Below are 57,671 nucleotides of genomic sequence, written 5' to 3' on the forward strand. Positions count from 1 at the left end.
TGCGGATGTCGAGGACGCGATGGGCGACTGGCGGCATAATGCCGAACTGGTCGAGCAGCTGAACCAGGCCTCCGTCGATGCCGGCCTCGCCCGCGACCGCGCCCAGAAGCTGTTCGGAGCCGGTCTGACCGGCTATCTGAACGTGCTGACGACCGAACAGACCGCCCTGTCCGCCGAAGATCAGGCCGTCGTCGGACGCCTCGCCCGCGTCCGAAACGCCGTCGCCCTCTACATCGCCCTCGGCGCCGGGTGGCAGGGAAAAGCCCTCACCGACACAAGGCTCCCCGTCGAAGTCAAACAACAAAACGCCTTCGTCAGAGCTTTTACAAGGTAATCCTGAGCGGAGTGATCGCATAAAACCATTTGGGTTTTATGACGAAACACGACAATATCCGTTCAGGACTCCCTGACCACTCAGCAAGGATCAGTGATGGGCAGACTGACCTTGTGGCGCACTCTTCCCGCATTCGTGGCAGCTACTTGCGTGCTTTGTTCTCCCGTACACGCACGAAACATCCATGACTGCGTCACCATGAGCGAAGTCCTCCCCTTCCTTAACCCGGCTGGCGCTCCCGTTATTCATGTCCAAATCAATGATCATGATGTCGGCTCTTTTTTCTCAACATTCACAACACGGACCAGCGTATGGGATGCGAAAGGGTTTGATTTTTACCGTCTTGACCCTGTCAGAACCATGTCGGTCACAGGAACGGGCGGAAACTATTCCACTACAATTAAAAGCCTCCAGATCGGTCAATCCGTGCTCAAAGACATGACAGCATTACTGGTCAATGAGCGCCCTCCAAAAACGCCGGATGGCCTGCTTCTGATGATGGATCTCGGATGGGATATTCTGGGACAATACCATCTGCTCATCGACAGGTATTCGCAGAAAATCGGCATTTTCACTTACGATACTGCTGCGGATTGCCCGGATATCGGAACACTTCTGAAAAACCCGGGGCCAGCCATTCCCCTGACATCCATTGATGATGAGTCTCCGCAACTCAATCAGATGACGGCCCTTCTGGATGGCCACAAGGTGGACATGCAGATCAATACGAGCGCCAACCGCTCCATTATTCAGCAATGGGTAGCGCGGAAAATGGGGATTTCACGCCACACACTCAAACAGGACGACGAAATCCGTGTCGGCGCAGGGGAAGTGCTTCTGGGGCACCGACATCACTTCGACACGCTACAACTTGGTTCACACACCCTGCATGACATCACGCTGGATGTCGTCCCGGATGCGGAGTTCAATATTCTTGGGATGGACGTGCTCAAGCACTTCAACGTCCTGATCAATCCCATGGCCGGTAAACTCTGGCTGGAGGACTACGTTCCGCCGCCCGGCCACGTGGAGGAAAAGGCCCTCCCCTGGTCCCCGACCCATGACCGGCTCAGCATCACTCATACCAGCGAGGAAAAGCAGGCCCCACCTCTCCCCGCCGGAAAGCCTTGAGGGTCAGGCTTCTGACGAACCACCGTCCACGTCAAATGTCACACCCTGTGCCAGCGGCAGAGTGCGTCCATAATTGATGGCGTTGGTCTGACGACGCATATAGGCCTTCCATGAATCCGAACCGGACTCACGACCGCCGCCTGTTTCTTTTTCACCGCCAAATGCTCCACCGATTTCCGCACCGGACGGCCCCATATTCACGTTCGCAATGCCACAATCCGATCCCCGCGCAGACAGGAACTGCTCCACTTCCCGGATATCGGTCGCAAAGATCGAAGACGACAGCCCCTGCACCACGTCGTTCTGAAGCGCAATCGCCTCATCCAGCGTGTCGTATTTCATCACATACAGGATCGGTGCGAATGTCTCTTCCAGCACCGGCCCCACCTGAGACGGCATTTCGACCAGTGCCGGGCGCGCATAAAATGATGCCTCCCCGTTCACATCGACGCGGGTTCCACCGTGAACCGTACCGCCCGCATCCGCCGCAGCCTTGAGACTGTCCTGCATCATTGTGAAGGACGCCGCGTCAATCAGGGGCCCGACAAGCGCCGTTCCTTCGATCGGATTACCAACCGAAATGCTCCTGTAGATATTCACCAGCTTGGGCACGAGCGTGTCGTAGACGCTGGAATGGACGAACAGACGCCGTAATGTCGTGCAACGCTGACCCGCTGTTCCCATCGCGCCGAACGCAACGGCCCGCAGCGTCAGATCCAGATCGGCCGATGGCGTGACGATGGACGCATTGTTGCCGCCGAGTTCCAGAATGGAGCGCCCGAAACGACGTGCCACGCGCTCGCCCACGTCGCGACCCATTCGGGTCGAACCGGTTGCGGAAATGACCGGCACGCGGTGGTCTTCCACCATCAGTTCGCCAATATCGCGTCCACCAACCAGCAATGTGCTGAGTGCGACTGGCGCATCGTTTCCAAAGCGTGCTGCCGCCTTCAGGAACAAAGCCTGCGTGGCAAGTGCGGTCAGCGGGGTCTTTTCCGAGGGCTTCCAGATCACACTGTCTCCGCAGACCAGCGCCAGAGCGGCATTCCACGACCAGACCGCTACCGGGAAATTGAACGCGGAGATGATGCCAACCGGCCCCACGGGATGCCACTGTTCCGTCAGGCGATGGTCCGGTCGTTCGGAAGGGATCGTCAGACCGTAAAGCTGGCGGGACAGACCAACTGCGAAATCGCAGATATCGATCATTTCCTGTACCTCGCCCAGACCTTCGGACGGAACCTTGCCCACTTCCAGCGTCACGAGCCGGCCAAGCGCGTCCTTGTTCGCCCGCAATTCCTCACCCAGCAGACGAACCAGTTCACCACGACGCGGTGCCGGAACCCTGCGCCAGACCTTGAACGCCTCTGCCGCACGGCCGATCGTCGCTTGCGCCTCGTCCGCGCTGATTTCCGCAACTTCAGCAATCCGCTCGCCCGTTAGCGGCGATGTGACGGCCAGAGTGCCACCCGAGTAGAGATCAGCCGACACGCCAAGGCTGTCGAGAAGCGTTGTGACTTCGGAGCGGAGAGAGGCAGTCATTGTTCTTCCTGTCTGGATTGCATAGCAGTTATCCCATTCACAAACCGTTACGACCCCGACGTCAAGATGATCCCGAAGACAGCCACTCCAGACAGCGGGATATTTTCCAGTCTGGGTGAAAGGGGGAAAAAGCGTTAGGATCATCTCAGGCACAGCCTTGCCGTCACTCTTTTCAGGCCGTAACGGCGGCAGTGATGACGGCGCAATCAGAAACCCCCACTCTGAAGGCAGAACCCATGCAGAATTTTGAATTCTACAATCCCACACGCATCATTTTCGGCGAGAATACGATCCCGAAACTGGCAGACCAGATCCCGGCCGAGGCCCGCGTCCTGATCCTTTTTGGCGGTGCAAGTGCAGAGCGCAACGGCACACTTCCGGCTGTACGCGAGGCGCTGGATGGCCGCTTCACCCGGGAATTCGGTGGCATCGAGGCCAATCCGACCTTCGAGACTCTGATGAAAGCGGTCGAACTGATCCGGAACGAGAAACTGGATTTCCTGCTGGCCGTAGGCGGCGGCTCCGTCATTGACGGCACCAAGTTCGTGGCCGCAGCCGTGGATTTCGAAGGCGATCCGTGGAGCATCCTGACGACGCATGGCGCGAACGTCAAAGCTGCGATGCCGCTGGGAACGGTTCTGACGCTGCCTGCGACGGGTTCGGAAATGAACAGCTTCAGTGTCATCACCCGGCATGCCACGCGCGAGAAGCTGGCTTTCGGCAGCCCGCATGTCTTCCCGCGCTTTTCGGTTCTGGACCCGACCCGCACTTATTCCCTGCCCGTCCGGCAGATTGCGAATGGCGTCGTGGATTCCTTCGTCCACATCATGGAACAGTACCTGACTTACCCGGCAGATGGGCTGGCTCAGGATCGCTTTGCCGAGGGGCTGCTGCTCAGCCTGATCGAAATCGGGCCGAAAGTCGTTGCAGAACCCGAAAACTACACGCTCCGCGCCAATTTCATGTGGATCGCAACGCTAGCGCTCAATGGCATCATCGGGGTTGGTATGCCGCAGGACTGGTCCACGCACAGCATCGGCCATGAACTGACGGCGCGTTACGATATCGACCACGCCCGGACGTTGGCCATCGTTCTGCCGTCCATGCTGCGTGTCCGCAAAGACGCCAAGCGCGGCAAGCTCCTGCAATATGCAGCCCGTGTCTGGAACCTGCATGAGGGCACGGAAGACGAGCGGATCGAAGCCGCCATCGTACGGACGGAGAAATTCTTCGAAAGTCTCGACATTCCGACCCGCCTCTCCGCTTACGAGATCGGCGAAGAGGGCATTGATCCACTGGTCGCGCAGCTCGATACCCACGGCATGACCGCACTGGGCGAACAGGCTGAAATCACTCTGGATGTCAGCCGACGGGTGCTTGAGCTGAGCCTGTAAGGCAGGGGGCGGCTCAGGCCGCCCCTCCTCTCAAAACGCCGTCCCGATCACGTCTTTCAGATGCTGGTGATAGGCCGCGAGTGTCGCATCTACATTTGGTGCCTTCATCACGTCTGTCGCCAGAAACGTCGGAAGCGCGGACATTCCCAGAAATTCGTGAGCCTTGTGAAACGGGAAATAAACCCCATCCACGCCACGCCCCTCGAAGAACTGATCCGGGTCCGTAAACGCGTCTTCCGGCGCGTTCCATGTGGCTGAGAGCATGTAATGCTTGCCCTGTACCAGGCCGCCTGAGCCATATTTACGCTCCGGATGTGCGCGGCTGCGACCATCATTGGCATACAGCTTCCCATGACCAGCCGTCATGATTTCGTCCATGTATTTCTTGACGATCCAGGGCACGCCCATCCACCAGCCGGGGCATTGGTAGATAATCAGATCAGCCCACAGGAAGTTCCCGACTTCCTGCTCGACATCGTATCCGTCATCGATTTTTGTCTGGCGAATGTCGTGCCCACTTTTGGACAGGAAGTCGGCTGCAAAGGCCTGAAGTGTATCGTTCAGACGACCGTGAGAATGAGCGAAGACCTTGCTGCCATTCAGAAGAAGAATTTTTGTCATGATTGCATATCCATTATTGCCCCAGATCGGAGCTATTGGGCCATCATGAACTCCTGATACCCACTTGATAAGCGCCAAGATCTCCACAAAATCTGTGAAGCAGTTTCACAAATGAGGTAGAAAATGGACAACCGTTTCGGCGAGATGAAAATCTTTCTCCGCGTCGTGGAGAGCGGCAGTTTTTCCGAAGCGGCGCGCCTCTCCCTGATGACACCCTCTACAGTCAGCAAACTGATCGGGCGCATTGAAAGTCGTCTTGGCGTTCAGCTTGTGGAACGCTCGACCCGAAAACTGTCCATCACGCCTGAAGGACTGGCTTATTACGAACGGGTGCAGGCCTTGATTGCGGAACTGGACGATCTGGAGGGCTTCCTGTCCAGAAAAACCGTCCAGTTGACGGGGACCATCCGAATCAATGCTTCTGTAGCGTTCGGAGCGCTGATGCTGGAGCCGCTGCTGCCGGAGTTCTGGGCGGCATATCCGGATATCGTGGTGGATCTATCCCTGTCCGACGAAATGGCGGATCTATATCTGGACCGGACGGATATCGCGTTCCGGGTCGGAAAACTTCAGGATTCCAGCCTGATGGCCAGACATCTGGGGACCGTACCGCGGCTGATCGTCGGGGCACCGGATTATCTGGAGCGGTTCGGGTGGCCCCAGAGCGCGGACGATCTGGAGCATCACCGGTGTCTGGGTTTTAATTTCCAGCGCGCGGCTCCGGTCTGGCCGTTGCAGGAACGCGGGCGGATCGTAGATCGGATCGTCCGGGGACCGCTACTCGCCAATAATGGTGAGACCGTTCGACGCGCAGCAGTCCGTGGCGCCGGGCTGGCCCGGCTGGCCGAATATCATGTGCGCGACGATCTGGCGGCAGGACGTCTGGTAGAAGTGCTGGCAGACAATGCTACGCGGGATGAGGAGGCCATCCACGCGCTTTATCAGGGCGGAAAACGGGTACCGCAACGTATCCGCGCGTTCCTGGACTTCGTTGTTCCGCGCCTTCAGGCCAGTCTCAGCCCGATTTTTATCCGTTGCTCAGAGCAGAGTTGAGGACGGCTGCCAGACGCACACCTGCCTGTTCGAGACGCAGTTGCATGATCGGCCAAGTGAGTTCGGTGTAAGCCTTGCCGACATCGGCGCCCTTGTTCGCCGGAAGCGCACCGTAAGCCACACTGCGGGCCAGAGAATGGCTTTCATCGGCCCAGTTGACGGTGGCGTCATGCACGTCACCAGCCACCAGATCCTGCACCCAGTATTGGGCTTCATCAGGCGTAATCAGAGCGCCGAGACGATCGGCTTCCTGCTTCGCGCGGGCGGGATCGATACTGTAGAACGGGCCGACATGCAGGTCCGCTTCATGGTCGATCACCCCTTCATCCCACAGAGAATGCAGATTCATGTGACCATTGGCGTTATTGCCGAAATAGGTCAGGTGAATTGCATTCCCGCCCATATCCTTGTTGCGCTCGGCAGCGTGCAGGGGTTGGTGGATATCGCCCATCAAATGAACGACCCATTTCAGCGCGACCAGGCGGTCCTGAGGCGAGGCATGCGTATCAGCAAGAATCCTGATTTCCTCGGGAAGTTTTTCCACAACACAGGCATGATCCGGGCAGTCGCGAGCCTGATCATAGGCCGGATGAGACACATCGATATCGACATAATGCCATTTCAGCGTCTCGGGCGCGCCCCCCTTCTTCTTGGGAACATGGCCGATCGTGTCAGGCCAGGAAGCGACCTGATCAAGGGTCTGGTGGTTTTCAAGCTCCAGGAGGGCCGCTGCCGCTTTGCTGGCCTGAGGTGTCAGGCGCTCCTGAGCGATATCCGCCACGATGGCGTGACCATAAGGCCCCCAAGCGAATGCGCTGGAAGAAAAAGCAAGCATACCCGCGCCGATCAGGGACGCACAGAGAACACGAAACTGCATGGAAAACCTGACTGCCCATCTCTGGAAATGACGTTATCCCTGTTTCTCACCCTTTCGGGACCATCACAAGACATTCCAGCGCGCTGTCATAACCTTGTCTCGAACCTGCGCACCCACATGGGAAATCCGCAATAAAAAATCTTAAAATCTCCCGATATCAGTAAAATTTCTCAGTTTGGAAAATTATTTTTTCTTTCATGCAAAATTGTTCTGATCAATATTTTATATCTATTTCAGATCATTCCGATTTATTTCAGCTTCCCTGTTGATTGAGAGAAAATTTTTCATAAACCCATCAATCTTTAACCATGATCTTTATCGATAAACATCCTGATTCGTTCAAAATCATCAAGAGGCTTATTCTTCCCAATCCAACTATTAAAAAAAGTATGTCATAAAATTTATCGCATTCTTCAAAATGGCATTATTGCCATTATTGTTATCAAAAAATAACATCCTCTTTAACGACAAGAAAAAGATATATTTTTCTAAATGTCACTTGGTTTTTATTTTGGAGGCTCCAGCATGTCATCCTGGGCACAGGTTTACGATCCAATAGGGAACATCTGGATTTCTGGAGCAATCGCTCTTATTCCAATCCTGTTTTTCTTCTTCGCCCTTCTTTATCTGCATATGAAGGGTCATATTGCCTGCACCATTACTGTGGGGATTACTTTCGCACTGGCCGTCCTGTTTTATGGAATGCCCGTTTCCACGGCTGTAGCCGCCGGTCTGTATGGCTTCGCTTATGGATTATGGCCGATTTCCTGGATCATCATCGGGGCGGTCTTCCTGTACAAGATTTCCGTCCGGACGGGTCAGTTCGACATTATCCGTCATTCCATTTCCACAGTCTCGAAAGATCAGCGCATCCAGCTTCTTCTGGTCGCCTTTGCTTTTGGGGCCTTTCTGGAAGGAGCGGCCGGTTTTGGGGCGCCTGTAGCCATTACGACCGCCCTGCTCGTCGGGCTTGGATTTCCGCCGATCTATGCCGCAGGATTGTGCCTGATCGCCAATGCGGCCCCCGGCGCATTCGGAGCCATGGGGATTCCCGTGATCGTCGGCGCACAGGTGATCGGGGCCGAGCCTTATGCCGTGGGACGGCTTGTCGTCATGCAGTTGATCCTGATCGGCATCATCATTCCATTCTGGCTGGTCGCCGTTGTGGACGGCATGCGCGGCATTCGTGAGACATGGCCTGTCATTCTCTTTACCGGCGTTGTTTTTGCCCTCACACAGTCTCTAACAGCCCTGCTGATCGGGCCGGAACTTCCTGATATCATTGCACCGCTGGTGACGATGGTTGCCATCCCGGTCTTTCTGCGGTTCTGGAAGCCGAGCCGGGTTTTCCGTTTCGACACCGGCGATACACCCGCAGATGCTGTGATTGACAACGCGACCTACACGTCATCGCAGATCATGCGGGCCTGGTCTCCGTTCATCATTCTCACAGCCTTCGTCGCCATTTGGAGCATCAAGCCCTTCAAGGCGCTGTTTGCCGCTGGTGGACCATTGAACTGGACGGTTCTCGTCATCCAGTTTCCGGGATTGCATAACCTTGTCCTGAAAACGGCTCCGATCGTCCCCAACCCGACCCCTTACGCCGCAATCTTCAAGCTGGATTTCATTTCCTCTGTTGGAACAGCCATTCTGCTGGCCGGTGTGATGACTGTTCTGTTCCTGAAGATGCGCCCCACAGATGCCCTCGCAACATTCCGCGACACTTTGCGCGAACTGCGTATTCCCATTTACGCCATCGGCATGGTGCTGGCTTTTGCGTTTCTTGCAAACTACTCCGGCCTTTCCACCACGCTGGCTCTGGTCCTCGCCATGAGCAAGGGCGCTTTCACGTTCTTCGCACCGCTTCTGGGCTGGCTCGGGGTGTTCCTCACAGGCTCCGATACGTCTTCCAACGCGCTGTTCGGTGGACTTCAGGCGGCAACCGGACGGCAGATCGGAGTGAGCGGGGAGCTTCTGGTGGCAGCGAATACTGTCGGCGGCGCAGTTGGAAAGATGATTTCTCCGCAATCCATCGCTGTGGCGTCGGCGGCCGTCGGGCTGGTCGGGCGCGAGGGCGAACTGCTGCATTTCACGCTGAAATGCAGCATCATTCTAGCCGTTCTGGTTGGGCTCATCACGACAGCGCTGGTTTTCATGGGGGTAGGCGCCTGATCCTGCGCTGATCTGAGAGCGGTGATGACCGGGCGCAGGAACATTTCTGCGCCCGTTTTCTTTTCAGGGTCTGAACAGAATTGCCGTATAAGGCTTCCCAAAACGTATTGAGAAGCATTCTTAATAATAACAAACCTCATTGCACGAACATCCCGACGACTACTCGCGTTCCCTCAAAGATTCCCGACAATAGAGCATCGTCGAACTCTTCACGATTTTTCGGGAACCATAATAAGATAACAAGCGTTTTCGCTTTCTATCCTTTCGCGATATCGTCCGAAAACTTTACTTTTCATGGGATTATTTACCGATAATCAGCTCTTCACGGTTGCATGATCACGCGACGTCTGTAGGTTGCAGACCTCTGTAAGGTGACACTGATCACGGTCATGTCATCCGTCTCGAGTGTATGCGAAGAGTGATCCTACATGACGAAAGATCGTCACTGCCCTCTTGTTGACCTCCATACGTCCTCCCCCAATGCCATGCGCCTGAACCGGCTGACGCGGATGTCGCGTCGCGATACGCTGATGACAGGCATGGCGGGTGTGGGCGTTCTGGCGGTTGGAAATGTCGTGGCCGCAGAGCCTGCGACTGGCGCCGAGCCTGAACTTGAGCGCTTCATGAAGGTGTCAACGCGCCTGACCGATCGCGCCTGTCTTGATCCCCGGATCGGAAAGGCACTGTACGAGCGCATTCTCCAGTCCGGCCCGGAGCTTAAAGCCCAGCTTTCGAAGCTCGCGACGCTTCTTGAGAGCGGGAATTATGAAAATGCCTCCGCCTTCGCCAAGGCCGCCGAACAGGCCGACCCGGCGTTCAAGGACGTCATTCATGACATCATGACCGGCTGGTATCGCGGGGTCGCGGACGGCAAGGTCGTGGTCTATCGCTCCGCCCTGATGTTCGACGTCACCAAGGACGCGATCTATCCCAAGACCTATGCCGCGGGCGGCCCGTTCTACTGGACGACCCAGCCCCCTGAAGTCGACAAGCCGACAGGCGCGCCTGCGCTGTCGCCGTCCAAGTTCGACGTGGAACCTACCTGAGAGCGGGAACAGCATCTCTTATGTCTTCTGATCAGAATCTCTCCGCCGATGTCGTGATCGTCGGATCCGGCGTGGCTGGCAGTTCCATTGCGAACGAACTGGCGCGTGCGGGCATTTCCGTCATCGTGCTGGAAGCCGGGCCTCGTGTGGACCGGCAGCATTTCGTGGATAATTTCCGCAATCTGGAAAACAAGCCGTCCTACCAAGGCCCCTTCCCGTCCACGCCTTGGGCCGTACATCCGCCCAACCAGATGACGCCGAACCAGTATCTGCATACAAGCGGCCCGAACGCGGAGGCCTATCAGCAGGTCTATCTGCGGATGATGGGTGGCACGACCTGGCACTGGGCCGGTTGTGCATGGCGTTATCTGCCATCGGATTTCGAGCTTAAGACCCGCTATGGGCAGGGCCGTGACTGGGCCCTGAAATACGACGATCTCGAGCCGTTTTATTATCAGGCCGAAGTCATGATGGGCGTGTGCGGCCCTGATCCGAAGGTCGAGGATCTGGGCTCCCCCCGCCAGCAGCCCTATCCGATGGAAGCACTGCCGATTTCCTATGCGGCCCAGCAGTTCCGCAAGCTTATCACGGAAAAGACACCGTATCGCGTCGTGCATGAGCCACAGGCTCGCAACACGCGACCCTATGACGGCCGTCCGACCTGCGAGGGACACAACAATTGCATGCCGATCTGCCCGATCGGGGCGATGTATAACGGCGGCTATTCCGTCTATCACGCCGAGGCTGCCGGGGCGAAGTTCGTACCCAATGCTGTGGTTTATAAAATTGAGCGTGACAGCGCGAACAAGAAGGTAACGGCCGTTCACTATTACGATCCGGACAAAGGATCGCACCGCGTGACGGGCAAGTATTTCGTGATCGCAGCGCACTGCATCGAGACAGCCAAGCTGCTGCTGGTTTCGGCCGATGAGCAGAGCCCAGATGGTATCGCCAACAGTTCGGGCCATGTTGGCCGGAACATGATGGATCATACCGGCGTTCAGGTGACGTTCATCAGCGGCGACAAGGCCCTTTGGCCGGGACGTGGCCCGCTTGAGACCAACGTGATCGACAATTTCCGCGATGGCGACTGGCGTGGCGATCGGGGTGCATATCTTGTGCATATGGTTGACGACAATCAGGTCGATTTCGCAACGCAGCTTGCGATTTCAAAGGGGTATGTCGGCAAGGATCTGGAAGATCAGATCCGCTATCTGGCTTCCCACACCGTCCGTCTGTTCAGCCACAACGAGGCCCTGCCCGATCCGGACAACCGTCTGACGCTCAGCAAGACGCATAAGGACGCGCTCGGCATTCCGCACCCGGATGTCTATTACAAGCTGCCGGAGTACACGGTCCGCAGTTGCGAGCATACGCGCGGACTGTTCAAGGACCTCATCGGCCTGATGCATGGCACAGATGAGCAGTGGACGCCGGGCTATTTCCCGCAGGATCATCCCTCGGGTAGCACCATCATGGGCGTAGATCCCAAGGACTCCGTGGTGGACGGCCATTGCCGGACGCATGACCACGAGAACCTGTTCATCGCAAGTTCGTCCGTGTTCTCCACGGTCGGAACCGGAAACATCACCCTCACCGTCGCAGCCCTTGCGCTTCGTGTTGCCGATACGCTGAAAAAAGAACTGCTCCATGCCTGATTTCAAAACCGTTTTCTGGTCTTTTCTTGTTGGTGGAACGGTTCTGGGCGGACTGTCTTCTTTCGCTGCGCGGGCGGCGGATGTGGATCAGGATGTCATGAACCGTGGCGCCTATCTCGCCACGGCTGCGGACTGCATCGCCTGCCACACCAAGCCGGGCGGTACACCGTTCGCCGGTGGGCTGAAGATCGCAACGCCCATGGGCGACATCATTTCCACGAACATCACGCCCGATGCCGATCATGGGATCGGCCAATACTCGGAACATGATTTCGAGCAGGCACTCCGCAAGGGCAAGCGGCGCGATGGCGCAAACCTCTACCCGGTCATGCCGTATGTTTCCTATGCGGCCCTGACGGATCAGGACGTTCACGCGCTTTATGTGTGGTTCATGAGCGGCGTCAAACCTGTCGCGCAGACACCGCCCGCCACGCAACTCAGCTTTCCGAGCAATATCCGCCTGACGCTGTCAGGCTGGAACATGCTGGCAGGAACCGAGACGCAGGAAACGGGTGATTCGGCGAATTATGACAAGATGCGGCGTGGCCGGTATCTGGCCATTGCGCTCGAACATTGCGGAACCTGCCACACACCGCGCAACGTCATGCTGATGGAGAAGTCAGACCAGTATCTGGCGGGCAGCCCGCTGTCCGGCTGGTACGCTCCGAACATCACCCCCAGCAAAACAGGCGGGATCGGAGACTGGAGCGAGGACGATCTTGTCCAGTATCTGCACACTGGTCGGGTCAAGGGCAGAAGTCAGGCAGCCGGACCGATGGGGGAAGCTGTCGAACACAGCACGAGCCATCTGACGGATGCGGATCTGCATGCGCTGGCGGCATTTGTTCTTCAGGTGAAAGCGATCGACGATTCTTCCGAACACCAACCGCGCGACGGTTTTGGCAAGGCGAACGACATTCCCGACCTGCGTTCGGGCAACCTGACGCGGATCGACAACCTGTCGCAGAAAGCCCCGGAAAACCTGTTCGATGCCAACTGTGCCGCCTGTCACGGGCAGAACGGCGCGGGCACCGTCGATCAGTATGCGCCGTCGCTTTACAAAAACTCCGTGGTTGGTGCGGGCCGTCCGGACAATCTGATCATGACAATCCTGACGGGTGTGAACCGCAAGACGGCGGATGGTCATGCCAGCATGCCGGCGTTCGGCAGCACTTCAGATGTGCAGCGTCTGGATGATACGGAAGTCGCGAGTCTTGTGAACTATGTCAATAAGACCTTCGGTAGCGGCACCTATACCGTGACCGCGGATCAGGTCGCAAAGGTTCGCAAGGACCACACTCCGCACTGAGCGCCACCAGTCACGGGCAACGATAAAAAAAGGGGAGATGGACCAGATCCACCTCCCCTTTTTTTATCGAGAAAACTGCGGGTCAGCCTTCGCTGGAAGGGCGCTTTGTCAGCCGCAGCAGGAAATACGGCACGAAGAAATAGAGCGCGATCACGACCATGAGCGGTTTGAGAAGCCAGTTCATGTTCTGGTGCAGCAGCGACTGGCTGAGAAGATTGCTCAGACCCATCATGCAGATCACCGAGAAAAGGCAGGCCAGATTGGCAAAAAATCCACGATCGCCGTTGATCTCGCGCAGTTGCTGAAAAAACGACCTGGACTGCGGCGCAACGCTCATGAGGGCATACTTCCTGTTCGTCGGCAGAGCATAGGAAAAGCACGCCACTCGTGGTTTTCATGCTGCCGGGCGGTGGGGAAGGATACTGCCAAGTTCGGCAGGATCAAAGCCTCAACTCGATGAAGCAGAGCTATTGAAAAAAACCGGCGCCTTTATGGGGCACCGGTTTTCAGAAGTTATTGACCGCTCAAGCAGCCTGACTGGAGACCGCAGCAACTGTCGCGGGCGCGGCCGCAGCAGGAGGCGTCAGCGTGCGACGGACGGCATCATGCCAGCCATCGATCATGATGCGACGCTGTGCCGGGTCCATCTTCGGTGCGAAAACGCGCTCCTGTTTCCAGGTCGCCGCAACTTCGTCCAGACTCTTCCACAGCCCGACCTGCAATCCGGCAAGGAAGGCTGCCCCAAGAGCCGTGGTCTCGATATTGACCGGACGCTCAACCTCGGCCTTGAGCATGGAGGACAAGAACTGGGCAAACCAGTCGTTGACTGCCATGCCACCATCAATCCGCAGGATGCTCGTGCGCATGGCACCGTCCTCGCGCATGGCGCGGATCAGATCATAGGTCTGATAGGCCACGGATTCCAGCATGGCACGGGCGATATGCGCCTGCGTGGAGCCGAGCGTCAGGCCACAGATCAGGCCGCGCGCATCAGGGTCCCAGTGCGGAGCGCCAAGGCCCACGAAGGCCGGGACCATATACACGCCGTGGCTGTCCGGGATGCGGGTTGCCATGTCGTCTGTCTGGGAGGCATGCGTGATCAGTTGCAGGCCATCACGCAGCCACTTGATGCCTGCGCCCGCCACGAAAATGGAGCCTTCCAGCGCGTAGAAGGTCTTGCCGCCGATGCGATAGGCGATTGTGGTCAGCAGGCGATTGTTGGACATGATGGGCTTTTCGCCGGTGTTGAGCAGCATGAAGCAGCCCGTACCGTAAGTCGCCTTGGCCATGCCTTCATGGAAGCATGCCTGTCCGATGACAGCGGCATGCTGGTCGCCTGCCATGCCGCCAATCGCGATTTTTTCCCCGAACAGCTTGGCTTCCGTCTCACCAAAATCGCTGCTGTTGTCACAGACTTCCGGCAGAAGGGCGCGCGGGACGTTGAAAAGCTCCAGAAGTTCATCATCCCACTGCTGGGTATGGATGTTGAACAGAGACGTGCGGCAGGCATTGGTAATGTCGGTCGCGTGCTTGCGTCCGCCCGTCAGGCGCCACAGCAGGAAACAGTCGATCGTGCCTGCTGCGAGTTCTCCGGCTTCCGCACGGCGGCGCGCATCGGGGACGTGATCGAGAAGCCAGGCAATCTTGCTGGCCGAGAAATACGGATCCAGCAGCAGTCCGGTTTTGTCCCGAACAACGGCTTCCTTGCCCTGCTGACGCAGGAGGCTGCACTCATGGGCCGTCCGGCGATCCTGCCAGACGAGCGCGCGGTGGATGGGACGGCCCGTCTCACGATCCCAGATCACGATAGTTTCGCGCTGGTTGGTAATGCCCAAAGCCGCAATCCGCTCTGGCCCGCCCACTTCATCGATGGTCTCCCGCGCCGTGGCCAATACATCGCGCCAGATGTCTTCGACGTCATGCTCCACCCAGCCGGGTTCGGGATAATGCTGCGGAAACTCACGGCGGGAGATGGCCAGCGCCTGCGCATCCTTTCCGAAAACGATGCTGCGGGTCGAAGTCGTGCCCTGATCGATGGCGAGGATGCAGTCTTTCTTGTTCATGATGGACACTCCACTAAAGGTTCAAAAAATTTCAGACTGATTTTCAGGACACTCTGTTGACGACCGGGAAAGCAGGATCGCCAGGATTGGACACGACCAGAACCGGCTCGGCGGGATTGATCCCCTCGGGCGCCACGATGACCGCCTGTTCCAGATAGCGCGGCATGAACGGGCGCAGGCCGAACTGATAGAGTGCAGCACCGATCGGTCCACCGATCAGAGGAGCAACGATGGGCACCCAGAAGTAGTTGCCCGGTGCCGGCAGTGCGCTCTGTCCCCAACCCGCAAAAAAGCAGAACAGACGCGGGCCAAAGTCACGGGCCGGATTGATCGCCCAGGCGTCCAGATAGCCACAGGACGCGCCGATGATTGCCACCAGCAGACCGATGATCAACGCGCTCGAATTGGCCTGCGGAGCCTGCGTGTTGTACTGGCAGGTGATCGCGAAAATCCCGAAAACCAGAACAGCCGTCAGAACCAGCTCGTCCCAGAACGCATGCGACACCGTGACGAAATCACCGGGATGGGTGAAGAATACACCCGAAGCACCACCGTCGACGGCGCGCGTCAGGTTATGCGCCAGATTGAAATGGTCGATAACCGGGACATAAAGCGAGTAAACTACCGCTGCACCGGCACAACCACCCAGAACTTGAGCGCTAATGTACGGAAGCACTTTTTTCCACGAGAAGCCGCGGAACATGGCCAGAGACAGCGTGACAGCCGGGTTCGCATGCGTTCCGCTGATCGCGCCGGTGGCATAAATCGCCACCGTCACACCCAGACCCCAGACGATACACACGCCCCAATAGGCCGTTTTGTACGGACTGGGATCGTAGAGCGAGTACATGGCCGCAACGCCGTCTCCGAAGAGAATGATGATTGCGACTGCGAAGAACTCCGCGAGGAGCTCACCGAGATAACGTCTGTTTTCTGACATGACTGATATCCGCCATGAAAAATGAAGTAAAAATGGTCAGGCGACGTTCTGCCGCACGACCTGATCGGGATTGGCAACGGAGGCGACGACCGCTGGCAGACGTCCCTCGACATAGGTCTGAAGGGCCGCGCGACCAGCATCATTAACGAACAAACCAAGCCGTGAGCGACGCCACAGGATGTCCTCGGCGGTGCGGGCCCATTCGTTGTCGATCAGGTAATCCACTTCCCGCGCGCTGAGCGTGTCGCCGAACATCTGACCCATGCCTTCCGCATCTGCAGTGGCGATTTCATAAGCCCGGAGCCCGTAATTGCGCATCAGACGCCACGAACTGCGCTCGGAAAGATGCGGCGCGTATCCACGGAAGCGACGAAGCTGTGCGTCGAAATCCTTCGGCGCGAACTCTCCTCCGGGAAGCGGGGTGCCATCCGTCCAGCCCGGCTTGTGCAGGACGGGGAGATGCGGCGCGAGCTTCTCGACGGCATGTTCGGCCAGCTTGCGGAAAGTCGTGATCTTACCGCCGAAAACGGACAGGATCGGCGCGGCCGTCGCATCCACATCCAGCACATAATCACGCGTCACGGCCGAGGCATTGCCCGAATTGTCGTCATAGAGCGGGCGCACGCCTGCGTAGGTCCAGACGACATCATCGGGGCTGACGGTTTTCGTGAAATAGCGGTTTACGCTCTCGCACAGATAGCTGATTTCCTCAGGCGAGATGTCGACCTTCCCCGGATCCTTCTCCCACGGAACATCCGTGGTGCCGATCAGGGTGAAGTCCTGCTCGTAGGGAATGGCGAAGACGATCCGCTTGTCCGGGTTCTGGAAGATGTAGGCCTGCGAACCCTCAAAGACGCGCGGAACCACGATGTGGCTGCCCTTGACCAGACGTACCTTGTTGCGGCTTGGCACGTTCAGACGGTCCTGAAGCAGTTCCGCCACCCAAGGACCGGCAGCGTTTACGAGGGCCTTTGCCTGAACCGTGCTCTGCTCGCCCGTCTGGGTGTTTTCGAGCGTGGCGGTCCAGACCTGCGGGCCGCGAACAGCCTTAACGAGACGCGTGCGGGTCTGGACGTTCGCACCCACGCGCACGGCATCCATGGCGTTGAGAACCACGAGCCGACTGTCCTGCACCCAGCCATCCGAATATTCAAAACCGCGCACATACTCCGAACGCAGCGGCTTGCCCGCCGGAGCCGAACTCAGATTCAGAGCCTTCGTCTTGGGAAGCGTCATGTTCGGGCACAGATGATCGTACAGGAACAGCCCCGTACGCAGAAGCCATGCCGGACGCAGCATTTTCGAATGCGGCAGAACGAAGCGCATTGGCCAGATGATGTGCGGTGCGATCTTCAGCAGACGCTCACGCTCCATCAGGGCCTCACGGACCAGCCGGAACTCGTAATATTCGAGATAGCGCAGGCCGCCATGAATAAGCTTGGTGCTGGCGGACGATGTATGGCTTGCAAGATCATCCTGCTCGACGAGAAGCACATTCGCCCCCCTGCCCGCGGCATCTCTTGCAATTCCGCAGCCATTGATCCCCCCGCCCACAACCAGAAGGTCGTAGGGCGCGGATGGATTGGCCGAAGATGAAACCTCATGAATCGATGACATCATAATCTCCTGTCATCACGCTCCAAAACGAGCGGTCGATGTTCGTTTTGGAGCATGTTGAGCGATAAAGAAAGGGGTTTATGTGATTCGTAACGCAATAGTGTTAGAAGACGCTGCGTTATTCGTGATTTTCAGCCACATGCAGCGTGACACCCGCAGCATCCAGAAGCCGCTGAAAGGAGTCGGAGACCGGACGGTCCGTGATCAGGTCGTCGATATCCCGCAGATCCCCCACCCTACCCAGCGGATGGCGCGTGAACTTCGTATGATCGGCCAACAGCAGAACACGACGCGAGTTCCGGATAATTGTCCGTGCGCACTGGATTTCTTCCAGATCGAAATCCAGCAACGTGCCATCTTCCTCAATCCCGCTGATCCCGATTACGCCGAATTCCGTGCGAAACGAAGACAGGGTTTCAATGGCTGTGGCACCGAGAATGGCGCCGTCCTGCGGACGCAACTGCCCGCCCGCAATGATGGTATGAAAATCCGTCCGCCCAGAAACAAGCGATGCCACATGCAGATTGTTCGTCACGATCCGCAAATCCCTGTGGCTTGTCAGAGATCGGGCAAAGGCTTCCGTCGTTGTGCCGATATTGATGAATAAAGACGAACGATCGGGGATCAGGGCCGCCGCATAACGTCCGATCGCATCCTTGGCAGAGGAATTGAGGATCTGGCGCGCATCGTAATCCAGATTTTCAACCGTAGAGACGGGCGTTGCACCTCCGTGATGGCGGCACAGCAGGCCAAGTTCCGCAAGATGGGTCACATCCCGGCGAATGGTCTGAACCGCAACGCTAAAATGCTGTGCCATCTCCTCATTGGCCATGTAGCCCTGACTGCGAACCAGACGCACGATCTGGTCCTGTCTTGGACTGGTGGAAGGCGGATCGTGAGGCATGATGGAATCCGGGCGCGAAATGTAAGAAAACGAACATAAGCGCACATTTTCACTTACGGAAAGCCCGTGCCACCGCAAGAGCGGTCATTTCTGAAGCGACAAAGCAACCTCGAAGCCTCACAGGCCGTTACAGATCGTCCCCTAAAAGACATATTCCGGCCATGTCAGAGGATTTACCTTGAGACTGTAAGTGCCCGGAGTTGAACAGTCGGGCCTGAAGGTGAGTTATGAAGACAAAATTATTCGCAGGATTAATGGCAGGCTGCCTCCTCGCCGCAGCGCCTCTGGCTTCCGCCGATCCACGGAATTCCGGTCCTCAGGGTGGGCCCGGATGGCATGATGGTCCGGGCCGAAATGGGGATTATCGCGGCGGCGGTCGGCGCGGCGGTCCTGACCGGGTGTGGCGTCGTGGAGACCGTTATGACGGCCCCCGCGGCAATCGTTGGGCCGTCAATAACTGGCGCAGCTATCGTGGCCTGTATGCTCCACCGCCCGGTTATTACTGGACGCGTTCTGGAAACCAGTTCCTGCTGACAGCTCTGGCAACGGGTCTGATTGCCGGGGTCGTTGGCGCCAATATTGCGGCACCGCCTCCAGGACCGCCTCCGCCGCCTCCACCGGGATATGGACCGGGGCCACGCTAAGGAAGCGACCTACTGTTGAAGAAGCGCCGCGACCTCGCTCCATTCCGGTGCGGCGTCTGCGGCGCCACGACGGGTCGTCGCCAAAGCCCCACAGGCTGAGGCGATCCGGGCTGCTTCCGGCAGATTTTCTCCACGGGCCAGCGCGACGGCAAGCCCTGCATTAAAACAGTCTCCGGCAGCCACGGTATCGATCGGAGTTACCTGAAATGGCGGGATGTGTCCTGATGACGTTCCATCGTGCCAGAACACGCCTTTCGCTCCCATCTTGACCAGAACGGCGCGGACACCTTTCGCCACAAGAGCTTCTGCGGCCGTCTTTGCATCTTCAATAGTCGCGGGACGAATGCCGGTGAGACTGAAGGTTTCGCTTTCATTAGGTGTCAGAATATCGATCTCTGTCCATAAAGCGTCGAGAAGACCATGCTCAGGCGCAGGAGCCGGATCGAGTACAACCAGCCCTCCCGCCCGCTTTGTCTGACGCGCGGCAGCCAGAGCGACTGTTTGTGGAATTTCAAGCTGGAGCAGAAGAACCTTCGCCCTGTGCAGCCAAGGCGAGGCTGCCACGACATCCGTTCCGTCCACCGCCATGTTCGCCCCGCCGGCAACGGTGATGCAGTTCTCCGCCGAAGCGTCGATCCCGATCAGGGCAATGCCGGTCGGGTGCTCGGGATCATCCCGCAGCGGCGACAGATCCACACCGAATCCCTCAAGACTGGACCGGGCCTGCGCCCCGAACGCATCGCACCCCACACGACCGGCGAGAGCGACGTCCACGCCGAACGGTCGCGCCAATCTTGCAGCAGCAGCAGCCTGATTGCTGCCCTTCCCGCCCAGTCCGATCGCATAACTGTCGGCGTGAACAGTTTCGCCAGGGCGGGGAAGCCGCTGGCTGCGGGCCGTCAGATCAATATTGATACTGCCGAAGGAAAGGATCAGAGGCGTCCGCAAGGTCATGTCCATCAGGCCGAAAGCTGGAGAATGGAAGGATTTTCACGCCTGCTTATCGGATGACCCGACGCCCTTCAAGCAGAGCATCATTCCCGTCCTCAATCCGAATTCGTTTCTTAACAGTGCAACTTTTCACAGAAGCAGCAGTTTTTCATTCTCGACTTCCCTACCGGGTCGACAGGACTGTGTCTTTCGCAAATGATTGTGATAGGCTTCAGCCCTCCTGATGGCCGCGCGAAAGTTTCCTGCCTCCAATGCGACCTGCCCGCCTCCGATCCTGCATTTCCGGTCCCTTTTTTCTCCTGACGGGCGGATGCACTCTTCGCGGCGCTCCGGCCTTTCCGATCATGGGAGCCTATTTCCCGGGATGGATGGCCTGCGCCCTGATCGGCGTGGCGACGGCTGTGGGCCTGCGTGTCCTCTTTCTGCTGACAGGGCTTGATGCGCTGCTCAGCTTCCGCCTTTTCACCTATGTCGCCCTTGGCGTCATCGCCGCACTCACGGTGTGGACGCTGGTATTCGGACCCTGATCGTGCAGCGCATCCCTGTTTCCAGCAAAAAACCAGTCGGCATCATCATTGCGGTCCTGTGCGTGGGAGCGGCCACCGCTTTCGGCATACATGTCGCCCATGAGGACAGTGCTCACCCCTCCTCTGATAGTGGCATCATCGATGCGGAAGTGGTGCATATCGCTTCGGTTGTGGGAGGGCGCCTTAAAATACTGAACGTGTCGGTCAACCAGCATGTGCACAAAGGCGATGTGCTGTACCAGATTGACCCTGAACCTTACGAACTGACGCTTCGACAGGCAAAGGCCAATCTGGATCTGGCCAATGCAGAAGTGGAGAACCAGACGCGTCTGCTCAGCGTCAAGACCTCCAACGCCGCAACGGCTGGCGATCAGGTTTCCCGCGCCCAGACCAACCGGGATCTGGCGGCGCGGACGGTGGAGCGGCTTCAGCCTCTGGCCGGAAAGTCCTATATTCCCTGGCAGCAATACGATCAGGCCCGCGTTGCCCTGCACGACGCCGAAATCTCGCTGGCCCAGTCCCGCATCCAGTCCACAGCGGCCACCACCGCGATTGGCGATCTGAAAAGTTCGATCGCAGCACGTGATGCCAGCCAGGCAGCGTATGACCGCGTCCGTTATGAACTGCGACAGACCACGGTCATTGCCCCTGCGGACGGATATGTCACCAGCCTGCGCGTCAAGGTTGGCGAAGTTCTGGCGCCCTCGCAGTCTCTGTTCACGCTGATCGCCGACAACGAATGGTATGCGATGGCCAATATCCGGGAGGGCGATCTTGAAGCCGTCGGGGTTGGAGACTGCGTGACGGTTCATTCCATGATCGATCGGAACACGCCGATCCGCGGACATGTCGAAAGTATCGGCTGGGGCGTTCTCTCGGTGGATTCTTCCGGAATTGCCCGTTCGCTCCCCCTCGTGCCGCGGCAGATGGACTGGGTCCATGTCGCCCAGCGTTTCCCGGTTCGCATCCAGTTAGAGAAGGCGAACCCGCTTCTGCTGCGTCTCGGCGCTACCGCGACGGTCGAGGTCCGGCATGGCGCTGCCTGTCCCTGAAACCTCCCCTTCCCCGGACTTTTCGGATCAGGACGTGATCCAGGACGCATCACCCCTTCGCACCCTCGGGCTGGCGCGGATCTGGCGCCTGATATGGGACCCTGCGCCGGGACGTCTGGGCTATGCGCTGCGCATGGCGGCGGGTTGCACAACCACCGTTCTGGTCGGGGAAATCTGGCAGGTTCCTGATCTGGGTGTTCCGGCACTCGTGACAATGGCACTTTGGCAAAAAGACCGCGTCACCAATGCCCTCGTCGGGGTTCTGGTGAACATCGTGGTGGTATTCCTGCTCCTGCTGATCTATGGCTTGATCAAGATCACGCTGGATCACGCGATGGAACTGGTGATCGTGATCGCCCTCCTGTCATTCGGGTTTTTCTTTCTGGGTTCGGCCAGTAAACTCAAACCCGTGGCCTATATGTTCGGCCTGATTATCGTCTTTGGACTGGTCGTGATTGATCAGGTTCCGGTCGGGGAAGTCATTACTCGGGCTATTCTTTATACGGATCTGTTTCTGGCCGTGCCGGGAGCGGTCATGATCGTGCTCGGTATGCTGATCTGCCCGTCTCCGCGCAGGGTTCTGACCGACGATATTGCAGCCCGTCTTCTCATGGCGTGCCGCCTGCTACGGGGCGCGGATGACCGTACCCGCGAGCAGGCGACGGACATGCTGCGCATCGGCACGACAGACATGATGAAGTCTGCGAAAATGGCCGGGCTGGAAAAAATCTGGGCAGCCAAGGATCTGGCCTGCCTCAAACAGTCCGCAAGCAGCAGCGTGGCCGTCCTCGCGCTCGCCGATGAAGCAGACCGAACCGGACTATCAGCAGAAGACGCGGCCTGTCTGATAGCAACTCTTGAAAAAATGGCCGCCATTTTCGCAGCCGGGGACTATCCCGCCGACATCGAGCGCCCCACTGTCAGCGCCGCATCTCCAGCAGCCTGCGCCATGGCGGACATGCTGCCCGAGTTTACCACACCCCCTGCAGAAAGTACGAAAGCTGCCCCTCCGGAGAAAAAATCCGGCTTCTTTGCGGACGACGCATTCAGCAATCCCGAACATGTCCGTTTTGCGGTCAAGGGCACAGCAGGGGTTATGCTCAGCTATCTGGCATTCATGGTGCTGGACTGGCCGGGCATCCACACCTGCATCATCACTTGCTTCATCGTTGCGCTGCCAACCATGGGGGAAATGGTTTCCAAGCTGACCCTGCGTATCTCCGGGGCACTTGTAGGGGGCACGATTGGCATTGGCTCCATCATTTTCGTCATGCCCTATCTGGATGGGATCACCGGTTTTCTGGTTCTGATTTTCGTGGTGTCCCTGCTCGCGGCATGGGTCAAAACCGGCGACGAGCGTATTGCCTACGCGGGATTTCAGATCGGTCTGGCCTTTTATCTATCGGATCTGAAAGGCTTCGGTCCCACCAGCGACATGGAAACGGCGCGGGACCGTATCATCGGAATCATGCTGGGCAATTTCATCACCTATGCCATGTTCACGAGCTTCTGGCCGGCGACCGCCAGAGACAGAATTGGAGAAGGTCTGCGCAAACTGGCGGAAGCTCTCCAAAGACAATCTCAGGCCTTAACGCCGCAAGCGCGCGCAGAAGCGATTGCCAGCACCCAGTCCGCCCTTTCGGAGAGCGAGCGCACTCTGGAATATGTCATGGCAGAACCCATCAACACCCGCGTTGATCTTCCCCGCCTGAGGGAAACGAAACAGGCGCTTGCTGATGCTGGCTGTCTCTCGGAAGACCTGCTCGTCACACCCGAGAGAGCAGATCTGACCAATCACACCGCACGCCTGGAACGACTTGCAGGGTAATAGCTCTTGGCAGTTTCTGAGGGATTTTCTCTCCCTCAGAGGGCGAAAACTAGGCGTCCAGAAGCTCTTTTGAAAGTTCCACATGCTTTCGGGCATACGCCACGGAATTAATGGCGTTTTTCACCCGCTCCTGAGCAGCTTCGGTTCTTTGCAAAGCGCCAGACGGATTGGTACGCACCGCAGAAATCGCCTCTGCAAGCGCAGTGGGGTTTCGTTCTGGCACATAGAGTACAGAGTCTGACCCGAAATAATCTGTCAAACCACCACAGTCTGAAGAAATGACCGGGACCCCAAGGATAATGGCTTCTTCAACAACAGTAATGCCAGAAGCATGTCGATTGGACTGAAGGGGAACTACAACGATATCAGCGTCAGAATAAAGACCGATCAGCTCAGCATTGTTTTTTGCCCGTACAAGCGTGACATTAGGAACATTCTTTGCTGCTTCAAATGCAGCAGGCGAACTGCTTGCGATGCTGAATTCCACATCCGGCAACGCGCTTGCCGCAGCGCAGAAGGTCTTCCAGTCTCTGTGCTCGTCGTTGCCAAGCGAAAGAACCTTGAGTTTTTTCCCCTGGCAGGTTTTGCGAGCAGGCTTCATATCGTCTGCCCGGATGCCGAAATGCACCCGCTCAACACGCAGATCCGGAAACATACGCCGACCATCATCCCGGTTGAAAACCGAGAGTACTGTCAGGAGATCGAGGTCTTTCATAAGACGCCGGAAGAACCATTTCCTCCAGAAAGGCTGTTTGCGCCAGCGGTCAATCAGCCAGACAGCCTGCCCAAGAAGCTTTGGCCTGCGCACAGGCTTCAGAATTCGGAACAGGAGGAGAACTGCCAGAGTCTGCGATTCTGTATGCGTCCACACCACATCGGACGCAAGCATTTGCTTACGGTTCCGCCACGCATGGACAAAGTCGAAACCAAGCACAAGACGTGCACCATAGCGGAGCGCTTTGTTGAGCGGATTTTCGCGCTGATCTTCAGAATAAACGATTTCTATGTCGTCTGAGGCAGCTCGGGAGTAGCCATAAGCCTGCTCCTCATTCAATCCCAATATTCGGCCCGCTTCCCAGCGTTCCCGCCAGGTTTTGCTGCCAAAACCGTACGCAAGCTGCACAAAAACTTTCATCACACAACATCCAGTTGCAACGATTGCTAAATACTTAACCTTAACGGCAGAATCAACGGAAAATTAACGGAAAATTAGGAGGTTTTGGCCTCATTTTCACATCAGGATGAAAACCCCTGTTCCGTTTTGTGATCGAACAAAGCGTTTGTATCTGTGTCTTTCAAGAAACAGTCATGGGGAAACGCGCCGCATATCGGCACCAAAACAGGCGAATCATTTTGACACTCAGTGCCATAATGTGGACAGGAGACTTCAGCCCACCCATACCGACTGATCAGGACCGCTCATGAAATCCGCACGCCTGCTGCTTTGCCTTCTTTCCGGATCTGTCCTGAGCAGTATGCCCGCTTTCGCAGCAGTGACACAACCAGCTTCCAAGACCAAAACAGCCGTACCCGCCCCGTCATCTCATGCCAAAACACAAACCCCCAAAGCAGAGACCATCACGGTTCGTAGTCGAAACGGTTCTGGAACTGCTGCGGATTATCTGAACAAAGACGTGGCTTTGGGGCCGCTCGGCACGCGCTCCGTGCTCGATACACCGATGTCCATCATGGTTGTTCCGCATGATGTTCTGGTGAACCAGCAGAGCCGCAATATTAACGATCTCGTGGCGTATGTGCCGTCCGCACAGCTTGAAATGCGCGGCGATCCGAACACCAGCCGCCCGCAGTCCCGTGGCTTTGAAGGCGATGTGATTGCCAACACCCGCATGGACGGGCTGAACATGGTCATCACCACGCCCTATGCCGCCGAACAGTTCGACAGCCTTCAGGTTCTGAACGGTCTGGCAGGCGCGCTTTACGGACCGCAGAACCCGGCGGGCACGTTCGACTTCACGCTCAAGCGCCCGACGGACCGTATGACCGAACGCTTTGTCGTAGGGACGGATTCCATCGGTTCTCCTCTGGAGAGCGCGGATGTTTCGGGGCGCGTGGGGAAAAACAAATGGTTCGGCTACCGATTGAACCTGCTGAACCAGAACGGCGAAGGTTATGTCGAAGGTTCGCATCTTCGGCGTGACCTCGTCAGCGGCGATTTCGACATTCATCTCTCGGACAAGACTGTCATCCAGATCGATGCCAGCCAGTATACCTATGCCGAGCGCGGCTATCCGGGCGGTTTCGCCTATAGCACCGCAATCCAGCTTCCTCAGGCACCGGATCTGAGCCAGAAGGGTTATGGCCAGCCACAGGCGGGCTACAACATGGAAACCGATACGGCTCTGGCCAAGATCATCCATAATTTCAACGACAACTGGAGCCTGAAGCTCGGCGGTCTGTGGCAGAATGCGGCGCGCAATGTCTTCAGCACGTCCAACCAGCTTCTGAATTCCTCGGGCTTGTATCGCCAGACGATTTCCGCAGCCCTCACGGCCAATGATTTCGTTGCAGGGAGCAACATGGCTTACCTGAACGGCAAATTCCGTACCGGTCCGCTGCGGCACCAGATCGAACTCGGCACGAATGGTTATGTAATGGGGAACTACAACCCCACCTCCTCCACCGGAACCATCACGCTTGGAGAAGCCACGATCGGTCACCCCAAGAGCTTCTCAAGCGTGCAGCCTTATTATTCCGGTCGCTACAAATCCGCTGATACGATGAACCAGTCGCTGCTGGCAGGCGATACCATTTCGCTGGGCAAACACTGGTCGATCATGGGATCCCTCGCCTGGAGCTGGCTGAGCACCAATAACTACGCCAAGACCGGCACCAAAACATCCAGCTACACGCGCGCGGCCGCCTTCAGCCCGATGACAAGCCTGATGTACAAGCCGACGGACAGCCAGACGCTGTATTTCACATGGGGACGTTCGCTACAGGCGGGAACGACCGCCCCGGTGGGGTCGGTCAACGTGAATGACGTCACGGCTCCGTTGCGGTCTGAAGAATATGAAGTCGGCTACAAGATCCTGATCGCCAAACGCATGCAGGTCAACATTGCGGGCTTCCGCATGTCACGTCCGTTCGGATTCACGGACCCTGTGACGCATGTCTATGCGAATTACGGCACGCAGCGAAACTATGGCGTCGAATTTCAGGCATCGGGCAATATCACCGATAATCTGACGTTTCTTGGTGGCATGACATGGCTCGATGCCCAGATGCTGGGTACGGGATCGTCGCTGACGGCCAACAAGCAGGTTGTGGGTGTTCCTCCGTTGATGGCGAATGCGCTACTGGATTATCGCCTGCCGTTCCTCAAGGGCGCGGCCGTCAACGCGAATGTTCATTATATGGGGCGTCGTGCTGCCAATGTTTACAACACGACCTTTGCGCCGTCTTACGTCACGCTGGATCTGGGCGCACGGTACGCGACCCATGCCTATGGCCAGCCGCTGGTGTTCCGCTTCGGTGTGAACAACGTGACGAACCAGAGTTACTGGGCGTCCGTCTATCCATCCAGCATCAATGGCGTGAGCAATGCCACCAACTCCGCCGTGGCCGGTCTGCCGCGGACGTACCATTTCAGCATCGAGCTGGACCTCTGAGCGGGGTTCAGCCTGAACTCATCGGGAAATCGTTCTGCCACAGCAGGGGCTGAAGCGTGAAGGTCCGGCGCAGGATGGTTTCAAGATCCGACCGGCCTTCAGTCTTGACCCATTCGTCCAGAGCCGTCCGGAACGTCGCAATCGCCGTCCGGGCCAGCAAACGGGCCACGAGGGACGGCATTTCGGTGGCGGGCAAGCGGGCGATCAGGGTGGAAGCGAGCGTCTCTTCCCATTCCGAATACCGGCGCAAAGCCATGTCACGCAGCGCGGGCGTCTGCTCCACCAGCCTGACGACCGCATAGGCATCCATCCGGTCGGACGAATAACAGGCGACGACTGGAACAAGCCCCGCCAGCACAGCGTCCTGTAGCGGAACGTCCAGCGGCACAGCACGAATGGCATCGGTCAGGATCGTTGTAACGCCGGTGGTCCAGGCGAGAATGATATCGGCCTTGCCCGGAAAATAACGAAAGAGCGTCCGGCGCGAGATCTGCGCGGCTTCTGCAATTTCATCGACGGATGTTTCTTCATAACCATAAGTCGAAAACAGGCGCATGGCTTCGCGCACCAGCGCGGCATGGGTGCGGTCTTTCTTGCGCTGCCGAAGCGGTCCGTCCTGTTCGCCATCCTCTTGTGCGTCTATCGTCATGCCGTCCAGTTATCCCGAAGTCCGCAACCAGCATAGACCCGATCTGCTGAAGCGTTCCAGCAGGCAGAAACCACCGGCTTCAGGGCACGAGCCGGTAACGCGCCCGGACCAGCACGTCATTTTCAAGCTGCTGCCGGAGCGCCGACATCTCCTGCGGGGCAGTCAGAACCGCCACCTCGTGAAAAAACGGACGTCTGCCCGTCACGCGGTCCTGAAAAACCTGCGCCAGAACCATGACCACCGGATCACGACTGCAACAAAAGCATCCCGTAGCGTGGCGGTTCCTGAAGGGCAACGGTGCCGGAATGGCGGCGACGTCGCCCCACGTTTCCTCAGGCCGTGCCTTACCGATGAACAGCGCATGATTTTTGCGCTCCTGCGACCACGAACATGGTCCGGACAGGAGGCTCAGGGGGATCAGAGACATGTGGGACACGGTCATTCCGTCCTCTGTAGCAGGCCGGGCGTACCCGGGCAGCCTTTTCATGTTCCGTTTTTCATACCTCCAACTCTTTGCCGCCATGCAGGCGGTTTGCTACACCGTTTCTGCCTCTTACCGTATATGGAGGCCCTGTCCCGATCACGGGTTCCCGAACCCGCCTCCCGCCCTTTCCAGTTACAGAGCCTTCTGCCCATGTCCTCACGCCCCCATCTGCTTGATGCCCTCGCCGATCAGGTCCTGCTCTGTGATGGTGGTATGGGGTCCAGGGTGCAGATGCTGGATCTCGAAGTCGAGCGCGATTACTGGGGGCAGGAAAACTGCACGGAAATCCTGAACCTCTCGCGTCCGGAACTCGTGCGTGAAATCCATCGCGGCTATTTCGAAGCCGGGGCGGATATGGTGGAGACGAACACGTTCGGTGGCTCCATCGTCACGCTGGCGGAGTTCGGACTTCAGGACCGCACGCGCGAAATCAACCGTACGGCTGCGACGCTGGCCCGTGAGGCGGCCGAAACGTTTTCGGACGGACGGCACCGCTATGTCATGGGTTCCATCGGTCCGGGCACGAAGCTGCCGACGCTGGGCAACATTGCTTATGACGATCTGGAAGCTGGTCTGATCGAACAGTGCCGTGGCCTGATTGACGGCGGCGTGGACGGATTCCTGATCGAGACATGTCAGGACACGCTTCAGATCAAGGCCGCCGTAAATGCTGCCAAGATTGCCCGGATCGAACTGGGTTCGGATGCGCCTATCTTCGTGCAGGTCACAGTCGAGACCACCGGCACGCTGCTGGTCGGCCCCGATATCGCTGCGGCCGCCACGACCGTTCAGGCGCTGGACGTCCCCTCTCTCGGCCTGAACTGCGCGACTGGCCCGCAGGAAATGGGCGAGCATGTGCGCTGGCTGTCAGAAAACTGGCCTGGCCTCATTTCCATGCAGCCCAATGCCGGCCTGCCCGAGCTTGTGGACGGCAAGACTGTCTATCCGCTCAGCCCCGAGGAAATGGCCGTTTGGATGGAGCGCTTCGTTCAGGAAGACGGGCTAAACCTGATCGGCGGCTGCTGCGGCACATCCACGCCGCATATTCAGGCGCTAGACGGGATGCTGCGTCGCCTTGGTGGCACGAAGCTGCGCCCTGCCCCGGTCACGCGCAGTACGATCTGGATGCCGTCGGTCTCCAGCCTCTATACGCAAACGCCGCTGCGTCAGGAGAACAGCTATTTCTCCATCGGCGAGCGCTGCAATGCCAATGGCTCCAAGAAATGGCGCGAGCTTCAGGAAGCCAATGACTGGGATGGCTGCGTCGCCATCGGGCGCGAACAGGCCGCCGAGGGTTCCAACGCGCTCGATATCTGCACGGCGTTCGTGGGACGTGATGAAGTCCGCGAAATGAACGAGGTCGTCACGCGCTTCACGTCGTCCGTGAATGCGCCGCTGGTGATTGATTCGACCGAAACCCCCGTCATTGAGGCCGCGCTCAAGCTGCATGGCGGCAAGCCGATCATCAACTCGATCAATTTCGAAGACGGTGAAGAACAGGCGCATGCCCGCATGAAGCTGGCCCGCAAGTTCGGCGCGGCGATGATTGCGCTCACGATCGACGAAGTCGGTATGGCGAAGGAGCCGCAGGACAAGCTGCGCATTGCCGAACGTCTGGTCGATTTCGCCTGCACCCAGTACGGGCTGCCGCAGTCTGACCTGATGATCGACCCGCTGACCTTCACCATCGCGACGGGCGTGGAAGACGACCGCAAGCTCGGGCAGTGGACGCTTGAGGGCATCAAGCTGATCCGCGACAAGTTCCCCGACATCCAGATCATTCTCGGCCTGTCGAATATTTCCTTCGGCCTGAATCCGGCCGCGCGTGCTGTGCTGAATTCGGTGTTCCTCGACCATGCCGTCAAGGCGGGCATGACGGGCGCGATCGTGCATGTCTCCAAGATCCGTCCGCTGCATCTGATCGCGGCTGAAGAGGTCAAGGTCGCAGAAGACCTGATCTTCGACCGTCGCACCGAAGACTACGATCCGCTCCAGAAGCTGCTGGAACTGTTTGCGGGCCGTAAAGCCGCCGATGCCGTCAAGAAGCGTCGTGCGGAAACCCCTGCGGAACGTCTGAAAGACCGGATCGTGGATGGTGACCGCAAGGGCATCGAGGACGATCTGGCGGCCGCAATGACAGAAATGCCGCCGCTCGATATCATCAACAATGTTCTGCTGGACGGCATGAAGGTTGTGGGCGAGCTGTTCGGTTCGGGCAAGATGCAGCTTCCGTTCGTGCTGCAGTCCGCCGAGACGATGAAGACTGCCGTCGCCTGGCTTGAGCCGCATATGGAGCGCACGGAAGGCCAGCATCGCGGCACGATGGTGCTCGCGACCGTCAAGGGCGACGTCCACGATATCGGTAAAAACCTCGTGGACATCATCCTGACAAATAACGGCTACCGGGTCATCAATCTGGGCATCAAGGTGCCACTTGCGGACATGATTGCGGCCGTCAAAGAACACAACGCCGATGCTCTGGGCATGTCCGGGCTTCTGGTGAAATCCACGGTTATCATGCGCGAAAACCTCGCGGAAATGCACCGTCAGGGTTTTGACCTTCCGGTCATTCTTGGTGGCGCGGCCCTAACGCGGAACTACGTCGAGGAAGAATGCGCCCGCTCTTATGGCGCGGGTGAGCCGGGGCGTGTGGCCTATGCGCGCGATGCGTTCGACGGTCTGGGCCTGATGGACAAGATCGCCAATAACGACCTCGATTCCTATCTGGGCGCGATCCAGACACGCCGCGCCAGCCAGGCGAGCCGAAAGACGGAACGCGCGCCAGAAATCGCGGAAACGCGGGGCTTTGGTGAGGTGGATCGCGAGGCCGCAAAGGTCCGGCGCGAGCGTATTTCAGGCTCCGAGTCTGTCATTACACCGCCCTTCTGGGGCGCGCGCGTTCTGGAAGCGACGCCGAATGCGGTTCTGCCGTTCCTCAATGAGCGGTCGCTGTATCAGTTTCAGTGGGGCTTTCGGAAACAGGGCCGCTCGCTCGACGAATTCATGGAATACGCCAAGATCGAGCTCCGCCCCGTTCTCAAGCGCATGCTGGCCCTGAGCGCGGAACAGGACATCATCCGTCCACAGGCGATCTATGGTTACTGGAAAGCAGCGGGAGACGGGAACGATCTCGTGCTGTTCGAAGAAGACGGTAAAACGGAAGCCGCACGCTTCACCATGCCCCGCCAGCCCAAGGATGACGGCGAGTGCATCGCCGATTTCGTGCGCGATATCAGCGATGACGTGCGCGATGTGGTCGGGCTTCAGGTGGTCACCGTCGGACAGAAAGCATCCGATCTGGCGCGGGTATGGTTCGAGGACAACCGCTATCAGGACTATCTGTATCTGCATGGCCTGTCGGTCGAGATGGCGGAAGCCATGGCGGAATACACCCACAAGCGCATCCGCGCCGAACTGGGCTTTGCAGGCGATGACAACCGCGACATGGAAAAGCTACTGTCGCAGTCCTATCGCGGCTCACGCTATTCCTTCGGTTATCCCGCCTGCCCGCGCTTGGAGGATCAGGAGCCGATCCTGAAAATGCTGGATGCCGAACGCATCGGCGTGTCGCTTTCGGACGGCTATCAGCTGCACCCTGAACAGTCGACATCAGCGCTCGTGATGCTGAATCCGCGTGCGAAATACTTCACCGTCTGAGGACGGCAGATTTTTAAAAAAAGACGAGAAAAGACCTTCCATGACGGCCCCTTCAGTTTCGCAAACGACTTATGTCCTAGCGCTTTCCTGCCCCAATCGTCCCGGTATCGTGGCCGCCATCAGCGGGAAGCTGGCGGAACTGGATGCCAACATCACGGAAGCGCAGCAGTTCGATGACCGGGACAGCACGATCTTTTTCATGCGGATCGTCTTCGAGATCACGGACGGCTATACCAGCGCCCACCAGCTTCGCGAGGCGCTGGCCGTTCTGGGAAACAGTTTCAGCATGGAGTGGGCCCTGCATGACCGCAGCGTGAAGCCGAAGGTCCTGCTGATGGTCTCGCGCTTCGATCACTGTCTGGTCGACCTGCTCTATCGCTGGCGCATCGGGGAACTGCCAATCGAGCCCGTTGGCATCGTGTCGAACCACCCGCGCGACGTGTTCGCGGATCTGGACTTCTACGGCATTCCGTTTCACCACGTCCCCGTCACGAAAGAAACGAAGCCCGCGCAGGAAGCCCATGTGCTGGAACTGCTGGCATCGAGTGGTGCCGAGCTGGTCATTCTCGCGCGTTACATGCAGGTTCTGTCCAACGAGATGGCCGCCAGCCTGTCCGGTCGCTGTATCAATATTCACCACTCCTTCCTCCCCGGCTTCAAGGGCGCGCGTCCCTATCATCAGGCCTTTGCCCGCGGCGTGAAGCTGATCGGCGCGACGGCCCATTATGTCACGCTGGACCTGGATGAGGGGCCGATCATCGAGCAGGATGTGGAGCGCATCTCCCATGCCGACACGCCCGAGGACCTGATCCGCAAAGGACGCGATATCGAACGCCGCGTTCTAGCACGTGCCGTCCGGTATCACATCGAACGCCGGACCATTATCAACGGTAGCCGTACAGTCGTCTTTGCGACCTGAACGAGGTTTTTCTTCGACGGGACATATAAATTTCGCACGACACCCGGAATATTCTCTCCTAGGGTCGATCCAGTATTTCACAGTCGGTAGCACTCGTCAGATGACCGTCCGTAACGCTCTTTTTTCACTTACCCTCCTCACAGCGCTGATCGGACAGACAGCCTGTTCAGGAGACTGGGTTCTCGAAAAAAGACTGACACCAGCGGACACACTGAGGGAAACATCGAACCGCACTGTGGTTCCCGGCACGTTCGTCATGACCGTTAAAAGCGTGAACGTTTTCAACAAGATGGTCTTCCTCAACTCGGAAGATACCTATCTGGACCGCGCCAATGTCGCCGTGCAGATCACGTCAAGCGTGGCCTACAACGCCGACATCCGGTTTGGTGGTGATTTCCGCAACATGGTGCTGAACAAAAAAATTCTGGTGATCGGATCGGCCATGAAAGTCGGGGCGGATCTGGAACAGGGGATCATCGTCAACACCAAAGGGGACGAGCGGACCTATATTTTCGTCAGCCGGGCGAGCAATATTTTCTTTGAATAAGGCCGCCGCCCTCCAACAGAGCCTGATCTTGCAATTCAGATCCATTTTTAGACAGATTATTTCATTCTATATCCCCATATCGGCCTGAAGATATTTCCCAAGCCTGCAATCCGCCCTATGAAGAGCGTCCTTATTTCTTCATGCCGGACCCAGTCATGACCGTCTCTTCCGCTTCTGCTCAGGACCGCTTACAGGCCGTTCTCAAGGCCCTTCAGCCCCTCATGGAAGAGCAGCAGATCAGCACGGCACCCTCCGTTCGCGAGGAACACAGCCACGGCGAGGCTATGAATGCCTCCCGCCTGCCCGAGGCGGTGGTCTTCGCGGAAAGCACGCAGGATGTCGCAACAGTTTTGCGCCATTGTCATGAATGGCGGGTTCCAGTTGTGGCATTCGGAGCGGGCACCTCGGTCGAAGGGCATGTCGTCCCGCCCGAGCAGGCCATCAGCCTCGACCTGTCGCGCATGACCGACATCGTGGAACTGAACGCCGAAGATCTGGATTGCCGGGTTCAGGCTGGGATCACGCGCCAGACGCTGAATGTGGAAATCCGCGACACCGGCCTGTTCTTTCCGGTCGATCCGGGTGGAGAAGCGACGATCGGCGGCATGTGCGCCACCCGCGCCTCAGGCACAGCCGCCGTGCGTTACGGCACAATGAAGGAAAACGTGCTTGGCCTGACGGTTGTGCTCGCGACCGGCGAAATCATCCGCACGGGCGGCCGCGTCCGCAAGTCATCCACCGGCTATGACCTGACATCCCTGTTCGTCGGCTCGGAAGGGACACTGGGGATCATCACGGAAGCCCAGCTGCGTCTGCATGGCCGCCCCGAGACCGTATCCGCGGCCATCTGCCAGTTCGAGAGCCTGCATGACGCCATCCGGACCGCCATGGAAATCATCCAGTGCGGCATTCCCATCACCCGCGTGGAACTGATGGACAGCGTGCAGATGGCGGCCTCCATCCAGTATTCCGGCCTTACGGAATATCAGCCGCTGACCACGCTGTTCTTCGAATTCACCGGCTCGCCTGCGGCCGTACGCGAACAGGTCGAGACGACGGAAGCCATTGCGTCGGGCAATAACGGGCTGGGTTTTGCGTGGGCGGAGAGTGCGGAAGACCGTACCCGTCTGTGGAAGGCGCGGCATGACGCCTACTGGGCGGCAAAGGCCATTGTTCCGGGCGCGCGGGTCATTTCCACGGACTGTATCGTGCCTATTTCGCGTCTGGGCGAGCTGATCGAAGGCGTGCATCGCGACATCGAAGCGTCCGGCCTGCGCGCACCGCTTCTGGGCCATGTGGGGGACGGCAATTTTCATACGCTCATCATTACGGACGACACACCCGAAGGGCATGATCGCGCCCTCGACCTGGACCGGAAGATCGTTGCCCGTGCCCTGTCGTTGAACGGTTCATGCAGCGGCGAGCATGGTGTCGGTATGGGCAAGCTGGAATTTCTGGAAACCGAGCATGGGGCTGGAAGCCTGAGCGTGATGCGGGCTCTGAAAAACACGATGGACCCGCATCATATCCTCAATCCCGGCAAGCTCCTGCCTGCAGGCCCGGTTTACACGGGCTGAACTTTCGGGGATCTTTCGCCCTCTTTTCTTTCCAGCCCTTGCCGGATTTCAGCCTCATGCCGTCAGTTTCCAGCCTCTGCCCCGATGTCGTCCTGATCGGTGCGGGGATCATGAGTTCCACACTTGCGGCCCTGCTGCGCGAGCTCGATCCGTCGCTGTCGATGATGATGTTCGAGACGCTGGCCGATTGCGGACAGGAAAGTTCCTACGCCTGGAACAATGCCGGGACCGGACATGCCGGGAACTGCGAACTGAATTACACGCCACAGCGCGCGGATGGCAGCATCGACATCTCCAAGGCGCTGGCAATCAACACGGAATTCGATCTCTCAAGGCAGCTTTGGGCGCATTGGGTTCGCGAAGGCCGCATTGCCAATCCGGCAGCTTTCGTGCAGCCCTGCCCCCATATCAGTCTGGTCTGGGGGGCTGAAAACGTCGCTTTTCTCAAGGCCCGTTACGAGGCCATGGTCGCCCATCACTGCTTTGCGGATATGGAATACACGTCCGATCCGGCTGTCATCGCCCAATGGGCGCCTCTTGCGATGGCGGGGCGCGATACGTCCCAACCCGTTGCGGCCACGCGCATTCAAGAGGGCACGGACGTCAATTTCGGCACCCTAACCCACGCGCTGACGGCCTCCCTCAAGTCAGACCGCAACATTGCCATCCACTACAATCATCGCGTCACCGGCCTGACACGCACCACGGACGGACGCTGGCGCGTGACGGCCACCGATACCGAGAGCGGCCACACGACCACTGTTCTGACGCGCTTCGTCTTCATCGGCGCGGGGGGCAATGCGCTGCCACTACTTCAAGCCTCCGGCATTCCCGAGGCAGCACATTATGCCGGCTTCCCCGTCAGCGGCCTGTGGCTGCGCTGCATGGACCCGTCCGTTACCGCGCAACACCACGCCAAGGTCTACGGCAAGGCCCCTGTCGGTTCGCCGCCCATGTCGGTCCCGCATCTCGATACGCGCGTCATCGACGGCAAATCCTGCCTGCTGTTCGGACCTTATGCGGGGTTTTCCACGAAATTCCTCAAAAGCGGTTCATGGACGGATTATTTTCGCTCTCTAACGCCCCAAAACATCATTCCCGCCCTGACCGCCGGGAAAGACAATCTTGGATTGCTGGACTATCTCGTGCGTCAGGTTCTCCAGACGAACGAGGACCGCTTCAAAGCCCTTCAGGATTTCTACCCGACAGCCAGACCCGAGGACTGGACGAAAGTCGTGGCCGGACAGCGCGTGCAGATTATCCGTCCGGACAAGGGGCTGCACGGAACCCTGCGCTTTGGGACCGAGCTTGTGAAAAGCGCCGACCGCTCCCTTATGGCCATCCTCGGCGCATCGCCCGGAGCGTCCGTTGCCGCCTCCGTGGCGCTTCAGGTCGTCCAGCACGTCTTTCCCGAACGGCTGACAGAGGCTGACTGGCTGCCCCGCCTGCGTCAGGTGTTTCCGGCCTACGGGATCGATCTGATCAAAGACGCCCAAGCCTGCGCGACACTCCGGGAAGAGACTGCCCGTGTTCTGAAGATCACGGTAAAAGCGTAATAGTCACCTTTTTAGGGCCGGATTTCGCTCAACGGACGTTACACGTCCATTCGGCTCTGATATGGTATGTGTGATTTTACACTTGTCTGTTTGCTTTCACGCTCAGGAATCGATTTGACACATGACTGATGGTTCGGGCTCCGTGATCACCACCGCCTCGCCGCAGAGTTCGAAAAGGCGGGATAATTCGGCCCGGCAGAAACAGATCCTCGACGTCCTTCTCGAAACTGGAAGCGCCACCATCGAAGGTCTGGCGGAGCGTTTCGGGGTCAGTCGCATGACGATCCACCGCGACTCTCATGCCCTCGTACAACAGGGTCTGATCGACAAGCTGCATGGCAGTATCGTCCTGCGCAACAAGGTTACGACCCAGAAAACGGTCAATTTCCGACGCTCGCGGGCGACAGACCTCAAGGACGCGATCATCCAGCGGGCCGTCTCCTTGATCCAGCCCGAGCAGGTTCTGGTCCTCGATGACTCCACGACCGTCGCGGCCATGCTGCCGCTGCTGCCTGCTCTTGCGCCCCTGACGATCATCACCAACGCCGTGGGCGTCATTCAGGCGCTCTCGCCCTACCCCAACCTGAAACTGATCTGCCTTGGCGGCGACTATAATCCGCCGCGCAATGCGTTTTTCGGGCTGGTTTGCGAACAGGCCGCGCAGTCCCTGCGGGCGAACATGATGTTCCTCTCAACCTCCATTATCCATAACGCCACCGCGTTCCAGAACGATCAGGATGTGGTCAAGGTCAAGCGGATCATGATGGATATGGCGGACCAGTGTGTTCTGCTGGTGGACAGCACGAAGTTCCGCAAAGGCGGCCTGCACCGTCTGGCGTCCCTGTCGGAATTCGACCACGTCCTGACAGATTCCCATCTCAAGCCCTCCATCGCGAAGGCTCTGGCGCAGGAAGACGTCAATCTCGAAATCTGCACCTGAGCGCAGATTTCGGACACGGACTATCAGGCGTCCGGTAAGTTTTGCATGAATTGTTGCAGATTGCCCCGGATTGCCTTTTCAAAGAGCGTCAGGGTCTCGCTCCCGACGTAATGCTCTACGCCTTCAGAATCTACACGGGCATTTTCCTCACTGACGCCGAGCGCCAGCAGAAATGCCTCCACGATCCGGTGCCGGTGCCGTGCCTTATCCGCCATCTCCTGCCCCGCAGGCGTCAGAAATACCCCTCTGTAAGGTTTCTGCGTGACGTAACCTTCCGTCGCGAGACGGGCGAGCATTTTCGCCACTGTAGGCTGCGACACGCCCAGACGCCCGGCGATATCGACCTGCCGGGCTTCCTGCCCTTCCGACAGCAGGTCCGAAATCAGTTCGACATAGTCTTCCACCAGCACATTGCGCCGCGCCTCACGATTGGCGCGAAAGCCTTCGGAATGGGTTTCGACATCAGGCAGCGTCTCTTTGGGCGCGGTGTCCTTCAGCCGTTTTTTCCGTTCCATTCCCGTCCTGTGCCTCTATCCAGAAAACATTATTCACGGCGGAATAAAACATTCCGGACCGCTCTGCCAGTGCTGGCAATCACGATTTCCAGAGATTCTGTGTTTTTCATGAGGCTCATCAATATAGCATATTGAATATAAATCCCGGATGGGATTGAATACAGTCCCGATGCCAGACACCAATGCCCCCCGTACACCCTCTCCGGCTATGCGCCCGAGCCTGCCCGATGTGTTCTCCAGCATCCGAGTTCCGGGTGCGGAAGCGTCGTGGTTCAGCCGTTTCATGGCCTTCGTCGGGCCGGGATTCATGGTCTCGGTCGGCTATATGGACCCCGGAAACTGGGCCACCGACCTTCAGGGCGGCGCGCGGTATGGCTATACGCTGCTCTGCGTCATCATGCTGTCGAACCTCATGGCGATCCTGCTTCAGGCACTCTCCGCCCGCCTCGGGATCGCGACGGGACAGGATCTCGCACAGGCCTGCCGGAGCCATTTTTCCCCGCGCGTGAACATCGTTCTGTGGCTGGCCTGTGAACTGGCCATCATTGCCTGCGATCTGGCGGAAGTCATCGGCACGGCCGTGGCGCTCCAGCTGCTGTTCGGCCTGCCGCTTCTCGCCGGAGCTTTGCTGTCCATTTTGGACGCGCTGATCGTGCTGATGCTGATGAACCGGGGCTTCCGGTATCTGGAGGCGTTCGTGATCGCGCTCTTGGGGATCATCGCCCTGTGCTTCGGGATCCAGCTCGTCGCGGCAGCTCCGCCCGTTCACAGCGTTCTGGCTGGCCTTCTCCCCGATCCGAAAATCGTGACGACGCCGGGGATGCTCTATATCGCCATCGGCATCATTGGCGCCACGGTCATGCCGCATAATCTGTATCTGCATTCCTCGATCGTTCAGACCCGCGCTTATGAACGCACCCCGGCCGGACGGCGGGACGCCATCCGCTGGACGACATGGGACAGTACGATTGCCCTGACGCTGGCGCTGTTCATTAATGCGGCCATCCTGATCGTGGCGGCAGCGGCGTTCCACAACTCCGGCCATCAGGATGTGGCGGAAATTCAGGACGCCTACAGACTGCTCTCCCCGATCCTCGGACTTGGCATCGCCTCCACGCTGTTTGCCCTGGCACTTCTGGCAGCGGGCACGAACTCCACAATCACCGGCACGCTGGCCGGACAGATCATCATGGAAGGCTTTCTGCACCTTCGCATCCCGCACTGGGCGCGGCGGCTGCTGACACGCGGGCTGGCGATTATTCCCGTGGCGATCGTCACGTTGATCTATGGCAATCGGGGTGTGAGCGATCTGCTGATGGCCAGTCAGGTCATCCTGTCGCTACAACTGCCCTTTGCCGTCATTCCGCTCGTCATGTTCGTTTCGGACCGGCGCAAGATGGGCGAGTTCGTGATTTCCATGCCTATCCGTATCCTGTCATGGGGCGTGGCAGGGCTGATCCTGCTTCTGAACTTCAAGCTGCTTTACGACACTCTAGCGGGCTGAGAATCAGGTTGGATTGACGACCCACGGGCTGGCACGAAACACCGACCATCCCGTGTGCTGAACAAGCCGCTCCAGAGCGCGCGTTCCCAAAAGGGAATTGCCCTGCGCATTCAACCCCGGCGACCACACCGCGATGGACGCCACGCCCGGCGCAATCGCAAGGATGCCACCCCCCACACCGGATTTTCCGGGCAGACCTACGCGAATGGCAAATGCCCCCGAACCGTCATAATGGCCGCACATCATCATCAGCGCGAGGATCGTCTGGGCATTGCGCTCTGACATGACACGCTCGCCTGTCAGCGGGTTCAGGCCACCCGTCATGAGATAGGTTCCGACCTGCGCAAGCTGTTGGCAGCTCATGGTGAGAGCGCACTGATGGAAATAGAAATCCAGCGTATCCTCAACCACGTTGCGGATATTGCCGAAGGTCCGCATGTAGTTTGCAAGCGCCATATTGCGAAACCCGGTCTCGCGCTCCTGACGCGCGACATCCGTGTCGATGTCGATCGAGGCCGGATCGTCTACCAGCGGACGCAGGAAATCCAGCAGGCGAGTCCGGGCATTTTCGCGGCCATAGCGGGACACCAGAATATCAGCGATCACGATGGCGCCCGCATTGATGAACGGATTGCGCGGAATACCGTGCTCGTTTTCAAGCTGGACGATGGAATTGAACGCGCTGCCCGAAGGCTCCTGACGCACCCGCCCCCACAATTCCTCGCCCATCGCATTGAGCGCCATGCTGAGGCTGAACACCTTGGACACGCTCTGCACCGAGAACGGAACAGCCGCATCCCCGACCGTGTGTGTCTCTCCATCCATCCCCACAACGGCCATGCCGAAACGGTTGAGGTCCACCCGTGCGAGCGGAGGAATGTAATTGGCAACAGCACCCCGTTCTGAGGCTGTCCGCATTTCCTCTGCGATCGAGACGATAATGGACGCAAGTGTGGTCATGGGGCCTCGGTGTACGGAACGCGATGTGACTGAAAGAACAGGAGTTTCACAAGCTGCCGCCCCTGCGGACAACCCGCACGGGCGTGAAGTGGGATATGCATTTACAACATAGCTGAAAGAGCATGTCTTCTTCCCATGCAGATCAGGAAGAAATCACCCGATGCCGCACCACCTGCCCCACGATCACCAGTGCAGGCGATTTCACCTGTGCGTCTGCGGCCTGAAGGGCGATGTTCGATAGCGTCCCGGTCAGCACGCGCTGGGACGGCTGAGTACCCCGCTCCACAATCGCCACCGGCCAGTCAGCCGGTAGTCCTTTTCCCAGAAGTCCGGCGGCAAGCTGCGGCAGGGTTGAAATCCCCATATAGATCACGACCGTCTGGCGGCGATCGGCCATGTCGTCCCAGGGCAGATCCAGAACCCCGTCCGCTTTTGCGTGTCCGGTCACGAACAGACAGGCCTGCGCGCAATCGCGATGCGTTAGAGGAATGCCAGAATAGGCCGCACATCCATTCGCCGCGGAAATGCCCGGAACCAGCCGAAACGCGACCCCGGCGTCAACCAGCGCTTCGATCTCCTCTCCGCCACGACCGAAAATGAACGGGTCGCCGCCCTTGAGACGCAGAACGCGTTCCCCTGCCTGCGCGCGACGGATCATTTCTCGGTTGATGTCGTCCTGCGGCAGGGCATGCCGGTCCCGTTGCTTGCCCACGAATACGAGTTCAGCGTCCCGGCGGACCATATCGAGTAATGCCGGAGACAGAAGATTGTCGTAGAGGACTGAATCCGCATTCTGCATCAGACGCAGCGCCTTGAGGGTCAGCAGATCCGGATCACCGGGGCCTGCTCCAACCAGCCAGACCTCTCCCGGTTTACGCGCCGCGTCCAGAAGCGCGTTCAGTCGCGCATCCGCGCGGACATCATTGCCGTTTCGAGCCTCCTCCGCACCCGGACCGTCGAGAAAATCCTCCCAGATGCGCTTGCGATCCTGCACCTGCGGATAGCGCTCCGAAACCCGCGCCCTGCGGGACTGCATATAAGCCGACAAACGCCCCGTCCCTTCAGGCAAAAGCGCTTCAATCTGCTCACGCAGACGACGCGCCAGAACAGGCGCCGCCCCTCCTGTTGAAACAGCAACGCGCACTGCACCCCGGCGAACCTGCGCGGGCGTGATGAAGCTCGACGGCTGCGGATCATCCACCGCGCAGACGGGTATATTCAGCGCATCTGCCAAAGCCGCCACCTGCCGGTTGACGTCCCGATCATCAGTCGCGGCATAGACCAGTCGGCACCCCGGCAGATGCTCCTTTAGGGCCGCCTCATCCGCCCGTCCGCCAACATGACGCACAGCACCGCTCTCAACCCAACCCTGCACAACCGGATGGAGGGTCTCGGCCAGCACATCAATCCGCGCACCATGATCGAGCAGAAGCCGCCCCTTGTTCACGGCGATTTCCCCGCCTCCGACCAACAGAACGCGCGCTCCCGCAAGCCGCAAGGAGACCGGAAACCACCCATCCTCTGGAAGGGCGTCTGAACTGGAATGAGGAGGCTGGCTGTTCATTGAGGCACGGATTTCCGGATCTGGGGCGGGCAGAGGCTTAAGAGGCCGCATTCAGCGACAGCTGGGCCACGACGTCAAATCCGAAAATCATGCCTTCAGGGGTGGGGCAGACATCCGCTATCAGCAGATACCCATAAAGACTGTTACCAGCCGCCCTGTCCGCCCGGACCGCCGTTCATGCCGCCGCCCATACCCCCACGGCCCTGATTTCCCATGCCTTGGCCTCCCATATTCTGACCGTACCCCCTGTCACCATGATGATGGTGATGCCGGTTATTGTCCCGACGGTCATCGTAAGGGCCGTCACAGGCTGCAAGCGACAGGGTCAGCGTGGTCCCGAGAACCACTACAAGAATTTTTTTCATGAGATACTCCATCACGACTGTGTCGATGACCACCATGCCCGGCGAAATATGGCGTTCTCAAGGACCGCACGGTAACGGAAAATAACAATCCATGATTATGGAGAAATATTTCCGCAGACGACACGGCAGAAATGCCGTAATTCTTCAGGAGTAGAGAGCCTGTTAACTGGCCTCGCGGACTGCGCTTCTTGCAAGGAACATGTTTCATGGCTGGATTGATGGTCAAAATCTTCAGATCCCTCCAACAGGGGCCCGGCTTCGTCATCCTGCTCGTGCTGCTGGCCGTTGCTTCTTTTGTGGGGTATGAAATCCTGTACGCGCTTGTCGGATAAGGCGTTCACCACAGACTGGACTTTGCTTCATGACGAAAGGCGATCTTGAAAAGCGCCTCGATTTTCTCCGGGAAGCCTCCCGGCTGAAGGATATCCTCAGACGGACCTATACCCACGGCGGGCAGACCGAAAGCACGGCGGAACATACCTGGGCGCTCTGCCTTCTGGTTATGACCTTTGCCGACCAGCTTGAGGGCATCGACCTTCTGAAGCTCCTCAAAATCTGTATTCTTCATGATCTGGGTGAAGCCATTCATGGCGACGTCCCCGCAATCTCCGCTCATGCCTCCGCCAACAAAGCTGCGCAGGAGCGCGAAGACCTGCTGACGATCATGGCCCCTCTGCCTGCCGCCCTGCAGGCAGAGTTTCTGGAGCTGTGGGACGAATATGAAAACGCGGCGTCCCCCGAAGCACGGCTGGCCAAGGCGTTCGACAAGATCGAAACCATCAGCCAGCACAATGCAGGCCTCAACCCGGACGATTTCGACCACACATTCAATCTGACCTATGGCCGAAAATATACCGATGCGACCGAACTGACGCGCCGGATCCGCGATATTCTGGACGAGGAAACGCGCCGAAATATGATGCGAAGCCGGAACATGGTGGCGGGCTGAGCGACCGTTTCTGCTCGACATCTGAAAGCAAATCCGTCAGAAGCGGCGTCAGACGGCCTTCCGCGTCGCGAAATCCTTACAGATTCGTGACAATCTGCATCCGATATAGACGTTCAGGCCCACATGAAATGCAGAAGGATGCAGACAACCGCATGGCAGATCATGACCTGAAAACCGGCATCCTTCCTTCCGTGGGTCGCCCTTTGCTGTGTCCGGCGCTTGGGCTGGTCTGTGGTCTCGGCAGCCTGCTGGTCAGCGCATCCGCACAGACGACTACAGCATCTGTCGCGACACCGCCCGCAGTACAGAACAGCGGCACAAGTGTTACGACCTCCACCACCTCCGTAAACGGTGGCGAAAAAATCGTCGTCAAGGGACACAAACCCGCCGGAGCCGTTCTGGGTGACGCCAAGGCGATCATGCAGATCCAGTCTGATGAGATCCGTTCCTATGGCGTTGATACTGCGGCCGATCTTCTGACGGCCATTGCCCCCGAAACACGCTCGGGCCGGGGTGCTACCGGAAATACGCCGGTTGTATTGCTCAACGGTAAGCGCATTTCGGGGATGCAGGAGGTCAACGACCTGCCGTTCGAAGCCATTGCCCGGGTCGAAATCTTCACTGAAGAAGAAGCCCTGCGCTACGGCTACCCGGCTGACGAGCGCGTGGTGAACATCATTACCGTGAAGACTTTCCGCGCCGTGCGACTGCGCACTTATGGCAGCACGTCCACGGATGGTGGAGGAGACGATGGGGTTCTGGGCGCGAGTTTTACAAAGCTCTCAGGCGAGCGGCGGATCAATCTGAGCGCCCGTTATGAAGTGCAGGCGCGTCTGCTCGACAGTGATCGCGGCGTGACACCTCCGTCCGCAAGCGGGCTGTATTCCAACGCAGGCAATGTCACGTCCGTCAATGGCAGCAGCCTTGACCCGGCTCTGGATGCGCTTGTCGGGCAGAGCGTCACATCCACTGGTGTGCCGTCACTGGCAGCAGGACAGGTTCCGACGCTTCAGGATTTCACGGCTTATGCCAATACGCCGCATGTCAGTTCAAACGCCTCCGATTACAGCCTGCAACCCAGAACGCACGAACTGAAGCTGAACGGCGTTTATGCCGATCAGATCTTCAAGACCGTGTCGGCGTCGTTCAATGCCAGTTACACCCATAGCAATTCCGAAAGCCTTCAGGGACCGGCACGCGGCATCCTCACCCTTCCGGCTGATAGTCTTTATTCGCCGTTTTCTCAGGACACGCTGCTCTACCGGAACTATACCACCGTTCCCGCCCTGCAACACACGGCGCATACGGACACCGTTCATGCCGGGGTGAATTTCAACGGCGACGTAGGAGACTGGAAGTGGAACAGCACAGGAAGCTTCGACCGCTCCACCACGTCCACCAACAGCCAGACCGGCCTTAACCTGAGCGCCGCCCAGACAGCCCTGACCAGCGGCCTCAGCAGTTTCGATCCATTCTCTGAAGTGGACCGAAACTGGCTAAACAACCGTCTGGTCAATCGCGGCCACACTACCGGCACGAGCGGCGAAATCACGGGCCTGCTGTCAGGCTCGCTCTTTTCTCTGCCTGCGGGGGATGTCTCCACCAGCATCGCGCCGACCGGCACCTTAACAGAGCAGAACGCCACCTCGCTCAGTCAGGGCAAGCTACAACGTACCCATATCAGCCGCGACGTCGGCACCCTTCAGATCGACGGCGATATTCCCATTGCGAATGCGCGCAAGCATATCCTGTCGTTTCTGGGCAAGCTTGATGCGAACATCAATGGCGCCATCAGTCAGGTGTCCCATTTCGGAACGCTGGGCACGATCGGCGGCGGTGTGACGTGGGAGCCCGCGCCGTGGGTCCAGTTCCCGTTCTCCGTCACCGATCGGACCGAGGCCCCCGGCGCCACCGACCTTATTGCCCCCCGGATCGAAACGCCCAACGTCACGACCTATGATTATGTCACCGGACGGTCGGTTCAGGTGACGACGATTTCAGGCGGCAACCGGAATCTTCAGGCCGCAGACCGCCATGAAATCAGCATCGGAACGATCATTTCCCCAAGCTTTCTCGACGGCGCCCGTCTGCATGTGAACTACGTCCGGGACCGCAACCACAACCCGGTCATGAGCCTGCCGACCGCAACCGCCGCCATCGAAGACGCTTTCCCGGATCGCTACCAGCGCAATTCGGGCGGCATTCTCGATGTCGTCGATATCCGTCCGGTCAATGCGTTGATGGAAAAGCGCAATGAGTGGAACGCGACATTCTCGTTTTCCAGACCGCTTGGAAAAAAGCCGGAAGGAAAAGGCGGAAAACATGGTGCGGGAGGACGGTATTACATTGTTCTGACGCAAGTCTGGCGCCTCAAGGACACCGTGCAGCTCCGCGGGGGGCTGCCTCCCATCGACCTGCTCAACGGCGGAACCATCGGCGGAACAGGCGGCCAGCCGCGACATGAAGTCGAGCTTCAGGGTGGTGTCTTCAAAAACGGGTTCGGCTTCCGCCTCGTGACCAAATGGCAGTCCGCAACGTCCACGCTCGCCAGCACCCATGCCAGCAGTCTGTTCTTCAGCGATCTGGCTACAGTGGATATGACGGCTTTTGCCGATCTGGGGGAAATTCCGCACTGGCAGAAGCGCAGCTGGGCCAAGAATTTCCGGGTCATGGTGTCGGTCAGCAACCTGTTCAACAGCCGCATCCGCGCCCGCAACGGCCTTGGCGTGACACCGGCGGGCTATGAACCCGCTTTTCTGGACCCGCTGGGCCGCACTGTCTCCATCTCGATCCGCAAATCAGTCTGAGAAAGGTCAACCCGCCGGCGCATAAACCCGATGAAAGCGGCTTCCGAGTGAGGTCAGAACTTCATATCCGATCGTCCCCGCGGACCGTGCCAGCGCGTCCACATCCTGCTGCGGCCCAAGAACCGAGAGGACATCCCCTGCTTTCAGATCGGCAGGTGCATCGGTCAGGTCCACGGAAATACTGTCCATCGAGACGCGCCCGATAACCGGAAGACGCGTCTGACCATGCCAGACACTCGCCTGTCCCGCCTGAGCGCGGAAGAAACCATCCGCATATCCGAGACCAAGCGTGCCAATGCGCGTTGGTTTCGAAGCCGTCCAACTCAGGCCATACCCCACCCTGTCTCCGGGCTGAATCGTGCGGATTTGAGCGATGCGTGCATCGAGCGAAACGACCGGCGCAAGAATACGGTGCCCTTCGGAGGGCGCAATCCCATAAAGGGCCGCGCCCGGTCTGATCAGTTCAAAATGATAGTCCGGCCCCAGAAAAATCCCGGATGACGCCGCCAGAGAGCGGGGAACGCCGGGAAAAGCCGCCGCCATCGTTACGAAACGCTGTCGCTGCATTTCATTGGCAGGGCTGTCGGGCACATCCGCACAGGCCAGATGACTCATCACGAGTTGCAGGTTCAGCCCCTCGAAAAGGTTCCGCTCCGCCAGATCCTCAACGCTCAGACCAAAACGCGACATCCCGCTATCGAACTGGAGCGCCGCCGCGAGAGTCTGCCCCGCCCGCTCACACAACTGCTTCCAGCTCCGCACCTGATCAAGGCTGTTCAGAACGGGCGTAAGACCATGCGCCTGCATCCTGCTCTCACAGTCTGGCATGAAGCCATGCAGCACGAAAATCCGTGCGTGGGGCAGTGTCTCCCGTAACGTCATGCCTTCATCAAGATGCGCGACGAAGAACGTTTCAGCGCCTCGCGCGGCCAGAGTCTGTGCGATCTGCGCCGCCCCCAGCCCATAAGCATCCGCCTTGACCACCGCCGCGCACTCTGCCCCCGCGCCTAGCCCGGCGACGAGATCATAATTATCGGCAATGGCCTTCAGATTGACGGTAAGCCACGCGCCCGCTCTGGCGGATGCGTCGTCCTGAGAGAATATGTGCATGGGACCGTCCGCAAGGATGCAATGCACCTTTATGGCACGCCCACCATACGACGCAACGGCCGCAACCCTCTTTTCAGATCGGACATTCTGCGCAACAAGACGCTCTGGTCCGTATATGAATGCAATTTTCCGTCACAAAAAGTGAGTTCAGATTTTCAGGGAAACGCCTATTTCTGTTCGCCACTGACGTTAACGACAAGACTGTTACGAAAGTTTCCATAAATTGATGTCAGACGACTCATCGTCTTCTCAGGCAGCGAGGCCCGGCGGTATCCAGCGCGTCATGAGCAATCTGGGTGTCCTTCTCGGGGGACGTGCCGTAAATGCTCCGCTGAGCCTCCTTCATATCTGGCTCGCGACCCATCTGCTGGGCAGTTACGGCTTCGGGCTGGTTGCGATGATGTATGCCTTCGCCCGAACGATGGGTGATATCGTTGACTTCCAGTCTTGGCAGACCGTTCTACACTACGGCCTGAAACCCCTAACGCAGGGAGATCGTCGCAGTTTCCAGAAAATCGTCTCGTTCAGCCTTCTTCTGGATACTTCGGGAGGACTTCTGGGCTTCGGCGGCGGCGTCCTCATCAGTCTTCTGGCCATGAATTTTCTGGGATGGCCACCCCAGATCCACATCATCGGCGTCGTCTACTGCGTCTCCATTCTCTTTATGGCGTCTGCGACCGCAACCGGCCTGCTGCGGGTGTTCGACCGCTATGACCTGCTGGCCGTACAGGGAACCGTTGCCACCATCGTCCGGGTCATCGGAACGGCCTCGATGGCTTTGGGCTGGGCTTCTGTAGCAGCCCTTGCCAGCGTCTGGATTGCCGCGGAAGCCGCTGCGTGGGGCACGATCTTCTTCATGGCAGCCCGCGAAATGTATCGCCGCGACCTGATCCGCGGACTGTTTCAGGAAATGCTCGGGATTATCCCCGAACTTCTGAACGGACAGTTTTTTCGCGCCTATCCCGGAATCTGGCGCTTTGCGCTGAATACGAACCTCAACTCCACACTTGCTCTCGCTTTTGGTCATATCGGCACGCTCGTGGTTGGCGCATTCGTCGGCCCGACGGGCGCGGGTTATTACCGGATTGCAAGCCAGATCGCGGCTGGAATCGCAAAACCCGCCACCCTGATCCAGACGACCGTTTATCCGGAAATGGCTCGGCTATGGCGTGATCGGGCCATGAACCGCCTGTATCGCATGACGGGACAGATCGCCCTGATGGCCGGGGGGATCGGGACGGCCCTGCTCCTGCTGACACTGTTCGCCGGACGCCCGCTGCTTCAGCTTTACATCGGACACACAGGCGCTACGGAAGCTCTGCCCGTCACGCTGTGGCTGCTGGCTGCCGAAGTCGTAACCGTCTGGGGCCTGCCGCTGGAGCCGCTGTTGTTCACGACAAACCGCTCGGGTGCTGCGATCGGCGCACGTATTCTCGAATGCCTGTTCTTTCTCCCGGCGCTGGTGATGATGGTCCGCCAGTACGGGCTGAGCGGTGTGGGCCCGGCGACGTTCTGCGGTGTGACATTACTGATCACGATTCAGCTGGTCCTCGTGATCCGCGCGGCCCGCAGCCCCGATGGTCTTGCAGCATGAAGGTGGCCTTTCCCCTCATCGGCCAGCGTCATCAGACCCTGCACGCCCTGCCCGTTGCTCTGGAGATTTCCGCCCGCCATCCCGACGTAGCGGTTCATGTCTCGTGCCTGACCGTCAGCCATCTGGAACTGGCCCGTTCCCTCGCAACCCTTTATCCAGAAGCCCGCGTCCAGTTTGACCTGCTGCCTATTTCCCAAACCCTCCGCCGCCGCATCGAGAAACATGGACTGCGGGTGGTGGACAGGCTGATCGGCCTCTTCGCATCCCGGCATTATTTCCGGGGCTTTGACGCCATCATCGTGCCGGAAGCCACGTCCCTGCAGCTTCGCCGCATGGGCGTGAGACGGCCGAAAATGATCTGGACGGGACATGGCGCCGGAGATCGGGCCATCGGATTTGCCAGCCACCTCGGAAAATTCGACTTTCTGCTGGTTCCCGGCCGCAAGGTAGAGCAGCGTATGCTGGAAAAAGGTATCATTCGTCCCGGCGCGTATCATCGCGGCACCTATGCCAAGTTTGACCTCGTGCGCCGGATGGATGCGAAACGGCCAAAGCTTTTTAATAACAACCGGCCCACGATCCTGTATAATCCGCATTTCGTACGCCGCCTGTCCTCATGGCCGGGGATGGGGCATCAGATTCTGGAGTTCTTTGCGAAGCAGGACCGCTACAATCTTGTTTTCGCGCCTCATTTCCGTCTTTTCGACAATCGTCGCGAAGAAGGCGAGGCGTTGAAACGTCAGTATGGGCATCTCCCCCACATGCTGATCGACCCCGGAAGCCACCGGAGCATCGACATGACCTATACGATGGGTGCAGACCTCTATCTGGGGGATGTCAGCAGTCAGGTGGCGGAATTCATGATCCGTCCCCGTCCTTGTCTCTTCCTCAACGCCCACCATGTGAAATGGGGTGGAGATCCGGATTATCAGTTCTGGACGCTCGGGCCGGTGACGGAAAATGTGTTGGATCTGGGCGACAAGATCGAGAATGCCTTCGAAACGCATCCTCGTTTTCTTGAGGCGCAGCGCCAATATGGTTTAGAGACATTCGAAACATTGGGTGATGAACCCACTGCTCCCGCTGCGGCGGACGCAATCGTCGATTTTCTGAAAAGGGCAGCCTGATGTCAGGCAACCCAAACGGAGCTAGTCCAGGTTTGACCGAGGCCAACCAGAACCCAACCGCCAATCCCGTCCCGACGCCCAGCCGATCCGGTCTGGAACGACGTTACGGAGATTTCCCCAGCTTTGCAGCCGCACTCGATTACGCGGCACAGGGTGAGAGCGGATTCAACATCTATTCCGGTCGCGGACAGCTTCTCGAAGCACTCCCTTACCGTCTATTACGCGAGCAGGCCCGTTCAATGGCCTGCCGTCTGCTGGGTCTTGGCCTCACGCCCGGTGACCGTGTTGCAATCGTTGCGGAAAGCGATGGCGATTTTGCCCGTATTTTCTTCGGGTGCCAGTATGCCGGTCTTGTTCCGGCGCCGCTTCCCCTCCCCGTCGCGTTCGGCGGCAAGGACGGCTATGTGGCGACCCTGCGTGGCATGATTCAAAGCGCCGCCGCTCGTGCCGTCGTGGTGCCCGATGTGATCGGAAGCTGGACCAGCGACATCGTCGAGGGACTGGATCTGGTGTTCGGCGGCTCTCCTGCCGATCTTAACCGTCATGCCGAAGCGCGCGTCGAGCTGCCCGAAATTGCCCCAACGGCCCTGTCTTATCTCCAGTTTTCCTCGGGCAGCACCCGTTTTCCGATGGGCGTTTCGGTCACGCAGGCAGCTGGCATGGCCAACGCCCGAGCCATCGCCCGCGACGGCCTGCAAGTTCATCCGGCCGAAGACCCGCGCGATGACCGCTGCGTGTCTTGGCTGCCGCTCTATCACGACATGGGTCTTGTCGGCTTCTTCCTGACTCCCCTGACCTGCCAGCTTTCCGTTGATCTGCTGCCGACCCGCGAATTTGCCCGCCGTCCGCATGTCTGGCTGGACCTGATTTCACGCAATCGCGGGACGATCGCCTACAGTCCGTCTTTCGGTTACGAACTCTGCTCCCGCCGTAGCGGTCAGGCTGACCTGGACCTGTCCTGCTGGCGCATTGCAGGGATTGGTGGCGACATGATCCGCCATCACATCCTCGAAGGCTTTGCCGAACGGTTTGCGTCCAACGGGTTCCGCGCCAGCGCTTTTGTCGCGAGCTACGGCATGGCAGAAGCAACCCTCGCCATCAGTTTTGCCCCGCTCGACACCGGCATCCAGACCGACACGATTGATCTGCGCCGCCTTGAAAAGGACGGCATTGCCGAACCGTCCAACGATCCGTCCCTTCCGTTGCGGACATTTGTGCTATGCGGTGCGGCGCTCCCTGACCACCAGATCGAAGTCCGGGATGCATCTGGCCGTGACCTGGCAGACCGGCAGGTCGGAACCGTCTATGTGCGCGGGCCGAGCCTCATGTGCGGTTATTTCCGCCGCCCTGACGAGACCGAAGAGGTTCTTGATGCAGATGGCTGGCTGAATACCGGTGACCTTGGCTATCATCTCAACGGTCAGATCGTCGTCACCGGACGCGCCAAGGACCTGATCATCATCAACGGACGCAATATCTGGCCGCAGGATCTGGAATGGTCCGCCGAAAGCGAGATCCCGACCCTACGTTCGCGTGACGTGGCCGTATTCTCAGTGGACGGAGAAGAAGGCGAAAAGATTGTGGCCCTCGTCCAGTGCCGTGCGAGCGAGGATGCGAGCCGCAACCAGCTCCGTGATGAGGTCACGAGTCTGTTCCGCCGCCAGCACGGAGTGGATGTGGACGTCATCCTCGTTCCGCCCCGCACGCTACCCCAGACATCCTCCGGCAAACTGACCCGCGCTAAAGCCAAGACCATGCTGCTCTCCGGGCAGTTTGACCAGCAGCCCGAAACCACGTCTTCGGCTGCCTGATCCTGCCCGTTCCGTTTGCCACATTGCCTGAAGACACAGAGGGCTGGCGAACGGGACGGGTTTGGAGCATAAGGCTTGCCCAAGATTGCACAGACATCGAGAGTTGAAGTCCATGACTGACAGCGTCACCGACATTTCCGCAATGATCATTGAGAAACTGCTTGCCAACCCGAAAGTTCCCCGGGACATCGATGGCAACAGCAAGATTGTCGAAGATCTTGCCTTTGACAGTCTCGCCGTCATGAACTTCGTCATGGAAATCGAAGACGAAATCGACGTTTCCGTCCCTCTCGACAAGCTGGCCGATATCCGTACCATTAACGATCTGGCTGGCTGCCTGCACGCGCTGAAGGTCGCCCAGGCGTGATCGATATCTTCGCCAAACATGCAGGACTGCGCGAAGCTTACGACGCCCTGACGGCCACGTCGCCGCGTAATCCGTTCGAAGTCGTGATCGAGCGTCCGGTTTCCGCCAGCGTTGGTATCATCGAAGGCCGCGAAACGCTCCTGTTCGGGACCAACAACTATCTTGGTCTCAGCCAGTCGAAAAAAGCCATCGAAGCCGCCGTGGAAACGGCAGAGACGATGGGCGTCGGCACGACAGGCTCACGCATCGCAAACGGCACCTTCGGCCTGCATCGCAAGCTCGAAGCCCGTCTGGCCGAGTTCTTCCGACGCAAGCATTGTATGGTGTTCTCCACCGGGTATCAGGCCAATCTCGGCACGATTTCGGCACTGGTGAACAAGGACGACATTCTGCTGCTCGATGCGGACAGCCATGCAAGCATCTATGACGGCGCCAAGCTGTCCGGCGCGCAGGTCATCCGCTTCCGCCACAACGATCCGGTCGATCTGGAAAAGCGTCTGGCGCGTCTCAAGGATCATCCGGGCGCGAAGCTGATTGTCGCCGAGGGCATCTATTCCATGACGGGCAATGTCGCTCCTCTGGACAAGTTCGTGGACATCAAGACGCGCCACGGCGCCTATCTGATGGCAGACGAAGCCCATTCGTTCGGCGTCATGGGCGCGCATGGTCGTGGTGTTGCGGAAGTTCAGGGTTGCGAGGACGGCATCGACTTCGTGGTCGGGACCTTCTCCAAGTCGCTTGGCACCGTCGGCGGATACTGCGTCACGGATCATGACGGCGTGGATCTGATGCGGCTGTGTTCACGGCCCTATATGTTCACGGCGTCCCTTCCCCCCGAGATCATTGCCGCCACCATGGCAGCGCTCGAGGACATGCAGGACCATCCGGAACTGCGGACAAAGCTTCAGGACAATGCGGCACGTCTGCATGCCGGGCTTCAGAAAGCTGGTCTCAAGACCGGCGCGCATATTTCGCCAGTCGTCGCGGTAACACTTGAAACCGTGGATCAGGCCGTCGCTTTCTGGAACGCACTGCTGGAAAACGGGGTGTACGTGAACCTCTCGCTGCCGCCGGCAACGCCTGACAACCGTCCTCTGCTGCGTTGCTCGGTCATGGCGGCCCATTCGCCCGAAGAAATCGACCGCGCGGTCACGGTCTTCGGCGAAGTCGCCAGACATTTCGGGCTGTAATCCATAAAAAAGGGGGTCCGGTGGATCCCCCTTTTTTATGCTTTCGGGCGGCCCAACAGCTTTCGGGCCCGCCAGAGAAGTCGTGGCAACATCACGAGCGGATGCCGACTTTCAAAAGGCGACAACTGCATATCGAAACCGGTATGCCGCTGTATTTTCCAGGCAAGATAGGAAGCGCCGTTTTCAAAGGTGAAAGCCGCCTTCAACAGTCTGGCGACATTCCGCGGACGGCCGGATGTCTGCACTAACGCCCAGCGACGGAGCGCTTTTCGACGTAGGGCCGCACTGATAACGGGTTCCAGTATGTCGTCATGAGCGGAAAACCGGAGCCGTCCCCGCGCCCATCCCAGCGGCAGCAGGGCCGCGTACCGCGCTTCCTGTCCTTCCAGAATACTGTTGCCGCGCCCTTTTTTCTCAACCCGCAATTCAGACGCGTAAGTATGTGCGAACAGGGTTTTCCAGAACTCCAGCGCCGTCATGGAAGGTGCGCCCAGAAGAGCAGCCCAGCACGAAGCCGTCGTCACACATCCCGCAATCAGGGTGAGAAGAGAGTCCGCACTCTCCGGTCCGCGCACCCAGACCAGCCGGACCGGCTGGCAGAAACGGGCCCAGATCGTGGTGTCCAAAGCGCCAAGACTTGTACGGGCAGCGAACTGCTCACGGGACAGGACTGCGATCTTTGCGCGCAGAACGCGGTCCTGATATCGAAATTCCGAATACCGCACATTGGGCGGCAGTACGAGATTTCCGGTCCGGGCGATCAGGCCACCTGAAAAGCCTTCTGCATTTTCGGTGACAATATAGAAGTCGAGAATACCGTCCGGATCGGCCTTGCGCAGAAGCGAGCCGTAGAACAGCACGCCAAGCGGCGGTTCGGGACAGGCACGGGCCAAAGCATCCGCAAATGCGCTGACACCCGGATCGACTGGAGTGGTCAGTTCACCGATCAGTCGTTGTTCGAGCGCATCAGGCATGAAGGAACCGGAAACTGGGCGCACGTTCCAGCCTCAACACGCCATCCGGGGCCGCGCTGAAAACTTCTCCGTCAAGCACAAAATCGCTTTCCGTCACCAGTGTCATATCGTCCGTACGACCACTGACATAATCGGGATGACGACGCAGCCAGCGCGGCGCACGACCGCACAAAAGCGCCCATGTCGCTCGCAAAAGACTTTCGGGCTGAGCGCTGACATCCAGATATCGAAGACCCTCGACATTGGGTTCAGCATCCCAGAACGGCCAGATCCCGCGCGAAAGACACGACAGTCCCGTCGCAAGAAACATGAAGCTCTGCCCGTCATAGACATGACCGCCCGTTTCGATCCGCAACGGATCTCCCCGGAGCCATGCCTCGCGGCTTTTGCGGAACATGAGACTGACAAACGTGGTGAGAAGAGTGATTCCGACGGCCAGATCATGCGGTGCAAAACGCAGGACCGTCGGCGAATGCGCGATGCGGACGGCGCGCGCAAATCCGGCGCATCCTCCAAAAAGCCCCAATACGGGCATCCGGTCGGTTCCGGGCCAGGACAGACGGATGGGCGTGCGGATACTTGAGCGCAGGGCCCCTGCCTTCAGACGACGGATAGCTTCCATGCCCCGCAGACCAAACCCCACGTCGCTGGCAATCAAGTTCGTATTGCCCGAGGCCAGAACCACGATATCCGGTAGGCGGTCTGCGGGATAGGCGCGCGCAATGGCGGTCAGGGCCGTACTGACCGTCCCGTCTCCGCCATCAATAATAATGGTGTCGATACCCCGTTCGTAGAGCTGACGAACATGAGCGGTGGTTCCTTCCCGACTGTCGGAGGGAACGAAATCCTTCCCCAAAAGGGCCTGAGCCTCGACAGCAAAACTGGAACCGTTCCGGCGGTTTTTCCGGCTACGGGCATTATGGATCAAGGCTATGCGCACTAGGGAGGCAATCTTCATATGGCGTTCGGCTATGCGGGCGGGTCTAGCACGGCTATGATGGAACTGCCAGAACGGCACATCCCGGCAGTCCCGGGCGCCGTCTCATGGCGTGGATACTGACAAGGCCTTTCTCTGATCATGACCCCTGACCTGCCCGCAGATCCCCTCGCGTCGCGGCACACGTCCCCTGTCACAACGCCTCATGTCACATTGGCCCATATTTCAGACCCGCATCTGCCTCCACCGCCGGTTCACTGGCGCGCGGCGCTCAACAAGCGCGCCCTGAGCCTTCTGTCGTGGAAAAAACACCGCCAGTACGTCCATCTCGCGCAGACCTGCGCTGCACTGGTGAAGGATATCGGACGCACAGGCGTGGATACGATCCTTGTGAGCGGGGATCTGACCAATTTCGGAACACCGGACGAATTTGCCGAGGCTGCCCGCTGGCTGGAGGCGCTCCCCACTCCGGCTCTTGTGATTCCCGGCAATCATGACTGCATGGTCCGGCAACCGGCTTCCGCGGGGCTAAATCAGTGGGAACGCTGGTCCTCGCGGCAATATCCGTATGTGCGTCTGCAGAACGGGGTTGCGATCATCGGCGTTAATTCCGGCATCCCTACAGCCCCTTTCATGGCTTACGGCCGCGTTGGACGCACACAGCGGGAACGGCTTGAAGCCCTGCTGGAGCAGCTTGGAAAAGAAGGACTATGCCGGGTGGTGATGATCCACCATCCCCCAAAGCGCGGTCTCGTCCCCTGGCGCAAATCCTTGCTGGATCACCGCGAAGTTGCGGCCCTCCTCCGACGGGCTGGAGCGGAAATCGTCCTGCACGGCCACTCCCATGATGCGACACTGACCCATATCGCCGGAACGGACATTCCCCTGCTGGGCGTGGCCTCGGCCTCCCTGACAGATGACCGCCCTCACCGACAGGCGTGCTGGAATCATCTGACGATCCGCCCATATGAAGGGGGCTGGCACATTGATCTGGCCCGTCACCGGCTGGACGGTTCGGTCAGCGAACGGGCGTCATGGAAGAGATCCGGGCGAAAACAGGCAGGAAGGACAGACGCGTGAAACAGCGGGCCCATATTCTGGACCGCTATCTGCTGACGCAGATGGCGCCGCCATTTGCGATCGCACTGCTGGCGATGCTGGTCGCCCTGCTTCTCGAACGCCTGCTATCGCTTTTCGACTATCTCGCCTCCGCAGGCAGTTCGCTTGCGACCTGCATTGCGCTCCTGACGGACCTGTTGCCCCATTATTTCGGCATCGCCCTGCCCGCGGCGTTGTGCATCGCAGTCTTCCTGACCATCCGCGGCATGAGCGACAACAACGAGATCGACGCTCTTCAGGCCGGTCGCGTCTCGCTCATGCGGATCAGCCGCCCTTTCATGATCGTCGGCCTGCTTCTCGGGGGGGCGAGCGTGTTCCTGTACGGCTATATCCAGCCCGTGGCCCGCTATGACTATCGCGCAGGCTTCTATTTCGCGGAACATACCGGCTGGGCGCCCCATCTTCAGGCCGGGATGTTTGCCTCCACCTCCAGTAAAGCCGTCATGACCGCAGACAGTGTCAGCCATGCCGGAACCCGCCTCAAACGCGTTTTCATCCGCGAAGTCAGCCCCAGTGGGGTCGCCCACATCATCACGGCGCAAACAGGCGCGCTGACCATTTCGGAAAAAACGCGCAGCACGCGCCTCGATCTGTGGAACGGAGAAATCGTGGATGATCCGTTTCAGGCCACCCATCCTCACAAGCCGACAGTCACGCATTTCGAGCATGTCGTCCGCGTCATCGATCGGCCGGACAAGGAAACCGCGTTCCGCACACGCGGAGCGGACGAGCGTGAACTGACCCTGCTCGAACTGGCTCACGATCTGCGCTACGGCTTGCCGGGCATCGAATACCGCACACTTCGGGCTGAAATGGACTTCCGCATGGCCCGCGCCATTGCCATTCCCTTCATTCCTCCCCTCGCAGTGGCACTGGCCATCAGCGCAAGACGACGCAAATCCGTCTGGGGCCTGATTGCCGTCGCTGTCATCCTGATCGGCTTCGACCAGACTTTAATGTTCGGGCACAGCCTCGCCTCCACGGGCCGTCTGCCGATCTGGCTGGCAATCTGGGTGCCGGAGGCCGTGTTCTGTATAGGCTGCCTCGCGGCCCTGCTGCGTCGGTCCCGGGGTTCCTGGCGCCGTCGTCTGCTGAAACGGGCTGTGGCATGAGCGACTCTCAGCCTTCCATGCCGCGCTTCGTGCTCATCAAGGCGC

At 58.7% G+C, this 57,671-nt stretch carries 49 protein-coding genes and 1 pseudogene (1 of these 50 running past the window's edge); 31 read left to right on the top strand and 19 right to left on the bottom strand.

The window, feature by feature from the left end:
• Nucleotides 1-334 (top strand): annotated as a pseudogene (locus HKD28_RS00005) (efflux transporter outer membrane subunit); the annotation flags it as partial.
• A 360-nt stretch (nt 335-694) separates the two neighbouring features.
• The gene (locus HKD28_RS00010; protein ID WP_194266376.1) at nt 695-1,465 is read left to right on the top strand and encodes a retropepsin-like aspartic protease; all 771 of its coding nucleotides are present in this window, start codon (nt 695-697) and stop codon (nt 1,463-1,465) included.
• Between the two features lie 3 nt (nt 1,466-1,468).
• Here HKD28_RS00010 and amaB read toward each other — a convergent pair whose 3' ends face one another.
• Complete coding sequence (amaB, locus tag HKD28_RS00015; RefSeq protein ID WP_194266377.1) at nt 1,469-3,007, bottom strand: L-piperidine-6-carboxylate dehydrogenase; 1,539 nt, start codon at nt 3,005-3,007, stop codon at nt 1,469-1,471.
• 236 nt (nt 3,008-3,243) lie between these two features.
• On the opposite strand from amaB, the gene HKD28_RS00020 reads away from it, so the two are divergent.
• On the top strand, nt 3,244-4,401 hold the full coding sequence (locus HKD28_RS00020) for an iron-containing alcohol dehydrogenase (RefSeq protein ID WP_194266378.1): 1,158 nt from the start codon (nt 3,244-3,246) through the stop codon (nt 4,399-4,401).
• 30 nt (nt 4,402-4,431) lie between these two features.
• On the opposite strand, the gene HKD28_RS00025 is transcribed toward HKD28_RS00020, so the two are convergent.
• Nucleotides 4,432-5,022, bottom strand: a complete 591-nt coding sequence (locus HKD28_RS00025) for an NAD(P)H-dependent oxidoreductase (RefSeq protein WP_194266379.1) — start codon at nt 5,020-5,022, stop codon at nt 4,432-4,434.
• A 123-nt stretch (nt 5,023-5,145) separates the two neighbouring features.
• On the opposite strand from HKD28_RS00025, the gene HKD28_RS00030 reads away from it, so the two are divergent.
• Complete coding sequence (locus HKD28_RS00030; protein WP_194266380.1) at nt 5,146-6,075, top strand: LysR family transcriptional regulator; 930 nt, start codon at nt 5,146-5,148, stop codon at nt 6,073-6,075.
• Here HKD28_RS00030 and HKD28_RS00035 read toward each other — a convergent pair.
• The gene (locus tag HKD28_RS00035; protein WP_194266381.1) at nt 6,050-6,952 is read right to left on the bottom strand and encodes a S1/P1 nuclease; all 903 of its coding nucleotides are present in this window, start codon (nt 6,950-6,952) and stop codon (nt 6,050-6,052) included. The genes HKD28_RS00030 and HKD28_RS00035 overlap by 26 nt on opposite strands.
• Nucleotides 6,953-7,477: 525 nt before the next feature.
• Between HKD28_RS00035 and HKD28_RS00040 the strand changes: the two genes are divergently transcribed.
• From HKD28_RS00040 to HKD28_RS00055, 4 genes are all read left to right on the top strand, one after another.
• Complete coding sequence (locus tag HKD28_RS00040) at nt 7,478-9,124, top strand: lactate permease LctP family transporter (protein ID WP_194266382.1); 1,647 nt, start codon at nt 7,478-7,480, stop codon at nt 9,122-9,124.
• A gap of 428 nt (nt 9,125-9,552) precedes the next feature.
• Nucleotides 9,553-10,170 carry a sorbitol dehydrogenase family protein gene (locus HKD28_RS00045; protein ID WP_194266383.1) on the top strand — a complete coding sequence of 206 codons (618 nt, stop codon included), beginning with the start codon at nt 9,553-9,555 and terminating at the stop codon, nt 10,168-10,170.
• A 20-nt stretch (nt 10,171-10,190) separates the two neighbouring features.
• A complete protein-coding gene (locus HKD28_RS00050) occupies nt 10,191-11,828 on the top strand; it encodes a GMC family oxidoreductase (RefSeq protein ID WP_194266384.1) in 1,638 nt (545 codons plus the stop codon).
• The gene (locus HKD28_RS00055; RefSeq protein ID WP_194266385.1) at nt 11,821-13,137 is read left to right on the top strand and encodes a cytochrome c; all 1,317 of its coding nucleotides are present in this window, start codon (nt 11,821-11,823) and stop codon (nt 13,135-13,137) included. The genes HKD28_RS00050 and HKD28_RS00055 overlap by 8 nt, the downstream gene beginning before the upstream one ends.
• An 82-nt stretch (nt 13,138-13,219) precedes the next feature.
• Here HKD28_RS00055 and HKD28_RS00060 read toward each other — a convergent pair whose 3' ends face one another.
• The 5 genes from HKD28_RS00060 to HKD28_RS00080 form a co-directional block, all read right to left on the bottom strand.
• On the bottom strand, nt 13,220-13,474 hold the full coding sequence (locus HKD28_RS00060) for a hypothetical protein (protein WP_062027483.1): 255 nt from the start codon (nt 13,472-13,474) through the stop codon (nt 13,220-13,222).
• A gap of 187 nt (nt 13,475-13,661) precedes the next feature.
• A complete protein-coding gene (glpK, locus tag HKD28_RS00065) occupies nt 13,662-15,200 on the bottom strand; it encodes a glycerol kinase GlpK (RefSeq protein WP_194266386.1) in 1,539 nt (512 codons plus the stop codon).
• 43 nt (nt 15,201-15,243) lie between these two features.
• Nucleotides 15,244-16,140 (bottom strand): MIP/aquaporin family protein, encoded by an 897-nt coding sequence (locus tag HKD28_RS00070; protein WP_194266387.1) that lies wholly within the window; start codon nt 16,138-16,140, stop codon nt 15,244-15,246.
• Nucleotides 16,141-16,176: 36 nt separating this feature from the next.
• Entirely contained in the window at nt 16,177-17,757 is a 1,581-nt protein-coding gene (gene glpD, locus HKD28_RS00075; protein WP_194266768.1) for a glycerol-3-phosphate dehydrogenase, read from the bottom strand.
• 118 nt (nt 17,758-17,875) lie between these two features.
• The gene (locus tag HKD28_RS00080; RefSeq protein ID WP_194266388.1) at nt 17,876-18,661 is read right to left on the bottom strand and encodes a DeoR/GlpR family DNA-binding transcription regulator; all 786 of its coding nucleotides are present in this window, start codon (nt 18,659-18,661) and stop codon (nt 17,876-17,878) included.
• 227 nt (nt 18,662-18,888) lie between these two features.
• Here HKD28_RS00080 and HKD28_RS00085 point away from each other — a divergent pair, with 227 nt between their 5' ends.
• Nucleotides 18,889-19,305, top strand: coding sequence for an RcnB family protein (locus tag HKD28_RS00085; RefSeq protein WP_194266389.1), 417 nt, complete (start codon nt 18,889-18,891; stop codon nt 19,303-19,305).
• A 9-nt stretch (nt 19,306-19,314) separates the two neighbouring features.
• On the opposite strand, the gene HKD28_RS00090 is transcribed toward HKD28_RS00085, so the two are convergent.
• The gene (locus tag HKD28_RS00090) at nt 19,315-20,259 is read right to left on the bottom strand and encodes a ribokinase (protein ID WP_194266390.1); all 945 of its coding nucleotides are present in this window, start codon (nt 20,257-20,259) and stop codon (nt 19,315-19,317) included.
• Nucleotides 20,260-20,600: 341 nt separating this feature from the next.
• Between HKD28_RS00090 and HKD28_RS00095 the strand changes: the two genes are divergently transcribed.
• The 3 genes from HKD28_RS00095 to HKD28_RS00105 are packed head-to-tail and all read left to right on the top strand — an operon-like array spanning nt 20,601 to nt 23,663.
• On the top strand, nt 20,601-20,783 hold the full coding sequence (locus tag HKD28_RS00095; protein ID WP_235993225.1) for a hypothetical protein: 183 nt from the start codon (nt 20,601-20,603) through the stop codon (nt 20,781-20,783).
• A gap of 2 nt (nt 20,784-20,785) precedes the next feature.
• The gene (gene mdtN / locus HKD28_RS00100; RefSeq protein ID WP_194266392.1) at nt 20,786-21,835 is read left to right on the top strand and encodes a multidrug transporter subunit MdtN; all 1,050 of its coding nucleotides are present in this window, start codon (nt 20,786-20,788) and stop codon (nt 21,833-21,835) included.
• A complete protein-coding gene (locus tag HKD28_RS00105; RefSeq protein ID WP_194266393.1) occupies nt 21,816-23,663 on the top strand; it encodes an FUSC family protein in 1,848 nt (615 codons plus the stop codon). The genes mdtN and HKD28_RS00105 overlap by 20 nt, the downstream gene beginning before the upstream one ends.
• Nucleotides 23,664-23,712: 49 nt before the next feature.
• Here the strand turns inward: HKD28_RS00105 and HKD28_RS00110 are convergent, their stop codons facing one another.
• On the bottom strand, nt 23,713-24,798 hold the full coding sequence (locus tag HKD28_RS00110; protein WP_194266769.1) for a glycosyltransferase family 4 protein: 1,086 nt from the start codon (nt 24,796-24,798) through the stop codon (nt 23,713-23,715).
• A 286-nt stretch (nt 24,799-25,084) separates the two neighbouring features.
• Between HKD28_RS00110 and HKD28_RS00115 the strand changes: the two genes are divergently transcribed.
• Nucleotides 25,085-27,292: a TonB-dependent receptor gene (locus HKD28_RS00115; RefSeq protein ID WP_194266394.1), complete on the top strand. Its 2,208-nt coding sequence runs from the start codon at nt 25,085-25,087 to the stop codon at nt 27,290-27,292.
• A 7-nt stretch (nt 27,293-27,299) separates the two neighbouring features.
• Here the strand turns inward: HKD28_RS00115 and HKD28_RS00120 are convergent, their stop codons facing one another.
• Nucleotides 27,300-27,941, bottom strand: coding sequence for a TetR family transcriptional regulator (locus tag HKD28_RS00120; protein ID WP_194266395.1), 642 nt, complete (start codon nt 27,939-27,941; stop codon nt 27,300-27,302).
• Between the two features lie 79 nt (nt 27,942-28,020).
• Nucleotides 28,021-28,383: a hypothetical protein gene (locus HKD28_RS00125; protein ID WP_194266396.1), complete on the bottom strand. Its 363-nt coding sequence runs from the start codon at nt 28,381-28,383 to the stop codon at nt 28,021-28,023.
• 192 nt (nt 28,384-28,575) lie between these two features.
• On the opposite strand from HKD28_RS00125, the gene metH reads away from it, so the two are divergent.
• From metH to HKD28_RS00155, 6 genes are all read left to right on the top strand, one after another.
• Nucleotides 28,576-32,082, top strand: a complete 3,507-nt coding sequence (metH, locus tag HKD28_RS00130) for a methionine synthase (RefSeq protein WP_194266397.1) — start codon at nt 28,576-28,578, stop codon at nt 32,080-32,082.
• A 40-nt stretch (nt 32,083-32,122) separates the two neighbouring features.
• Complete coding sequence (gene purU, locus HKD28_RS00135) at nt 32,123-33,001, top strand: formyltetrahydrofolate deformylase (protein WP_194266398.1); 879 nt, start codon at nt 32,123-32,125, stop codon at nt 32,999-33,001.
• A 100-nt stretch (nt 33,002-33,101) separates the two neighbouring features.
• Complete coding sequence (locus HKD28_RS00140; protein WP_194266399.1) at nt 33,102-33,548, top strand: hypothetical protein; 447 nt, start codon at nt 33,102-33,104, stop codon at nt 33,546-33,548.
• Between the two features lie 155 nt (nt 33,549-33,703).
• Nucleotides 33,704-35,125: an FAD-binding oxidoreductase gene (locus tag HKD28_RS00145; protein ID WP_194266400.1), complete on the top strand. Its 1,422-nt coding sequence runs from the start codon at nt 33,704-33,706 to the stop codon at nt 35,123-35,125.
• Between the two features lie 56 nt (nt 35,126-35,181).
• A complete protein-coding gene (gene mqo / locus HKD28_RS00150; protein ID WP_194266401.1) occupies nt 35,182-36,681 on the top strand; it encodes a malate dehydrogenase (quinone) in 1,500 nt (499 codons plus the stop codon).
• A gap of 121 nt (nt 36,682-36,802) precedes the next feature.
• The gene (locus HKD28_RS00155; protein WP_099285016.1) at nt 36,803-37,621 is read left to right on the top strand and encodes a DeoR/GlpR family DNA-binding transcription regulator; all 819 of its coding nucleotides are present in this window, start codon (nt 36,803-36,805) and stop codon (nt 37,619-37,621) included.
• A gap of 23 nt (nt 37,622-37,644) precedes the next feature.
• Here HKD28_RS00155 and mntR read toward each other — a convergent pair whose 3' ends face one another.
• Nucleotides 37,645-38,136, bottom strand: coding sequence for a manganese-binding transcriptional regulator MntR (mntR, locus tag HKD28_RS00160; RefSeq protein WP_099285018.1), 492 nt, complete (start codon nt 38,134-38,136; stop codon nt 37,645-37,647).
• A 169-nt stretch (nt 38,137-38,305) separates the two neighbouring features.
• Here mntR and HKD28_RS00165 point away from each other — a divergent pair, with 169 nt between their 5' ends.
• Nucleotides 38,306-39,640 carry an Nramp family divalent metal transporter gene (locus HKD28_RS00165; protein WP_235993226.1) on the top strand — a complete coding sequence of 445 codons (1,335 nt, stop codon included), beginning with the start codon at nt 38,306-38,308 and terminating at the stop codon, nt 39,638-39,640.
• A gap of 3 nt (nt 39,641-39,643) precedes the next feature.
• On the opposite strand, the gene HKD28_RS00170 is transcribed toward HKD28_RS00165, so the two are convergent.
• From HKD28_RS00170 to HKD28_RS00180, 3 genes are all read right to left on the bottom strand, one after another.
• Entirely contained in the window at nt 39,644-40,600 is a 957-nt protein-coding gene (locus tag HKD28_RS00170; protein WP_194266403.1) for a glutaminase, read from the bottom strand.
• 142 nt (nt 40,601-40,742) lie between these two features.
• Nucleotides 40,743-42,164, bottom strand: a complete 1,422-nt coding sequence (gene cysG / locus HKD28_RS00175; protein ID WP_194266404.1) for a siroheme synthase CysG — start codon at nt 42,162-42,164, stop codon at nt 40,743-40,745.
• Nucleotides 42,165-42,307: 143 nt separating this feature from the next.
• The gene (locus HKD28_RS00180) at nt 42,308-42,529 is read right to left on the bottom strand and encodes a hypothetical protein (RefSeq protein ID WP_194266405.1); all 222 of its coding nucleotides are present in this window, start codon (nt 42,527-42,529) and stop codon (nt 42,308-42,310) included.
• A 206-nt stretch (nt 42,530-42,735) separates the two neighbouring features.
• Between HKD28_RS00180 and HKD28_RS15875 the strand changes: the two genes are divergently transcribed.
• From HKD28_RS15875 to HKD28_RS00190, 3 genes are all read left to right on the top strand, one after another.
• Nucleotides 42,736-42,861 carry a hypothetical protein gene (locus HKD28_RS15875; protein WP_268898541.1) on the top strand — a complete coding sequence of 42 codons (126 nt, stop codon included), beginning with the start codon at nt 42,736-42,738 and terminating at the stop codon, nt 42,859-42,861.
• Between the two features lie 29 nt (nt 42,862-42,890).
• The gene (locus HKD28_RS00185) at nt 42,891-43,478 is read left to right on the top strand and encodes an HD domain-containing protein (RefSeq protein ID WP_194266406.1); all 588 of its coding nucleotides are present in this window, start codon (nt 42,891-42,893) and stop codon (nt 43,476-43,478) included.
• A 152-nt stretch (nt 43,479-43,630) separates the two neighbouring features.
• Complete coding sequence (locus tag HKD28_RS00190; protein WP_194266407.1) at nt 43,631-46,285, top strand: hypothetical protein; 2,655 nt, start codon at nt 43,631-43,633, stop codon at nt 46,283-46,285.
• Nucleotides 46,286-46,291: 6 nt separating this feature from the next.
• Here the strand turns inward: HKD28_RS00190 and alr are convergent, their stop codons facing one another.
• Complete coding sequence (alr, locus tag HKD28_RS00195; RefSeq protein WP_194266408.1) at nt 46,292-47,395, bottom strand: alanine racemase; 1,104 nt, start codon at nt 47,393-47,395, stop codon at nt 46,292-46,294.
• 226 nt (nt 47,396-47,621) lie between these two features.
• Here alr and HKD28_RS00200 point away from each other — a divergent pair, with 226 nt between their 5' ends.
• The 5 genes from HKD28_RS00200 to spt all read left to right on the top strand — a co-directional run bounded on the left by HKD28_RS00200 (nt 47,622) and on the right by spt (nt 53,484).
• Nucleotides 47,622-48,989, top strand: a complete 1,368-nt coding sequence (locus HKD28_RS00200; RefSeq protein WP_194266409.1) for a lipopolysaccharide biosynthesis protein — start codon at nt 47,622-47,624, stop codon at nt 48,987-48,989.
• A complete protein-coding gene (locus HKD28_RS00205; protein ID WP_194266410.1) occupies nt 48,986-50,116 on the top strand; it encodes a sensor domain-containing protein in 1,131 nt (376 codons plus the stop codon). Before HKD28_RS00200 ends, HKD28_RS00205 begins: the two co-directional genes overlap by 4 nt.
• Complete coding sequence (locus tag HKD28_RS00210) at nt 50,116-51,927, top strand: fatty acyl-AMP ligase (RefSeq protein ID WP_194266411.1); 1,812 nt, start codon at nt 50,116-50,118, stop codon at nt 51,925-51,927. Before HKD28_RS00205 ends, HKD28_RS00210 begins: the two co-directional genes overlap by 1 nt.
• Before the next feature lie 112 nt (nt 51,928-52,039).
• Nucleotides 52,040-52,294, top strand: coding sequence for an acyl carrier protein (locus HKD28_RS00215; protein ID WP_062027581.1), 255 nt, complete (start codon nt 52,040-52,042; stop codon nt 52,292-52,294).
• Nucleotides 52,291-53,484: a serine palmitoyltransferase gene (spt, locus tag HKD28_RS00220; protein WP_194266412.1), complete on the top strand. Its 1,194-nt coding sequence runs from the start codon at nt 52,291-52,293 to the stop codon at nt 53,482-53,484. Before HKD28_RS00215 ends, spt begins: the two co-directional genes overlap by 4 nt.
• A gap of 35 nt (nt 53,485-53,519) precedes the next feature.
• Here spt and HKD28_RS00225 read toward each other — a convergent pair whose 3' ends face one another.
• Together HKD28_RS00225 and HKD28_RS00230 are read right to left on the bottom strand one after the other, a co-directional pair.
• On the bottom strand, nt 53,520-54,458 hold the full coding sequence (locus HKD28_RS00225) for a hypothetical protein (protein ID WP_194266413.1): 939 nt from the start codon (nt 54,456-54,458) through the stop codon (nt 53,520-53,522).
• Nucleotides 54,451-55,416, bottom strand: coding sequence for a diacylglycerol/lipid kinase family protein (locus tag HKD28_RS00230; protein WP_207728803.1), 966 nt, complete (start codon nt 55,414-55,416; stop codon nt 54,451-54,453). The genes HKD28_RS00225 and HKD28_RS00230 overlap by 8 nt, the downstream gene beginning before the upstream one ends.
• A gap of 120 nt (nt 55,417-55,536) precedes the next feature.
• Between HKD28_RS00230 and HKD28_RS00235 the strand changes: the two genes are divergently transcribed.
• The 3 genes in view from HKD28_RS00235 to HKD28_RS00245 are tightly spaced (each overlapping or abutting the next) and all read left to right on the top strand, a layout consistent with a single transcriptional unit that may run on beyond the window.
• Nucleotides 55,537-56,475, top strand: coding sequence for a metallophosphoesterase family protein (locus HKD28_RS00235; protein ID WP_194266414.1), 939 nt, complete (start codon nt 55,537-55,539; stop codon nt 56,473-56,475).
• Nucleotides 56,472-57,626 (top strand): LptF/LptG family permease, encoded by a 1,155-nt coding sequence (locus HKD28_RS00240; protein WP_194261392.1) that lies wholly within the window; start codon nt 56,472-56,474, stop codon nt 57,624-57,626. The genes HKD28_RS00235 and HKD28_RS00240 overlap by 4 nt, the downstream gene beginning before the upstream one ends.
• On the top strand, nt 57,623-57,671 hold the 5' portion of the coding sequence (locus tag HKD28_RS00245) for an LptF/LptG family permease (RefSeq protein ID WP_194266415.1). 1,061 nt of this gene lie beyond the right edge of the window; the window shows 49 of its 1,110 coding nt (coding positions 1-49); its start codon is at nt 57,623-57,625; its stop codon lies beyond the right edge, outside the window. Before HKD28_RS00240 ends, HKD28_RS00245 begins: the two co-directional genes overlap by 4 nt.

It is taken from the genome of Gluconobacter cadivus, assembly GCF_015244745.1.
GTDB lineage: Bacteria > Pseudomonadota > Alphaproteobacteria > Acetobacterales > Acetobacteraceae > Gluconobacter > Gluconobacter cadivus.

Bases quoted from the DNA above. Each gene is read 5' to 3' on its own strand.
- HKD28_RS00010 (WP_194266376.1), top strand. From the start codon at position 695: ATGTCGGTCACAGGAACGGGCGGAAACTATTCCACTACAATTAAAAGC.
- amaB (WP_194266377.1), bottom strand. From the start codon at position 3,007: ATGACTGCCTCTCTCCGCTCCGAAGTCACAACGCTTCTCGACAGCCTT.
- HKD28_RS00020 (WP_194266378.1), top strand. From the start codon at position 3,244: ATGCAGAATTTTGAATTCTACAATCCCACACGCATCATTTTCGGCGAG.
- HKD28_RS00025 (WP_194266379.1), bottom strand. From the start codon at position 5,022: ATGACAAAAATTCTTCTTCTGAATGGCAGCAAGGTCTTCGCTCATTCT.
- HKD28_RS00030 (WP_194266380.1), top strand. From the start codon at position 5,146: ATGGACAACCGTTTCGGCGAGATGAAAATCTTTCTCCGCGTCGTGGAG.
- HKD28_RS00035 (WP_194266381.1), bottom strand. From the start codon at position 6,952: ATGCAGTTTCGTGTTCTCTGTGCGTCCCTGATCGGCGCGGGTATGCTT.
- HKD28_RS00040 (WP_194266382.1), top strand. From the start codon at position 7,478: ATGTCATCCTGGGCACAGGTTTACGATCCAATAGGGAACATCTGGATT.
- HKD28_RS00045 (WP_194266383.1), top strand. From the start codon at position 9,553: ATGACGAAAGATCGTCACTGCCCTCTTGTTGACCTCCATACGTCCTCC.
- HKD28_RS00050 (WP_194266384.1), top strand. From the start codon at position 10,191: ATGTCTTCTGATCAGAATCTCTCCGCCGATGTCGTGATCGTCGGATCC.
- HKD28_RS00055 (WP_194266385.1), top strand. From the start codon at position 11,821: ATGCCTGATTTCAAAACCGTTTTCTGGTCTTTTCTTGTTGGTGGAACG.
- HKD28_RS00060 (WP_062027483.1), bottom strand. From the start codon at position 13,474: ATGAGCGTTGCGCCGCAGTCCAGGTCGTTTTTTCAGCAACTGCGCGAG.
- glpK (WP_194266386.1), bottom strand. From the start codon at position 15,200: ATGAACAAGAAAGACTGCATCCTCGCCATCGATCAGGGCACGACTTCG.
- HKD28_RS00070 (WP_194266387.1), bottom strand. From the start codon at position 16,140: ATGTCAGAAAACAGACGTTATCTCGGTGAGCTCCTCGCGGAGTTCTTC.
- glpD (WP_194266768.1), bottom strand. From the start codon at position 17,757: ATGTCATCGATTCATGAGGTTTCATCTTCGGCCAATCCATCCGCGCCC.
- HKD28_RS00080 (WP_194266388.1), bottom strand. From the start codon at position 18,661: ATGCCTCACGATCCGCCTTCCACCAGTCCAAGACAGGACCAGATCGTG.
- HKD28_RS00085 (WP_194266389.1), top strand. From the start codon at position 18,889: ATGAAGACAAAATTATTCGCAGGATTAATGGCAGGCTGCCTCCTCGCC.
- HKD28_RS00090 (WP_194266390.1), bottom strand. From the start codon at position 20,259: ATGACCTTGCGGACGCCTCTGATCCTTTCCTTCGGCAGTATCAATATT.
- HKD28_RS00095 (WP_235993225.1), top strand. From the start codon at position 20,601: ATGGGAGCCTATTTCCCGGGATGGATGGCCTGCGCCCTGATCGGCGTG.
- HKD28_RS00105 (WP_194266393.1), top strand. From the start codon at position 21,816: ATGGCGCTGCCTGTCCCTGAAACCTCCCCTTCCCCGGACTTTTCGGAT.
- HKD28_RS00110 (WP_194266769.1), bottom strand. From the start codon at position 24,798: ATGAAAGTTTTTGTGCAGCTTGCGTACGGTTTTGGCAGCAAAACCTGG.
- HKD28_RS00115 (WP_194266394.1), top strand. From the start codon at position 25,085: ATGAAATCCGCACGCCTGCTGCTTTGCCTTCTTTCCGGATCTGTCCTG.
- HKD28_RS00120 (WP_194266395.1), bottom strand. From the start codon at position 27,941: ATGACGATAGACGCACAAGAGGATGGCGAACAGGACGGACCGCTTCGG.
- HKD28_RS00125 (WP_194266396.1), bottom strand. From the start codon at position 28,383: ATGACCGTGTCCCACATGTCTCTGATCCCCCTGAGCCTCCTGTCCGGA.
- metH (WP_194266397.1), top strand. From the start codon at position 28,576: ATGTCCTCACGCCCCCATCTGCTTGATGCCCTCGCCGATCAGGTCCTG.
- purU (WP_194266398.1), top strand. From the start codon at position 32,123: ATGACGGCCCCTTCAGTTTCGCAAACGACTTATGTCCTAGCGCTTTCC.
- HKD28_RS00140 (WP_194266399.1), top strand. From the start codon at position 33,102: ATGACCGTCCGTAACGCTCTTTTTTCACTTACCCTCCTCACAGCGCTG.
- HKD28_RS00145 (WP_194266400.1), top strand. From the start codon at position 33,704: ATGACCGTCTCTTCCGCTTCTGCTCAGGACCGCTTACAGGCCGTTCTC.
- mqo (WP_194266401.1), top strand. From the start codon at position 35,182: ATGCCGTCAGTTTCCAGCCTCTGCCCCGATGTCGTCCTGATCGGTGCG.
- HKD28_RS00155 (WP_099285016.1), top strand. From the start codon at position 36,803: ATGACTGATGGTTCGGGCTCCGTGATCACCACCGCCTCGCCGCAGAGT.
- mntR (WP_099285018.1), bottom strand. From the start codon at position 38,136: ATGGAACGGAAAAAACGGCTGAAGGACACCGCGCCCAAAGAGACGCTG.
- HKD28_RS00165 (WP_235993226.1), top strand. From the start codon at position 38,306: ATGCCAGACACCAATGCCCCCCGTACACCCTCTCCGGCTATGCGCCCG.
- HKD28_RS00170 (WP_194266403.1), bottom strand. From the start codon at position 40,600: ATGACCACACTTGCGTCCATTATCGTCTCGATCGCAGAGGAAATGCGG.
- cysG (WP_194266404.1), bottom strand. From the start codon at position 42,164: ATGAACAGCCAGCCTCCTCATTCCAGTTCAGACGCCCTTCCAGAGGAT.
- HKD28_RS00180 (WP_194266405.1), bottom strand. From the start codon at position 42,529: ATGAAAAAAATTCTTGTAGTGGTTCTCGGGACCACGCTGACCCTGTCG.
- HKD28_RS15875 (WP_268898541.1), top strand. From the start codon at position 42,736: ATGGCTGGATTGATGGTCAAAATCTTCAGATCCCTCCAACAGGGGCCC.
- HKD28_RS00185 (WP_194266406.1), top strand. From the start codon at position 42,891: ATGACGAAAGGCGATCTTGAAAAGCGCCTCGATTTTCTCCGGGAAGCC.
- HKD28_RS00190 (WP_194266407.1), top strand. From the start codon at position 43,631: ATGGCAGATCATGACCTGAAAACCGGCATCCTTCCTTCCGTGGGTCGC.
- alr (WP_194266408.1), bottom strand. From the start codon at position 47,395: ATGCACATATTCTCTCAGGACGACGCATCCGCCAGAGCGGGCGCGTGG.
- HKD28_RS00200 (WP_194266409.1), top strand. From the start codon at position 47,622: ATGTCAGACGACTCATCGTCTTCTCAGGCAGCGAGGCCCGGCGGTATC.
- HKD28_RS00205 (WP_194266410.1), top strand. From the start codon at position 48,986: ATGAAGGTGGCCTTTCCCCTCATCGGCCAGCGTCATCAGACCCTGCAC.
- HKD28_RS00210 (WP_194266411.1), top strand. From the start codon at position 50,116: ATGTCAGGCAACCCAAACGGAGCTAGTCCAGGTTTGACCGAGGCCAAC.
- HKD28_RS00215 (WP_062027581.1), top strand. From the start codon at position 52,040: ATGACTGACAGCGTCACCGACATTTCCGCAATGATCATTGAGAAACTG.
- HKD28_RS00225 (WP_194266413.1), bottom strand. From the start codon at position 54,458: ATGCCTGATGCGCTCGAACAACGACTGATCGGTGAACTGACCACTCCA.
- HKD28_RS00230 (WP_207728803.1), bottom strand. From the start codon at position 55,416: ATGAAGATTGCCTCCCTAGTGCGCATAGCCTTGATCCATAATGCCCGT.
- HKD28_RS00235 (WP_194266414.1), top strand. From the start codon at position 55,537: ATGACCCCTGACCTGCCCGCAGATCCCCTCGCGTCGCGGCACACGTCC.